This window comes from Streptomyces sp. O3 (assembly GCF_054788135.1).
Genome location: NZ_JBTVYK010000028.1, coordinates 1 through 54,846, shown reverse-complemented (window position 1 = coordinate 54,846; position 54,846 = coordinate 1). Strand labels below are relative to the sequence as shown.

The following is a 54,846-nucleotide window of genomic DNA, read 5'->3' as shown; positions in this document are numbered from 1 at the left end:
CGGCCAGCGGCCAGCGGCCAGCAACGGAGAACAGAGGTGTGCGCGTTGACTGAGGTAGTCCTGTTCCACCACGCGCAGGGACTGACGCCCGGCGTCGTCGCCTTCGCCGACGACCTGCGGCGCGCCGGGCACACCGTGCACACACCCGACCTGTTCGACGGTCGCACCTTCGGCACGCTGGAGGAAGGGGCGCGCCACGCCGAGGGGATCGGGTTCCGCGAGGTGGCCGCGCGCGGCGTACGAGCGGTCGACGAGCTGACGGACAAGCGGGCGGGCGGGCTGGCGGGCGGCTTGGTGTACGTCGGGTTCTCGCTCGGGGTGCTTCCGGCGCAGCGGCTGGCGCAGACGCGGGACGGCGCGCTCGGGGCGCTGCTCTGCCATGCCTGCGTGCCGACGGCGGAGTTCGGGTCCGGCGGCTGGCCCGACGGCGTGCCGGTGCAGGTGCACGCGATGGACGCCGACCCGTTCTTCGTGGGCGACGGCGACCTCGACGCCGCGCGGACACTGGCCGACGAGGCCGAGCACGGGGAGCTCTTCCTGTATCCCGGCGACCAACACCTGTTCGCCGACAGCTCGTTGCCGTCGTACGACGACGCCGCCACCACGCTGCTCCGAGAGCGGGCGCTCGCGTTCCTCGGCTCCTTCGGCGACGGGCGACGACGCGTCCCGTAGGGTCGGCGCATGCTCATCTGGCTCAACGGCCCCTTCGGCGGCGGCAAGACCCAGAGCGCGTACGAACTCCGGCGGCGACTGCCCGGCAGTGTCGTCTGCGACCCCGAGCACGTCGGATTCGGTCTGCACCGGATGACGCCGCCGCGGCTGCGCGGGGACTTCCAGGATCTGCGGGCCTGGCGGCAGGGCGTGTACGAGGTGCTCGACCTGGTACTCGCCCGGCACGACGGCACGGTGATCGCGCCCATGACCGTGGTGGAGCCCGTGTACTTCCAGGAGATCGTCGGTCGGCTCAGGGAGCGCGGCCACGACGTGCGGCACTTCGCCCTGCTCGCCCAGCGCGAGACGGTGCTGCGGCGGCTGCGCGAGCGGGGTTTCGGGCGCGCCGTGCGGATCGTGGCCGGGAAGGACGCGCCGCCGCGGCGGGAGAGCTTCGCGGTGGCGAAGCTGGACGGCTGTCTGGAGCGGCTGCGTGCCCCGGAGTTCGCCGAGCATGTGTGGACGGACCGGCTCACGGTCCCGCAGGTCGCCGACCGCGTCGCGGCCTCGGCCGGGCTGACCCTGGCGCCCGACACTGGGAGCACGCTGCGTGGACGGGTGCGCCGGGCCTGGACCGGGGCCAGGCACATCCGGTTCGACTGACGTCGGGCGCGGGCGACGTCGGGCTCGGGCGACGCCGGGCGCGGCTGGCGGCCACGGGGACGGGCCTTGGCCGATCGGCGCGGATGACGCCCGCTGCTTGTGGCGCTGGGCGCTTGTGGCGCGACGATCGGCAACCCCCCGTGGAGTGCCCGTACCCCCTGGCCGTACCCAAGGGCCCCGAAGGGCCCCCCGTACGCACGGCCCGACGCGCATGGCGCTGGTCAAGCGTCCCGCTCGCGGCCGTGCGGGGGATCGTGATCAATCGTCGCAGGCGGTACCGGCCCGGACGTCGGACCTGGGGAGGAGTCGTACGCTCCTACTTGAGGCCGCCGCGGCGGCACCGCCTAGGTCGTACCGTCGTGGTCGCACCGGGGGCGTACGCGTAAGTCAGTGTTGAGGGAAGTCGGGGACGCCGTGATCCGGGTGCTTGTCGTGGATGACGAGGAGTTGGTAAGGGAAGCGCTGCGGCGGCTCCTCGAAGCCGAGGACGGCTTCCAGGTGTCCGCCTGCGACGGCTCCGCGGCCCTGGACACCGTACGGCGCACCGCACCCGACGTCGTCCTGCTGGACATCGTCATGCCCCCGCCCGACGGGCTCACCCTGCTCACCGCGCTACGGGAGCTGCCACAGCCGCCCCCGGTCGGCATGCTGACCACCTTCGACGTCCCGGACCAGCTGGAGCTGGCCCTGACCGGCGGCGCGGCCGGTTTCCTGCTCAAGGACAGCGCGCCCGCGCTGCTGGGCCAGGCCGTACGGGTACTCGCCGCCGGCGGCGTCGTGTGCACCCCGAGCGACAGCCACGCCGCAGTCACCCGGCTGCTGAACGCCCTGCCCGAGCCGCCGCGCGCACTCGACGACGACACGCCGCTGGCAGGCCTCACCCCGCGCGAGCGCGAGGTGCTCACGCTGCTCGCCATCGGCCTGTCGAACGCCGACATCGGCGATCAGCTGGCCATCGGCGTGACCACCGTGAAGACCCATATCTCGGCGCTGAAGCGCAAGCTCCACGCGTCGAGCCGGGTCGCCCTGGCCACCGTGGCGCAGCGGGCGGGGCTGGCGTGAGCGCCCGCTGGCGGAGCCGGGCGACCGACGCGGTGCTGGTCGCCCTGGCCCTGGTCGAGGCGGTCGCCACCCGCGCGTGGGGGCCCGGCTGGGTGTTCGGCGGGGCGCTCCTCGTGGCCTGCGCGCTCGCCGCGCGCGACCGCTTTCCCCGTACGGTGCTGATCCTCGCGCTGCCGGGTCTGGCCAGCGGCTATCTGTGGCTGCCAGCGATCTTCGCCCTGTACAAGGTGGCCGCGACGCCCCGACACCGCGCGGAGCCCTGGGCCTGGGCGGGCGTGGCGGGGGCGGTGGCCTTCTACCCCTGGCCCCATCTGGGGCCCCTGTCCTGGGCCTGGGAGGACGTCACGCTGGCCCTGCTCAGCGCCGCGATGCTGGTCCTCGCCCCCGTCGCGCTCGGGCTGCTGGCCGCGTCGCGCCGCGAACTGGCCGCCAAGGCGGCCGAGCTGGCGCTCAGCAGGCAGCGGGCACAGGCGCTGGCCGCCGAGCGGGCCACCACGGCCGAGCGGGCCCGGATCGCCCGTGAGATGCACGACAGCGTCGCCCACCACCTCAGCCTGATCGCGCTCGGCAGCGATCCCGACGCGCCCGTACGCCGCCAGGCCGAGGACGCGCTCGCCGAACTCCGCGGCGCGGTCAGCGCCCTGCGCGCGCCCGGCCTGGCGGCGCTGCCCGCGCTGATCGAGACGGCGGGTCCCGCCGTACGCCTGGACTCCGATCCGGCGGGGCTCGGCGGCTGCCCGCTCCCGGTGCAGCAGGCGGCGTACCGCGTCGTCCAGGAGGCCCTCACCAACGCCCGCAAGCACGCGCCCGGCAGCCAGATCGAGGTCCGGGTCGCCGTGGAACGCGACGCGTCCGCCGGTGCCTCCGCCGGTGCCTCCGCCGGTGTCTCCGCCGACGCCTCGGGCGCGCGGCCGTGCGGGTCCGCGGACGCGCACGGCCGCGTGTCCGGTGACGCTCTGCGGGCCACGGTGCGTGCCACCCCTGGGGACTGCCCCGGCGCCGCCGCCCAGGACCTGCCAGCCGGCGGCGGCCATGGTCTGACCGGGCTGCGCGAACGCGTGACGGAGCTGCACGGCACCCTGCACGCGGGTCCCACCCCGGACGGCGGCTTCCACGTCCAGGCCGTACTCCCGCTCGGGACCGCCGCGGCGTAAGCCAGGGCGGGGCGAGTCAGGCCAGGGGGCCAGGTCAGGTTCGCGGTCGAGGCAGCCTGTAGCGACAGCGACGGCCTGGTCCCGCCCCTGGACCCGCTCGGCCGTGTGACCCACTCTTGACACATGCCGTTCCCGACGCCGCCTCCTGGGCCGCCCCCGGATCAACCGGGCCCGCCAGCCCCGCCGCCCCCAGGCGGTCAAGCCAGCCTGGCCAAGGTGCCCGGCTGGGCGATGCTGCTCGCCGCCGTACTGCTGATCGCCGCCGCCACGGTCGGGACCTGGTGGCTCATCGGTCAGCAGACCCTGGACGTGGCCGACCCCGACTACGCGGTGCGGCCCTGGAACATCCCGGACGACGTCGAGAAGGCACTCGGCGCGGGCGCCATGCTGACCCTCGCGGTCACCGTGCCGCTGTTCGTGGAGTGGACCCGGATCCGGCGGCTCGAACCCGCCTGGTGGTCCGTGCTGGGTCCGCTGCTCGCGGTGGGCGCCGTGGCCGCCCTGGGCCAGCGGGTGATGACGGCCGAGGTCATCGGGGCCAACATCGGCGCGGGACTCGTCGTACTGTTCGGGGCTCCGGTGGCGGCCCTGGTCACGGTGCTGAGCCTGGGGCGCGCGGCGCAACTGGCGCGACGCAGCCGACCTCCCCGGACCTGACCGCGCCCCCGCGTCGGCAGATATCCGATATCCGAGCGCGTCATTGACGGCTCGCGTACGGCACCGGAGCCCCGCGTGGGGGTCTGGTGCCGTACGCGAGCCGTACGCGTGCCGCGCGGGCGGATGGCGCCGTCCGCGTCAGCGTGCGCGGCTCACTCCGCGTCGTCCGGCTCCGCACCGGACGCGACGCGCTGCGCGGAGTTCACCGCGGGGAGCGCGGTCATCCGCGGCAGCAGCTGCGCGGCGAGCAGCGTCGACAGCGCCGAGGTGTCGCCGCCACCGCCCGCGTCGGTGCGCACGACCATCGGCTGCGGGGCCTTCGACGCCAGTTCCGCGCCCACGTCCAAGCGGCGGCGGGCCAGTTCGTACTGGAGCACGGCGCGGTTGTCGCGGTAGGCCTGAGCGAGCCTGCGCTGGGCCTTCGCCTCGTTCTCGGCGGAGATCAGCCCGCTCCGGCCGCGGGTCTCGATCTCGAAGCGGACCTTCTGCGCGTTGGTCTCCTGCTCCTCGAGGAGCTGGGCGACCTCTTCGCGCGCCTTGTTCAGCGCGGCCTTGACCTCGACGATGCGCGCGTCACGCACCTTCTTGGCCCGCTCGATGTCCATGCCCAGGCTGTCGATCCGGCGCTTGCGGGTCAGGCCCCACTCCTGCTCGTACGCGGTGCGCTCCTTGGCGACCCGCTCCCGCGTGGCCAGGTGCTGCTGGTACTGCGTGGGCAGCTGCACCTCGGGGATGTTGGAGCCGGTGATGCGGACCCCGTACCGGGAGAGCTGTCGGTTGAGCAGCTCCTGCATATCGGCGACGTCCGAGCCGCGCAGGTCGTACGCCCGCTCGGTGCGTACCTGGCGGGCGCGCTGGCGGATCGCGTCCTGCACCGCGCTGGACAGCACCAGGTCGAAGTTCCCCGCGCCGATGGTGCGGACGAACAGCACCGCGTCGTGAATGCGGAACTTCAGGAAGAACTCGATGGACCTCAACGGCACGTTCTCCTGCGTCGGGCAGGCCATCACGGGTGCCGAGTACGGGATCTCGGTGGCGATGTCCACGACGAAGTCGACCCGTGACCACGGGTGCCACAGGTAGTGGCGGCCGGGCTCCAGGGTGCGGGTGACCGCGCCGTACCGGGTGAGGACGCCGTGGGTGCCCTGCTCGATCTCGACGATCGACGAGCGCCACCACCACAGCCCGCCGACCAGCAGCAGCACCACGCCGATCGCGTACGCGAGACCGGCGAGCGCGCCGTACGCGACGTCGCCCACGGCGCCCGAATCGGCCTCCTTGACGGACAGCATCACCCCGCACAGCAGGGCGAAGACGCCGCCCCACAGCGGCAGCATCCACCACAGCCTGCGGCGGTGGCGCGGGATGATGACCGGGACCAGGGTGCCCGCCTCGCCGCCGCGCAGCAGTTGGGGGATCTCGCTCCAGGAGGCCACGGCCTCCGAGATGACCGACCTCTGGCTCATACGTGCGGTGCTCATTCGCCTGCCTCCTCGAAGAGGTCGCCGCCCTGGGGCGTCTCGGGCGTCTCGGGCGTCTCGGGGTTGTCAGGCGCTACGGGCGCGCCGCCGGACTCGGCCGCGGACCCGTCTCGCGGACCCGACGCCGTCGTGGGCGCGGTCGCGGTCGCCGCGGGCACGGTCGGCCGCTCGGCCTCCAGCAGGGTCTCGATCTCCCCCTGCCGTTCGGCGATACGGCTGGACACCTCCGCGAGCCTGTCCCGTACGGCGGCCATGTCGGCGTCCGTGAACAGCTCGCCGCCCCGCTCGCCGACCAGTTCCCTGGCGAGCGCCAGGAAGTCGACCCCGGCGCCGCCGTCGACGCCGTCCGCGCCGATCCTGACCAGCTGCGGCAGGTGGTCGGCGACCCCCTCCAGGGTGTCCAGGATCTGCTGCTGGTAGCGGTACTCGAGGATCTCCGGGGCCTGCGCCGCGGTGACCGCGCGGATGTCCAGGGCCTGCGCCTCCAGCAGCGCCGCGTTGGCCTTGGCCTCCGACTCGGCCTGGACGTACCGCTGGCGGGCCAGCGCCTGGGCGCGGTTGGTCTCGCGCTCCACGGCGGTGTCCATCTGGGCCTGGTACTGGGCGATGTCCGCCTGGATCGCGGACAGCGTCTCGTGGCTGGTGGCCAGTTCCTTGGTCAGGTCGCCCTCGTCCTGCTCCTTGCGGAGCTGGAGCGCGTACTCATGGGTGTACGCCTCCTTGGCTACGCGCACCATCTCCGGGGCCGCCAGGTCCATCCGGTAGTTGCGGTCGGACGGCTCGGCGTGCGTGATGTTCGCGTTGGTCAGCTCGACCGCGGGCCGGAACTGCTGGTTCAGCTGCTCCAGGAGCCGCCCGGTGTCCTCGCCCACCATGTCGTAGATCCCGGCCGCCTCCTGCTCGTAGATCAGGCTTCGGATCGTCTCGCTGACGGCGTTGCTCAGCTTCTCCTCGAAGCCGCGCACCGCGCCCAGGGTGTAGACGAACTCGCTGGGGTCGCTGATCCGGAACTGGATGAACAGGTCGATGGACGCCTTCACACCGCCCTTGGTCGGCGCTTCGCGCACCGGCGCGTTGAAGGGGTACTCGCGGGTGGTGTTGACGATGTACGAGACCCTCTTCCAGGGGCTCAGCAGGATCACCCGGCCGGGGCCGACCACTTTCTCCAGCTTGCCGAAGCGGGTGATCATGGCCTGGCTGCCGTCCGGCACCATCACCATGCCCTGCCGCCACCAGACGAAGGCGACGGCCAGCAGCGCGAGCACCCAGTAGTGGACGCCGAACAGCGGGTTACTCAGGACGTCGCTGCCGGTCGCCGCGACGACGATGGTGCCCACGAGGCCGATCACCAGGAGCAGCAGCACCGGCAGCATGCTGATCAGGGAACGGCCCTTGGGGATCACCATCGGGCAGATGACGTGCACCATCTCGCGGCCCTCGCGCTGCTGTTCGCTGCGGTTGAGGGTCTCGCCCGCGTCGTCCAGCGGGACGGTCTGCTGGACCATGACGGTGGCGATGGAACCGCCCTGCTCGCGGGCCGCGGGGAAGTCGGCCGGGTCCATGCCTTCTTCCTGGGGCTCGGACAGCCCCTCGTCGGAGAAGTCCGGTTCCCCGGTACCGGCCCGTGTCGCGCCGCCGTCCCGGCCGGTGCGGCGGCGCAGTTCCTCCTCGGCCGCCTTCCGTGGGTCCGTTCCGGCGGCCACTGACGAGGCTACGCGTCGAAGGCTCTCCGCCCGCGCTCGTGCCACAGTTCCCCCTTTGTCTTTCCGTCGCTGACGGCCGGTCGCTGGCGACTGGCCCGATCGTGCTGAATGGTCCTGCTCATCCCACACCACGGGGCGCGCCGCGGATAAGGCGGGTGCACCGATCGTGACAACACCGATGTACAGGAGGAAGACACGCGAGAGCCAGCGCCGACGCGTCGAAGATCCCTAGGGTGTCCGAGGTGAGCAGACACATCGCCTTCGAGCACCTGCACAACTTCCGCGACCTGGGCGGCTATCGCACCGCCGACGGGCGCGCCGTGCGCTGGGGCCGCCTGTACCGCGCGGACTCGCTGAGCAAGCTCCGGGGAGCCGATCTGGACCGCTTCCGCGCCTTGGGGATACGCACGGTGATCGATCTGCGCTATCCGTGGGAGATCGCCGCGAAGGGCCGGGTACCGGAGGACCCGGCCCTCACGTACGTCAACCTCAGCGTCGAGCACCGCCCCTACGACCAGGCGGAGATCGACCCCGCGCTCGCCCCGTGGCGGTACCTCGCCGACCGGTTCGCGGAGGTCGCCCTGGACGGGGCCGTCGAGCTCCGGGAGGCCCTGCGGGTGATCGCGTACGGCAGCGAGCCGCAGGTCTTCCACTGCGCGTCGGGCAAGGACCGCACGGGTCTGCTGGCGGCCCTGGTGCTGTCGCTCCTGGGGGTGAGCGAGGACGACGTCGCGGCGGACTTCGCGCTCACCGAACTCGCCACCGAGCGGCTGGTCGCCGACTGGCACGCGGCCCACCCCGGCCGCACTCTGCGCTGGCCGGGCTACGGGCGGGCGCCGGAGGACGTCATCCGGCTGTTCCTGTCCGACCTGCGCGAGACCTACGGTTCCGTCCACGCCTACGCCGTCCAGCACGTCGGCGTCGACGCCCCACTGCTCTCCGCACTGCGCGCCCAACTCCTCACCACTCCTTCCGTTTCCACACCTTCTGAACGTTCTTCCCGTTCTTTCCGTTCCATCCGTTCATCGCCGCCCGAGTAGGGGCCTCCGGGCGCTCCGGGCGCTCCGGGCGCTCCGGGTAAATTGCGCTCATGTCAATACCAGGCTCCCCATCGCATCCGCACGACCCGCACGACCCGCACCGACAGGAGCCGTACCAACAGGAGCCGACGCCCGGCGGGGCGTCGCTCGAACTGCCGCCGCTGGTGATCGGCGGCGCGCCGCCGGACGACGAGCCTCCCGCGCCGCGCGAACCCGTGGCGGGCTGGGTGTGGGCGCTCGGCGGCGCACTGGTCGCCTCGGCCCTCTGGGCCGGGACGCTTTTCACCACCGGCGTCATCGGGGAACAGGCGGACCTCCGGGGATACCGGTTCTCGGAGAACCTCTGCGACACCGTCGCGTACGACGCCTTGCTGGAGCGCTACACATTCGACGGCGAGCCCGACTCGGCCCCCTCTCACTCCTCCGAGCAGGAGGCGCTCGACGAGGGCTACTGCACCCAGAACCTCAAGGACCGCGAGGCGGCCGATGAGTACGCGGTCGCCTTCGTCGCCTCCACCGCCACCTGGCACAAGAAGTCCGATCCCGAGCCCGAGTTCGCCTCGCGGTACGCGACCTACGAGGACCGCGAGGAGGTCGAGAACACGGTCACGCCGGTCGACGGCCTCGGCGACGAGGCATACCTGATCACCGAGAGCTGGGACGAGGGCGATACGGCGGCCACGGCCATCCTCGCGGTGCGCGACGGCTGGTTCACCTACGAGGTGCTCTGGTCGTCGTTCACGGACGAGTCCGGCCGTGACCTGCCCTCACCCGACGCTGTCGCGAAGATGCTCAAGGCCGACACCCGCGCCACACTGGCCGCCCTCAAGTCCTCCGAATCCGCCGAGTCCGCCGAGTCCGCCGAGTCCGCCGAGTCCGCCGAATCCGCCGAATCCGCCGAGTCCGCCGAGTCCGCCTGAGCTGGCTACGCCGACCGGCGCGTCCCGCCCGGGTCCGCCAGCGCGTCCGCCGCGGCGCGTGCGAAGCCCTCCGGGTTGTCCAGCATGATGTTGTGCCCGCAGGCCGGGACCGGGACGACCGAGACCCCCGACGCGGCCAGCGCCTCCCCGCCCGGCAGCGGCCCGTCGGCCTCCGGGAACAGGAAGGCGCGGGGTATTCGCAGATCGAGCAGGAGGTCGCGCATGGTGGGGGCCGTGCCGCGCACGAGCTGTACCGCGCTGCGGTGCAGGGCCTCCCGTCCGGCCAGCCGCATGGTGGACCACCAGTGCGGGCCGACCCGGTCGCGCACCTCGGCCCAGCCGCCGTCCAGGAACTCCGCTTCGCTGTAGGCCGCGATGCCGCTGCTTCCGCTGCCGCCGGCGGCGCGTGGGAGCGGGTCGAGGTTGGCGTCCACCAGGACCAGGCGGGACACCAGGTGCGGGTGCCGGGCGGCGAGCACGACGGCCACCGAGCCTCCCATGCTGTGCGCGATCAGCTCGGCGCCGGTGACCCCCGCGGCGTCCAGGGCGGCGGCGAGTGCGGCGGCATGTGACTCAAGGCTGTAGTCGAAGTGCGTCGGCCGGTCGCTGATGCCGTGGCCGAGCAGGTCGACGAGCAGGGATCGGCGTCCGGCCAGCAGCGGGTGGACCGCCGTCTCGGTGAAGTAGGCCGACGACGAGGCGCCGAGGCCGTGCACATACACCCGAACCGGCTCCCGCCCCGGCAGCTCGACCCAGCGGATCAGGTCGCCCTCGTCTGTCACCGCGGCCTTGCGCATGGTCCACTCCCCCGTCTCGCATGTGACCGGGCCCGCCCGGAGTGCTCCGTTGAGGTCTTACACCGGCTCCGCAGGCCGACACCGCCAGTCCGGCGGCCAGCAGGTTCTTCGCCGCGTTCACGTCCCTGTCGTGGGTCGTGCCGCAGTCGCACGTCCAGGTGCGGAGGTTGAACGGCATCTTGTCCTGCAAGGCGCCGCAGTGGGAGCACAGCCTGGAGGAGGGGAAGAAGCGGTCGACGGCGATCACTTCCCGCCCGTACCACTGGGCTTTGTACTCCAGCATGCTCCGGAACTCCGACCACGCCGCATCGCTGACAGCGCGGGCGAGGCTCCGGTTTTTGACCATGTTGCGCACGGTCAGGTCCTCGATCACGATCGTTTGGTTCTCACGAACGAGACGCGAGGTCAGCTTGTGCAGGCCGTCACGCCTGCGGTCCGCGATCCGGGCGTAGACCTTGGCCGCCTTGCGCCGGGCCTTGCGCCGGTTGGCTCCGTCGCCCCTGGCCTTCTTCGCCAGGACCCGCTGGGCCTTCGCCAGCCGGGCACGGTCCTTGCGCTCGTGCCGGGGGTTGGCGATCTTCTCTCCGGCGGAGAGGGTCAGCAGGCAGTCCAGGCCGACGTCCACCCCGACCGCCGTATTCGTGGCGGGGAGCGGCTTGACGGTGGGGTCGTCGCACAGCATCGAGACGTACCAGCGCCCGGCCGCGTCCTGGGAGACGGTCACCGTGGACGGCGACGCGTTCTCGGGCAGAGGCCTCGACCAGACGATGTCCAGCGGCTCGCGCATCTTCGCCAGCGTCAGGCTGCCGTCGCGGAAGCGGAATCCGCTGGTGGTGTACTCGGCGGACTTCCATCGCGGAGGTCTGGTTGTAGTTGACCCGCTCCTGACGTGTCCACGCCTCCGTGCGGGCGGCGAGCGCCAGGTTGTAGACCTTCCGCACGCACCCGAACGTGCGCGACAGTTCGGCTGCCTGCGCATCGGTCGGATAGAAGCGGTACTTGAACGCCCGCTTCACACGGTTCGCGGGGAGGTGGGGTATCCCGAGAGGACTCAGATGAAGGGCGCCACTGACAACGCCCCGGACCGGCCCCGCCCATCGAGGGTTCACCGGGGCGTCCGGCACCGGCCGCTGTCCGGCCGCTGTCCGGCCGCGGCGAGCGAGGGGCCCGGCTCGGTCAGCTGTCGCCTCCGGCACCGTCCTCGATAGGCCTGATGACCACGGGGTACACGAGTGATCCGGCGGGCACCGGGCACTCGCAGACGCGCTTGGCGATCTCGGTCACCCGGTCGAGGGACGCGCAGTCGACCACCCAGTATCCGGCCAGCACTTCCTTGGTCTCGCCGTACGGGCCGTCCGAGACGACGGGCCTGCCGTTCTCGTCGGGGGTGACCAGCCGCGCCCGTGCGGGTTCGACGAGTCCCTGGGCGTCCACCAGCTCGCCGGTCCCGGCGAGGTCGTCGTTGATGGCACTCATGTGGGCGTACATGGCCTGGAGTTCTCGCTCGTTCCAGGCCGGGCTGGCCTCGGACGGCTTGCCGCTCATCGCCTCGTAGTCGGCCTGGGTGCCCTGCACCATCACCAAGTACTTCATGGGTCCGCTCCCTGGTTCTCGGCTGTCTGCGCCACCCGCTTGTGGGGGGCATCTGAAGACGTCGGGGCGGAACCGGTGTTCTCGGCATCGTTGGGAAGATCTTCAGAACCGTCGAAGCCCCAGGCCCGTCAGGACCGCCCCGGCTGCTCCGACGAGCCCTCCGGCCGCTGTTCGTCCGACCGCTCCGGCGAGCCCTCCGGCCGCTGTTCGTCCGACGGCTCCGGCGGGCCCTGCGACTGCCTTTCGTCCGACGGCTCCGGCGGGCTCTGCGCCGCCGGAACCTCGGCGTCGTCGCACGCCTCGCAGTCGGGGTTATGGCACGGTCCCGCGCCGAATTGCGGGACCCAGGCCCCTAGCACCTTGCGGCGTTTGACCGCCTCCTGCACCGGTTGCTTGCAGACCGGGCAGACATAGCCGGTCTCCGAGGAATCGGCAGGCTCCGCACGACCCGCTTCCTTGGTCATACGTCCAGGTTATGCCCGATGCCGCACCCCGACCAGATGTGTCATCGCTTCCTGCTGTACGTGGTGACGACCGCGCCGTTCCCGAACGATTTCACGGAGTCGAGCGTGAAGGCCCTGAGCGCGAAGCCCGCGTCCGCGAGCGGCATCCCGGAGCCCAGGAACAGTGGGTAGGTCTTGATCACCAGCTCGTCGATCTCGTCGACGAGCTGCCCGGCCAGGTTCGTGCCGCCGCAGAGGTAGATTCCGAGACCGTCCTCGCTCTTGAGCTCGCGCACCTTCGCAGCCACGTCACCGGAGACGATCTCGACCGCCGGGTCGGGTGACTCCGTGAGGGAGCGCGAGACGACATACTGCCGCAGATGGGCGTACGGGCTGGTGCAGTCCGCCTCCAGGGCCAGGTCATAGCTGGCCCGCCCCTGGATGATCGTATCGAAGTGACGGTTCTCCAGGTCGTCGACACCGAGCGGGACGCGCCCCGGCGTGGGGAGGGCCTCGGGGTATTCGGCCTTCAGATAGCCGAGGAACTCCTCGTCCACCCACTGGGTGAAGAACGCGGCGTCCCCGTCCGGTGCGCCGATGAAGCCGTCGATCGATGTCGCGATGAAGTACGAGAGCTTACGCAAGCTGATCCCCTTGCCTGGTGCTGCCAACCGAGTGAAGCACTTCATTTAGAGTGCTTCACTCGAAGTGGTTTGGGCAAGGCCTTTTGACCTCTCGACTTCAGCTCCCCTTCGGCTCCCGCCACATGGGGAACACCTGCGGCCCGTCCGGCAACTGGATCGCGCTCCCCGTGAAGGCGAAACCGAGCCGCTCGTAGAGTCTGCGGCTGCGCGGGTTGCTCGCCTCGAGGTAGGCGGGCACGCCGTCCCGGTCACATCGCTCGAGTACGGGTTCGAGCAGCGCGGTGCCGAGCCCTTCGCCCTGCCGCGCGGGAGTCGCCGCGATCAGCATCAAGTACTCGTGCTCGCGCTCGTGCGGATGGACCGCGCCCATGAGCCGGGCGATCTGCTCCACCCGTTCGTTGTCCGGGTCGACCGTCGCGCGCAGCTGCGCGGGCGCGTCGTCCTCCGCGTCGGGGGCCCCGGCGGGCACCCGCAGCCACAGCGCGGCCGCCGCGCCCTCGTCCGCGATGTCGACCCGGCCCTCGCGCAGGGCGATGTCCAGGAAGGCCCCCATGAGGCCGCCGTGCACCTCACGGCGGCGCGCCGCGTCCGGGAAGACCCAGCTGCTGACCGGGTCGTTCAGGAAGGCCTCGTCCAGCAGTCGCACCACGGACTCCCGGTCCGCGCCCCCCGCCCCGCGTATCGCTGCTCCCACGCCCTGACCCCTCTCCAACCGCCCTGGAAACATTGGCGCTTGAAGCGTAGGCGATCACCCAGACGAGTGACGGGCGGACCGAGCGGGAACGTCAAGATCCCGACAACCGTTCCACCAGTACGACCACGACAACAGCACGACGCCCCATCCGGCGCTCGGCATCCGCACCACCGACAGGAGACAGCCATGGCAGGCTTCATGGACCGCGCCAAGGAGCAGGCGCAGCGCGGACTCCACCAAGGCAAGCAGAAGCTCGACGAGGTCCAGGCCCAGCGCGCCGGCGGGGACCTCCTCAAGAGACTCGGGGCGGCCTACTACGCCGAGCAGCGCGGCAGCGGCAGCACGGAGGCGACCCGGCAGGCCCTCCAGGCCCTGGAGTCCCACATCGCGACACACGGCGACTCATTCCTGCCCAGATAGGGCACGGGGCGGCGAACGGCACGCGCGCCGCGCGTGCCGTGACCGCCGCGAAGCACCTCCACCGGCCGGGCGGGACGTGCCGACGTGACAATGGGCGGGTGAACACGTCCCACCCCGCGCTGCGGCCCAGGCTCCCGTCCCCGCTCCAGGCGGTCGAGGACGAGCGCTTCACCCGGCACGGCGTCCAGCTCCTCCTCAAGCGCGACGACCTCATCCACGAGGCCCTGCCGGGCAACAAGTGGCGCAAACTCACCCCCAACCTGGACGCCGCGGCGGGCCGCCCGCTGCTCACCTTCGGCGGCGCCTACTCCAACCACCTGCGGGCGGTGGCCGCGGCCGGCCGCCTCCTGGGGTCCGCGACGGTCGGGGTCGTACGGGGCGACGAACTGGCCTCCCGCCCCCTGAACTGGTCCCTGGCCCAGTGCGCGGGCGACGGGATGCGGCTCCGCTTCGTGGACCGTACGACCTATCGCGCGAAGGACGACCCGCGCGTCCTCGCGGAGATCCTGCGCGCCGTCACCGAGGACGGCACGGCGCCCGCGGAGGAGGACCTGTTCATCGTCCCCGAAGGGGGCAGCAACGCGCTCGCCGTGCGGGGCTGCGCCGAACTCGGGCGGGAGCTGCGCGGCCTGGCCGATGTCGCCGCCGTGGCCTGCGGCACCGGCGGCACCCTGGCCGGGCTCGCCGCGGGACTCGGCCCCGGCTCGCGTGCCCTGGGGATACCCGTACTGAAGGGCGGCTTCCTCGGCGCGGAGGTCGAGCGCCTGCAGGAGGCGGCGTTCGGGGCCCGTACCGGCGAGTGGCGCCTGGCGGACCGCTTCCACTGCGGCGGCTACGCCCGTACGACTCCCGAGCTCGACGCCTTCGCCGCCGACTTCGAACAGCGTCACGGCCTGCCCGTGGAACGTCACTATGTCGCCAAACTGCTGTACGGCCTCACCACCCTCGCCGACGAGGGCGCCTTCGCCTCCGGCACCCGCCTGGCCGCCGTGATAACCGGCCAGGCGGAAGGGACGGACGGACGGGGCGGTTCGACGGCCGAGCGCCTGGGTACGTCAACCCGGCGCGCGCCGTTTTTCATTGAGCCCGCAGACCCCTAGCCACCGTCCGTACCCGTGGACTTACTATGAGTGACACCAATGGGTCGGGGGTACCGGGACAGGGGAAGCGGAAGCGCGATAGCGTCACCGCTGAACCATGCCGCACGGCAGTCCGTGCGGCACCGTACCGGACCACCACAGCGCGGCGGGCCAGAACCCGCCCGCGCTCGCACACCTTGGAGGTGAGGGTGTCCCAGATCGCAGGCGAGTCCGGGGCTCAGGACTTCGTGGAAGTCCGGCTGCCGGCCGCGGGTGCCTACCTGTCGGTGTTGCGGACGGCCACGGCCGGCCTCGCGGCGCGTTTGGACTTCACCCTCGACGAGATCGAGGATCTGCGCATCGCGGTCGACGAGGCCTGCGCGATCCTTCTGCAACAGGCCGTCCCCGGCTCCGTGCTCAGCTGTGTCTTCCAGCTGGTCGACGACTCGCTGGAGGTCACCGTCTCGGCGCCCACGACCGACGGCCGCGCCCCCGAGCGCGACACCTTCGCCTGGACGGTGCTGTCGGCCCTCGCGGGACAGGTCGACGCCACAGTCACCGACGACAACACCGTCGCGATCAGCCTCTACAAGAAGCGCGGCGCGGGACCCGGGCCGACGTGAGGGACGGGGACGGGCCGATGCGGGACGAGAAGCACAGCGCATGGGGCCTCCCGGCCGACGGCGAAGACGACCGGGGCGGCCGACCGGGGATGCCGCAGACCACGAGCATCCCCGAACAGCAGGCCCGGCCACACCCTCAGGACGATCCGGAGCAGCGTGCGGCACAGCAGGCGGAGCGGGATGACAGAGGCGGGCGCGGAGCACGCCCCGGCAGGGCCGGCGGCGGTACGGGGGCGCCGCCCGGCGGGCGGGGGAGGGCGGCACACATGACCGAGCATGAGCACCACGATCCGCACGACCGCAGCGGCGCGCGGGCCATGTTCATCGAGCTGCGCAAGCTGCCCGCCGACAGCTCCGAATACGCGGACCTGCGCAATCGGCTCGTCCGGATGCATCTGCCGCTGGTGGAGCATCTCGCGCGCCGCTTCCGCAACCGCGGGGAGCCGCTGGACGACCTGACCCAGGTCGCCACGATCGGTCTGATCAAGTCCGTGGACCGGTTCGACCCGGAGCGCGGCGTCGAGTTCTCGACGTACGCGACACCGACCGTCGTCGGCGAGATCAAGCGTCACTTCCGCGACAAGGGCTGGGCGGTCCGGGTGCCGCGGCGGCTCCAGGAGCTGCGGCTCGCCCTGACCACGGCCACGGCCGAACTCTCGCAGCTGCACGGCCGCTCCCCCACCGTCCACGAGCTCGCCGAGAAGCTGGCCATCTCCGAGGAGGAGGTCCTGGAGGGCCTGGAGTCGGCCAACGCGTACTCCACGCTGTCGCTGGACGTGCCGGACACGGACGACGAGTCCCCCGCGGTCGCGGACACCCTGGGCGCCGAGGACGAGGCGCTGGAGGGCGTCGAGTACCGCGAGTCGCTCAAGCCGCTCCTGGAGGACCTGCCCCCGCGCGAGAAACGCATTCTGCTGCTGCGCTTCTTCGCCAACATGACCCAGTCGCAGATCGCCCAGGAAGTGGGCATCTCTCAGATGCACGTCTCCCGGCTGCTGGCCCGCACCCTGGCCCAACTGCGCGAAAAGCTGCTGGTGGAGGAATAGCGCCCCGGCCGCGCGAAAGAGCGCGCGGAGTTCGGGCTCGGACTCAGGCCGCGTCGGCGTCGCGCTTGGTGATCCCCAGCGCCTGCGTCGTATCCGGACTGAACAGCAGCACCAGCGTGGTGACGGCCACCACCGCGAGCGCGATCCCGCCGGGGATCGCCACACTGTCCGCCTGGAGCAGCTGCCAGGCCACCGGCAGCGCGAGCAGCTGGATGACCATCGCCGGCCCCCGGCTCCAGCTGCGGCGGTTCAGCAGCCCGCGCGCGGCGATCAGCGGAATGACGGCGAGGACGATCATCGTGAGCCCGCCGGTCACCGCCGACCGGGTAGCGGACGCCTCGCCGTTCAGGCCGACCACCACCATGTACAGGCCGAGGACGATCAGCGCGAGGCCCTCAAGCGCGGCGAGCGCGGCGGCGGCGGTCAGCCGCACAGGGCGCGGGTCTTCGGGGTTCGTGGTCTGCTCAGCACTGCTCACCCCTGCAGGGTAATGGGCCCACGGCGAGGCCCGCCGCCCGCCAGGACCGCGGCCGGGCGGGCGGCTGAGCCCACCTGGGGCTGGGCCGGTTAATCCCCAGTAGGTACGCTGCATGCCATGCGTGCACTCCTCGTGGTCAATCCGGCGGCAACCACCACCAGTGCCCGCACACGTGACGTACTGATCCACGCACTGGCGAGCGAGATGAAGCTCGAGACGGTGACCACCGAGCACCGTGGGCACGCCCGCGAACTCGGCCGGCAGGCCGCGCAGAGCCAGGACATCGAGCTGGTCGTCGCGCTGGGCGGGGACGGCACCGTCAACGAGGTCGTGAACGGACTGCTGCACGAGGGTCCGAACCCCGCGCTGCCGGGGCTCGCGGTCGTCCCCGGCGGCTCCACCAATGTCTTCGCCCGCGCTCTCGGCCTGCCCAACGACCCGGTCGAGGCCACCGGCGCCCTGCTCGACGCGCTGCGCACCGGAAGTGAGCGCGCGGTCGGCCTGGGCCTGGCGGCGGGCACGCCCGGCACCGAGGACGAGGCGGTACCGGCGCGCTGGTTCACCTTCTGCGCGGGCTACGGCTTCGACGCGGGCGTGGTCGGCCGGGTGGAGCAGCAGCGGGAGCGCGGAAAGCGCTCGACGCACGCCCTTTACGTGCGCCAGGTGGTACGCCAGTTCCTCGACGAGCCCCGCCGTCGGCACGGCTCGATCACCCTGGAGCGCCCCGGCGAGGACCCGGTCACCGACCTCGTGCTGTCCATAGTCGGCAACACCTCTCCCTGGACCTACCTGGGCAACCGCCCGCTGTACGCCTCGCCGCAGGCGTCCTTCGACACCGGCCTCGACGTGCTCGGCCTGAGCAAGCTGTCCACCCCCGCGGTGACCCGCTACGCGACCCAGCTGCTCGCCTCGTCCCCCGAGCGCGGCCCCCGCGGCAAACACGCCCTCTCGCTGCACGACCTGACGGACTTCACCTTGCATTCCAAGGCTCCGCTCCCCTTCCAGATGGACGGTGACCACCTGGGGCTGCGGACCAGCGTGACGTTCACAGGCGTACGCCGTGCACTGCGTGTGATTGTGTGAGCAGAAAGGCCGAAAGTCCTTTCACTCGAACGTTTAGGCCAGGATCCACCCCATGGAAGTACGGCTGTGACCTAGTCGACACCGAGGAATCAAAAAAAACTTTTCGGAAGGGGTTGTATCCGGGGCCGAGGTTTGCGAATCTCTACTTGGCACTCAGGACGGCCCGCAAGACCGGCCCCACAGAGAGTCCGAACCCCCTCCTCACGCACAGGACCTTCACCGGGCAACTGGTGGTTTGGCCCTTCCCTTGCGGAGGGATTCGTGAAAGCGTTCACATTCACAAGCAACCCGCATGTCATACCGAGGAGAGGTAGCAGCCATGGACTGGCGTCACAACGCCGTTTGCCGCGAGGAAGACCCCGAGCTCTTCTTCCCCATCGGCAACACCGGTCCTGCGCTGCTGCAGATCGAGGAAGCCAAGGCCGTCTGCCGCCGCTGCCCCGTTGTGGAGCAGTGCCTGCAGTGGGCGCTCGAGTCCGGCCAGGACTCCGGCGTCTGGGGTGGCCTCAGCGAGGACGAGCGCCGCGCGATGAAGCGCCGCGCCGCTCGCAACCGGGCGCGTAACGCCAGCGCCTGAAAGCCCCGACGAGCCTGAGCCCGGCGGCGCGTACGGCGAGTACGCATCCCCCGCCCCCGAGCCGCAGCGCGCAGTACACCCCGATGCGCTCAGCAACGTGAGCGGTGAGCCCCGGACCGAACCGGTCCGGGGCTCATCGCTGTCTACCGCGCTGTCCACCGCTGGCTGGTGTCTACTGCTGGCCGCTGTCTGACGGCCTAGGTCCTGTCCGCCGCCCGCCCGGCGTGCTCCTTCTCGGCGCGTACCGGGATGTCCAGGATCACCTGGGTGCCCCGTTCGGGCGCGGGCACCATGCCGAACGTCCCGCCGAGCTCGCCCTCGACCAGGGTGCGTACGATCTGCAGCCCCAGGTTTCCGGAGCTCTGCGGGTCGAAGCCGTCGGGCAGGCCGACCCCGTCGTCCTGGACGGTGATCAGCAGCCGGGCTTCCTTGCTGGTGCCGCCGCGCACCGCGGAGACCTCGACCGTGCCCTGGTCACCCTCGGCGAAGCCGTGTTCCAGGGCGTTCTGCAGAACCTCGGTGAGTACCATCGACAGCGGGGTGGCGACCTCGGCGTCCAGGATGCCGAAGCGTCCGGTGCGCCGGCCGACCACCCGGCCCGGTGAGATCTCTGCCACCATCGCCAGCACCCGGTCGGCGATCTCGTCGAACTCCACGCGCTCGTCCAGGTTCTGGGAGAGCGTCTCGTGCACGATCGCGATCGAGCCGACCCGGCGTACGGCTTCTTCCAGGGCGGCTCGACCCTGGGCCGAGCCGATGCGCCGAGCCTGGAGACGCAGCAGGGCGGCGACCGTCTGGAGGTTGTTCTTGACCCGGTGGTGGATCTCCCGGATCGTGGCGTCCTTGGTAATCAACTCGCGTTCGCGGCGGCGCAGTTCGGTCACGTCGCGGAGCAGTACCAGGGAGCCGATGCGGCTGCCCTTGGGCTTGAGCGGGATGGCGCGGAGCTGGATGACGCAGTCGTTGCCCTCGACCTCGGTCTCGCGGGGGGCCCAGCCGCTGGCGAGCTTCACCAGGGCCTCGTCCACCGGGCCGCGGGAGGGGGCGAGTTCGGCGGTGGCCATGCCCAGGTGGTGGCCGACGAGGTCGGCGGCGAGGCCGAGACGGTGATACGCGGAGAGGGCGTTCGGCGAGGCGTACTGCACGGTGCCATCCGCGTCGAGCCTGATCAGCCCGTCGCCGACGCGCGGCGAGGCGTCCATGTCGACCTGCTGGCCGGGGAAGGGAAACGATCCGGCGGCGATCATCTGCGCCAGGTCGGACGCACTCTGCAGATAGGTGAGCTCCAGGCGGGACGGGGTGCGGACGGTGAGCAGGTTGGTGTTCCTGGCGATCACGCCCAGGACGCGGCCCTCACGGCGTACGGGGATGGACTCGACCCGTACCGGCACCTCCTCGCGCCACTCCGGGTCGCCCTCGCGCACGATGCGACCCTCGTCCAGGGCGGAGTCGAGCATGGGGCGGCGGCCGCGCGGGACCAGGTGGCCGACCATGTCGTCCTGGTAGGAGGTGGGGCCGGTGTTCGGGCGCATCTGGGCGACGGAGACATAGCGGGTGCCGTCGCGGGTCGGGACCCACAGGACCAGGTCGGCGAAGGAGAGGTCGGAGAGCAGCTGCCACTCCGAGACCAGCAGATGCAGCCACTCGAGATCGGTGTCACCGAGAGCGGTGTGCTGGCGTACGAGGTCGTTCATGGAGGGCACGTGGCCGAGCGTACCTGGCGTGTGAGCCGCGTACCGCGCCGCGCGCGCCTGGCTCGTGAGCCGGGTACCGCACCGCGTGCGCCCGGTGAACACCCGCGGGCCACGGCGCCTGGAGGGACCCTCAACCCTCCCGGCACCGCAGCCCGGAGTTGAATCGGCCGCCGGGTGTGCGGTCCCGGCCGACCGTGTGCGAGGCGTCCGGCGCGGTCAGGGCAGAGAGCGTCGGTCGCCTCGCTCCGCCCCCCTGTGCGGGGAGAGCGGAAGCGTGTTCAAGCATTGTGGACTAGACCATTATCCGATGTCCATGTGGCGGGGATGTCCGTAGGGGTCCGTACGACTCCATAGGGGTCCGTAGGGCGGGTCGCCTCCGCCCGCTAGGGATCACCCTCCTGTACAGCCCCTGCCGATTCAAGCCCTTGCCGCGAACTCCTGCGGCCGATCGGCCTGCGGCCAGGCCAGCATCGCCAGTTCGGCGACCCGCTGGAGCTCCTCGCACGAGGCGCCGTCGCGCGACTGCTGGGACATGCCCTGCAGGACGGCTCCGCTGTAGCGCGCGAGCGCCGCGGCGTCGGTGTCCGCCGGGAGCTCGCCCGCCGCGATGTCCGCGCGGACGCGGGTCTCGATGGCCGCGATGTTGTCGTTGCGCTTCTCCCGCAGCATCTGCTCGACCTCGGCCGTCGTGCAGTTGATCGCGGCGCTGATGACGAGGCAGCCGCGCGGACGTCCGGGGTCGGTGTACTCGCTGGCGGCCTCGCGCAGCATGCGGGCGACGGCGGCGCGTGCGGTCGGCTCCTCGTCGAAGGCGCGAGAGCCGAAGGCCCCGTAGCGCGCGGCGTACTCCACCACGACCTCGTCGAACAGGGAACGCTTGTCTCCGAAGGCCGCGTACAGGCTGGGCGGGCCGATCCCCATGGCGCGGGTGAGGTCGGCGACCGACGTCGCCTCGTACCCGCGCTCCCAGAAGGTCCGGATCGCCTGTTCAAGGGCCGTGTCCCGGTCGAAGGACCGGGGGCGGCCGCGCCGCTTCGCCGATCGGTCTGTCGCCGGCTGTTCCGTCACCATGGAGTGAATTCTATAGCGCGCACTAGAAAATCTCCCCGGCTCCGGCTACGGTTTTCTTCTGTAGCGACCACTACACATTTGGTGCGAGATCCGAGGGGACATCCATCGCCATGGGCACACTGACGGGCAAGACGGCACTGGTCACGGGCGGCAGCCGGGGCATCGGGCAAGGCATCGCCGAGCGACTGGGCCGGGACGGCGCGCGAGTCGCCGTGCACTACGGCAGCAACGAGACCGCCGCGAAGGAGACGGTGGCGCGGATCGAGTCGGCGGGCGGCTCCGCCTTCGCGATCAGGGCGGAGCTGGGGACGCCGGGCGACGCGGCGGCCCTGTGGGCGGAGTTCGACCGCGTGGCGGACGGCCTCGACATCCTGGTGAACAACGCGGGGATCGGCACAGCCAGCTCCTTCGCCACGATCGACGAAGCGGAGTACGACCGACTGTTCGCGGTGAACACCAAGGCGCCGTTCTTCCTGGCCCAGCAGGGCGCGGAGCGGCTACGGGACGGCGGGCGCATCATCAACATATCCAGCGGCCTGTCCCAGGCGGCCCTGATGCCCGACCTGATCGCGTACGGCATGACCAAGAGCGCCCTGGACATCTTCACCCGCTACCTCTCCAAGGTCCTGGGCCCTCGCGGCATCACGGTCAACGCCGTCGCACCCGGCATCGTCGACACCGACATCAACGCGGAGTGGCTGCGCGCCACCCCCGAGGCCTGGGAAGGCGCGGCGGCCTACTCCGCGCTGGGGCGGGTCGGCGCCCCTTCGGACATCGCCGACGCGGTGGCGTTCCTGGCCTCGGACGACGGCCGCTGGGTGACGGGGCACTGGCTGGATGCGACGGGAGGCTCACTGGCGTAACGGACGGCGGCGGTGACGGTGGGGGCAGACAGAGCGGCCCGTCCGGGCGCGTGGGACGCCCAGCTCTGTTAGATTGGTCTATACCACACCTCTGTCCCCTCACCAGATCGGCAGGCCCAGCGTGGAAGTTGTCATCGTCCCGGACGCCAAGGCAGGCGGCGAGCTCATCGCGGAAGCCATGGCCGATCTGCTGCGGCGCAAGCCCGACGCGCTGCTCGGCGTGGCCACCGGCTCGACCCCGCTGCCCATCTACGAGGCGCTGACCGCCAAGGTCAAGGCCGGTGCCGTGGACGCCTCGCGCGCCCGCATCTGCCAGCTCGACGAATACGTCGGACTGCCCGACGGGCACCCGGAGTCCTACCGGGCGACGGTGCTGCGCGAGGTCGTCGAGCCGCTCGGGCTGACCGAGGACCACTTCATGGGCCCGGACGGCGGCGCCGAGGACGTGGCGGCCGCGTGCGCGGCGTACGACCAGGCGCTGGCCGACGCCGGGGGTGTGGATCTGCAGCTGCTCGGGATCGGCACCGACGGGCACATCGGCTTCAACGAGCCCTGCTCCTCGCTCGCGTCGCGCACCCGGATCAAGACGCTCGTCGAGCAGACCCGGATCGACAACGCCCGGTTCTTCGACGATGACATCAGCCAGGTCCCGCACCATGTCATCACCCAGGGCATCGGGACCATCCTGGAGGCCCGGCACCTGGTGCTGCTCGCCACCGGCGAGGGCAAGGCCGACGCGGTGGCGCAGACGGTCGAGGGGCCGGTCGCCTCGCTGGTACCGGCGTCGGCGCTGCAACTGCACCCGCACGCGACGGTGGTCGTGGACGAGGCCGCGGCATCCAAGCTGAAGCTGGCGGACTACTTCCGCCACACCTTCGTCAACAAGCCCACCTGGCAGGGCCTGTAGCCCCCGGCGAGCCAGGCCTGGGCCAGCGACGCTGAGCCCAGGCCGCCCGCCCCATCGGCCGAGCCGGTCCCGCCCGAGCAGTCCGGTGCCGAGCCACTCTGCCCAGCGGCCCGGAGCCGAGCGGCCCTGATCCAGTAGTCCGGCCGCCCGCCCCAGCAGCCCGCGGCCGAGCCGGTCCCGCCCGAGCAGTCCGGCCCCGAGCCGCCCTGCCCCAGCGGCCCGGAGCCGAGCGGCGCTGATCCAGCGGACCGGAGGCAAATGGTCGGGCTTCGGTGGGGTGGGGGCGGGCCGGGGCGGTGGGGGAAGGGAAGCGCCGGGCGGCCTGTGAGGGGCGCCCGGCGCTTTCGCGTTCCGGAGACGGGGGACGGGCCCGGCTCCTTCACGCGTCCGTGAGGGCCTCCGCCGCGGCCAGCCCGCAGACGCGCGCCGCGCCATGGGTCGCGATATGCAGCGCCCCCCGCGGCGGCGACTGCGGGACGCCCATCTCGACCACCACCGTGTCGGGGCGGGCGGCGAGCAAGGCGTCCAGGGTCGAACCCATCCACGCGTGCCGGTGCGCGTCGCGCACCACCGCGACGATCCGGCGGTCGCCCGCGGCGTCGAGCACCGAGGCCGGGGTGCTCTCCGGTGAGAACGCGCCGGTCTCGGTGCCGGGAAGCAGCCGGTTCAGCTCCGCGGCGATCCCCCAGGGCGTCTCCGAGCCCACGGCGATATTGGCCACCGGCGTGAAGGCCGCGACATACGGCGCGGCCGTGAGCGGCGGGCCCGCCAGCGGGGCCGCGCCGTCGGCCGACCGGGTGAGCGTGAGCGCGCGTCGCGCGGCGACCAGGCCGATGTCGCTGGCCGGGGTGTCGTCCGCGCGCGCCGCGCCGCCGCTCGCCGCCGTCCACTCCCCCAGCGCCCGTACCCGCGCCGCCGCCTCCGCGAGCCGCTGCTCGGACAGCTCTCCCGAGCGCACCGCGGCGACCAGCGCGTCGCGCAGCCGCAGGACGGTGTCCTCGTCGGCGAGACCGCCCCCGACGCACAGCGCGTCGGCCCCGGCGGCGACGGCCAGCACACTGCCCCGCTCGATGCCGTAGGTCGCGGCGATGGCCTGCATCTCCACCGCGTCGGTGACGATCAGCCCGTCATAGCCGAGCTCCTCGCGCAGCAGCCCGGTGAGGATGCGCGGGCTGAGCGTCGCCGGGTGCTCGGCGTCCAGCGCGGGCAGCAGGATGTGCGCGCTCATCAGCGCCTTCGTACCGGCCGCGATCGCCGCGCGGAACGGCACCAGCTCCCGCTCCCGCAGCACGTCCAGGCCCACGTCGATCCGCGGCAGCGCGTGGTGCGAGTCGACCGCGGTGTCGCCGTGGCCGGGGAAGTGCTTGGCGCAGGCGGCGACGCCGGAGGCCTGAAGTCCCTCGATGTAGGCGGCGGTGTGCCGGGCCACCAGGGCCGGTTCGACGCCGAAGGACCGTACGCCGATGACCGGGTTGTCCGGGTTGGAGTTGACGTCGGCCGACGGCGCCCAGTTGAGGTTGACTCCGCAGGCGGCGAGCCGGCGGCCCAGCTCGCGGGCCACGTCCCGAGTCAGCGCGGTGTCGTCCACCGCGCCGAGCGCGTGGTTGCCGGGAAACGAGGAGCCGGTGCGCACCTCGAGCCGGGTGACGTCGCCGCCCTCCTCGTCGATGGCGACCAGGACGTCGCCGCGCTCGGCGCGCAGCTGCGCGGTGAGCGCGGCCAGTTGCTCGGCGTCGGCGATGTTGCGGCCGAACAGGCCGACGGAGCACAGCCCTTCACCGATCCGGCGCAGCAGCCATTCGGGCGCGCTGGTCCCGGTGAAGCCGGGTTGCAGCACGGTGAGAGCGTCGCGGGTCAGAGTGTCGGTGCCACGGGTCAGGGTCGTCATGGGTCGGGGTTATCCCTTCACCGCGCCCGCGGTCATACCGCCGACGGCACGTCGCTGGAGGAACAGGAAGACGATCAGGACGGGAATCGTGAACAGCGAGGACGCCGCCATGGTGGCACCCCAGTCGTTGCCGAAGTTCGACTCGAACGAGGTCAGCCAGAGCGGCAGGGTGTGCGCCTCGGCGTCCTTGTTGAGGATCAGCACCATCGCGTACTCGTTCCAGGCGGTGATGAAGCCGAAGAGCGAGGTGGACATCAGGCCCGGCGCGAGCAGCGGGAAGATCACCTTGAAGAAGGCCTGGGTGCGGCTGCAGCCGTCGATCAGGGCGGCCTCTTCCAGCTCCTTGGGCACGGCCGCGATGAAGCCGCGCAGCGTCCAGACGGTGAAGGGCAGGACCATGACGAAGTAGATGACCGTCAGCGTCGGGATGCTGTTCAGCAGGGCGGCGTCCCGCATGATCATGTACATCGCGATGACCATGACCTCCCAGGGCGCCATCTGGGCCAGCATGATCGCGAGGACGATGCCCTTGCGGCCCTTGAACCTCATCCGGGCGATCGCGAAGCTCGCGCCCAGGGCGACGATCAGGGCGAGGAGTACGGCGCCGACGGTGACGGTGAGACTGTTGGCGACGTAGGTCCAGAACAGGTCGACGCCGGTGGCCGTCGGGTAGTGCTCGAAGGTCGGGACGAAGAAGAAGACCGGGTCCTTGGTGAGGATCTCGCCGCTCGGCTTCAGCGACGAGGAGAACATCCAGTACACCGGGAAGATGAAGACGACGGCCAGGCACAGGGCCAGGGCGTTCTTGCCGGCCTTGCCGAGGAGCCGGACGCGCTTGGCGCGGGTTGCCGCGAGGGAGACGTCGCTCACTGCTCGTCCTCCTCCTTCAGGATCAGGCGGAAGTAGAAGGACATGGCGACGACCAGGATGAGGATCGTCAGTACGGAGATGGCGGCCGCCATGCCGTACTGCCCCTGGCCGCTGCCGACGATGTAGGCGAACACGGGCAGGGTCTGGGACTCGCCGTCGGGCCCGCCCTGGTTCATCGCGTACACCTGGGCGAAGGCCTTGAAGATCCAGATGATCTCCAGGAACGTCGTGATCAGGAAGAACGGCCGCAGCATCGGGAAGACCACGGACCGGAAGATACGGGTGCTGCCGGCGCCGTCCATCCGGGCGGCCTCGTAGAGCTCGGCGCCGACGGTGGTCAGGCCCGCGTACATGTTGAGCGCGACGAAGGGGACCGAACCCCACACGAGCAGCACCATGATGATGGTCAGGGCCGAGGTGCCGGTCTCGAACCAGTTGTGCTGTTCGTAGCCGGAGAAGCCGAGTGTGCGCATCGCCCAGTTGGCGACGCCGAACTGCTCGTCGAACAGCCATCGGAAGACGGTGACGGAGGCGACGATCGGGGTGGCCCAGGCCATCAGCAGGGCGATCGAGAGGACCAGCCGCATCGCCTTGCCGAGCGAGTTGAGCAGGATGCCCAGCAGGGTGCCGATCACCATGATCAGTAGGACGGTGATCCCCATGAAGACGAAGCTGCGGACGACGACGGTCCAGAACGCCGAGTCGGTCAGCAGCTCGCTGAAGTTGTCGAAGCCGATCCACTTCGGCTTCCGGGTGATCAGTTCCTTCCGGTTGACCTGCTGGAAGGAGAGGATCAGGTTGCGGAGCAGCGGATATCCGAGGAGCACCAGCAGCGAGACGATCGCGGGTGCGAGCAACAGATAGGGGAGCAGCCCGGTGGGCAGGCGCCGTCTGCCGCGAGAGGGGGTAAGGACGTCGTCGGGCCCGGTCGGGGGCGGCGGGGACTGCGCCTCGCCCGCATCCCTCCCGAGTGTGTCCTCCGGTGCGGAGGCCACCACTCCCTGGGAGCGCACGGTCATGATCTTCTTCCTCGCGGTTCTGGGCGGGTCCGGGGCCCGCGTCCGGGCGGGGCCGCGTCCGGGGGATCCGGGACGCGCGCCCACCGGGCCTGCGGCCCTGCGTGCGGGCCGCTGTCGCTGCTGATGACAGGCGTGACCGGGCGGTGCGGCCGACGCCAGGGGCGTCGGCCGCGCTGCCCGTGAGTGCGACTAGTCCTGGTTCACGCGCTCGGTGATGACCTTGTCGGCCTCTTCACCGGCCTTCTTCGGGTCGTCGCCCTTGAGCACCTTGGTCATGTACTCCTTGATCGGGTTGGGCTCGGTCTCCACGTTCGCCCAGCCCGGAGTGACCGGGGTGATCTTGCCGGAGACGGCGGACTTGGCCATGGCCTCGGCGAAGGAGCCCTCCTCCGGGGTGGTCTGCGCCGCGTCGTTGTTCGGCAGCAGGCCGCCCGAGACCTCTTCGCTGTACTTGGCCATCTGCTTCTTGCCGGCGGCCAGGGCCAGCCACTCCTTGGCGAGGTCCTTGTACGCGGAGCGCTCGGCGATGGCCAGGTTGGAGCCGCCGAAGAAGACGCTGCCCGGCTTGTCGGCCGTCTTGCCCGGAATCGGGAAGTAGCCGAAGTCGGCCTTGTCCCCGGCCTTCTCGATGGTCTCGATGGCGCCGTTCGCTTCCCAGCCCAGGCCGATCCAGGACGCGACGCCGCCCTTGGGCACGATGTCCGTGGACTGCTGCGGGGTCGCCTCGTCCTTGTCCTTGGGGGCCGTGGACAGGGACTGCAGCTCCTTGTAGAAGTTCATCGCGGCGGCCGCCTCGTCGGTGGCCAGGCCGCCCTTCCACTTGTCGCCGTCCTTGACCGCGAGGTCGCCGCCCTCGTCCCAGAGGAACCCGGCGAAGACGTACCAGCTCTGGCCCGGCAGGTAGATGGGCTGGACCTTGTCATTGGACTTCTTGATCTTCTTCAGGCCGTCCAGCCACTCCTCGCGGGTGGTGGGCTCCTCGACCCCGGCGTCCTTGAAGATCTTCTTGTCGTAGATCACGACGCGGTTGGCCGCGTACCAGGGGGCGGCGTAGAGCTTGCCGTCGAGCTCGGCCGAGGCGACCATGCCCTTGTTCCAGCCGTCGTAGCCGAGCTTGCCCTTGTCGGCGGTCAGGTCGGCGAGGCCCTCGGTGGCCGCGTAGCCCGCGGTCTGGGTGTTACCGAGTTCGATGACGTCCGGCGGGGTGTCCTCGGAGAGGGCCGTGGTGACCTTCTCCTGGATGCCGTTCCACTTCTGTTCCTCGACCTTGACCTTGACGCCCTCGTGCGCGGCCTCGAACTCCTTGTTGACTTCCTCAAGCCAGGCCTCGGGCGCGGAGCCGTCCATCACCCAGACCTTGAGCAGCTTGTTGCCGTCCTTGTCCTTGGCACCCGCGCTGCCGCCGTCGTCGCCACAGGCCGCCACACCGGTCATCATGGCCGCGACACCGACTGCTGCTATGAGTTTGCGCTTCATGTCACCCTCCTCAGGGAAACGAGCAACCCCCCTGCCCACCGCGGTGACATACGCGAAGTACTGCCCGTGGGGCTGGGACGTGGTCTTTAATGGTTTAGACCAGTACCGGGAGCTTGGCCTAGACCTTTAGGGGTGTCAAGGGTGTATAAGAGGGGTCCCAGATGCCGTTATCGGACCGACACCTGAGTGCGGTCGACCGGTGCCGGGCAGACCGTGCCACCATGTGAGCCGCGACAGACGGAGGAGCCGGTGACGGCAGCAGCACAGCCAGAAGAGCAAGCCGCGGGCGAACCCGTGAGCGCCACGCGCACCGCGCGCGTCCCCAAGTACTACCGCCTCAAGCGGCACTTGATGGGCATGACCGAAACCCTGCCGCCGGGCACCCCGGTGCCGCCCGAGCGCACCCTGGCGGCGGAGTTCGACACCTCGCGCACCACCGTGCGCCAGGCCCTCCAGGAGCTGGTCGTCGAGGGCCGTCTGGAGCGCATCCAGGGCAAGGGCACCTTCGTCGCCAAGCCCAAGGTCTCCCAGGCGCTGCAACTCACCTCCTACACCGAGGACATGCGAGCCCAGGGCCTTGAGCCCACCTCACAGCTCCTGGACATCGGCTACATCACCGCCGACGACACTCTGGCCGGGCTGCTCGACATCGCCACCGGCGGACGGGTGCTGCGCATCGAGCGGCTGCGCCTGGCCAGCGGCGAGCCGATGGCGATCGAGACCACCCATCTGTCGGCCAAGCGCTTCCCCGCCCTGCGCCGTTCGCTGGTCAAGTACACCTCGCTCTACACGGCACTGGCCGAGGTGTACGACGTCCGGCTGGCCGAGGCCGAGGAGACCATCGAGACCTCGCTGGCCACGCCCCGCGAGGCCGGACTGCTCGGCACCGATGTGGGGCTGCCCATGCTGATGCTGTCCCGGCACTCGCTGGACGCCGCGGGCAGCCCGGTGGAGTGGGTGCGCTCGGTGTACCGCGGCGACCGGTACAAGTTCGTCGCGCGCCTCCAGCGCCCTCTCGACTAAGCGCCCTCTCCCCGGATTTCCCGGTCGTTACGTGGGTAACACCCGTCGTACAGGTGATCTAGGGGACGGACGCGCCGCATGGCTGAGACTGAGACAGCATCGCCCAGAGCCGGACGACGGCCGGGGATGACACCCACATCGATCGCGATCTGGACCGCCGTCGCGATCGCGGGCGGCCTCGGCTGGGCCATGCTCGCCCTCTCCCGCGGCGAGGAGGTGTCCGCCGCCTGGATGGTGGCCGCCGCGCTCGGCTCGTACGCCATCGGCTTCCGCTTCTACGCGAAGTTCATCCAGTACCGGGTACTCAAGGCCGACCGGACCCGCGCGACCCCGGCCGAACGCCTCACCGACGGCGTCGACTTCCACCCGACCGACCGCCGGGTGCTGCTCGGCCACCACTTCGCCGCCATCTCCGGCGCGGGACCGCTGGTCGGCCCGGTGCTGGCCGCGCAGATGGGCTATCTGCCCGGCACCATCTGGATCATCGTCGGCGTGATCTTCGCGGGCGCGGTGCAGGACATGGTGGTCCTGTTCTTCTCGACCCGCCGCGACGGCAAGTCGCTGGGCCGTATCGCCCGCGAGGAGATCGGCCCGATCGGCGGCATCGCGGGCCTGCTCGCGGTCTTCTCGATCATGATCATTCTGATCGCGGTGCTGTCGCTGGTGGTGCTCAACGCTCTGGCCGAGTCGCCCTGGGGCACCTTCTCGACCGCGCTGTCCATCCCGATCGCCCTGTTCATGGGCGTCTATCTGCGCTGGCTGCGGCCAGGCCGGGTCGCCGAGGTCTCCCTGCTCGGCGTCGGAATGCTGATGCTCGCCATCGTCGCGGGCCGCTGGGTGGCCGAGTCGAGCTGGGCGGGCGCCTTCACCCTCGACAAGTCGACCCTGGTGATCTGGCTGGTCGTCTACGGCTTCGTGGCCTCGGTGCTGCCGGTGTGGATGCTGCTCGCACCCCGCGACTATCTCTCCACCTTCATGAAGATCGGCACCATCGGCATGCTGGCGGTCGGCATCCTCGTCACGCTGCCCGGTATGAAGATGGACGCCGTCACCGACTTCGCGAGCCGTGGCGACGGACCGGTCTTCGCCGGTTCGCTCTTCCCGTTCGCCTTCATCACGATCGCCTGCGGCGCCCTCTCCGGCTTCCACGCCCTGATCTCCTCGGGCACCACCCCGAAGATGATCCAGAAGGAGACCCAGGTCCGCACCATCGGCTACGGCGGCATGCTGATGGAGTCGTCGGTCGCCGTCATGGCGATGATCACGGCCTGTGTCCTGGATCCCGGCCTGTACTTCGCGATGAACGCTCCGCCGAACATCATCGGCGCCGACCTCCAGGCCGTCTCGCAGACGATCTCCCAATGGGGCTTCAGCATCACACCCGACCAACTCGCCGAGGCCGCCCGGCAGGTGCACCTCAGCGAGGACGGCCTGCTGTCCCGCACCGGCGGCGCGCCCACCTTCGCGCTCGGCGTGGCCAGCATCTTCTCCGGCGTCATCGGCGGCTCCGGCATGATGGCCTTCTGGTATCACTTCGCGATCATGTTCGAGGTGCTGTTCATCCTCACCGCGATCGACTCCGGCACCCGCGTCGGCCGCTTCATGCTCCAGGAGGTCATCGGCAACACCCAGCCGCTGGTGAGCCGGGCACGGCGGGCCTCCTGGATGCCCGAAGGGCTGGGGCGCGCGCTGGGCAGGGCCGAGCCCGTACTCGGCAGGTTCCGCGACGTCGGCTGGCTGCCCGGCGTCTATCTCACCAGCGCCGCGGTGGTGCTGGCCTGGGGGTACTTCCTCTGGGTCGGCGTCCATGACCCGCTGGGCGGCATCAACCAGCTCTTCCCGATCTTCGGCATCTCCAACCAGCTGCTCGCCGCCGTCGCCCTCACCGTCTGCACGGTCCTGCTGGTCAAGTCCGGGCGGCTCAAGTGGGCCTGGGTGACCGGTGTCCCGCTCGTCTGGGACGCGGTCGTCACGCTCACCGCCAGCTGGCAGAAGGTGTTCTCGGACGACCCGCGGGTCGGCTTCTTCAGCCAGCGCTCGGCGACCCAGGAGAAGATCGACTCCGGGGAGTTCAGCGGCAAGGAGCTGGAAGACCTGGAGACGATCGTCACCAACACCACGGTCCAGGGCACCCTTTCGGCGGTGTTCGCCCTGCTGATCGTCGTCGTGATCGCCGACGCCGCGCGGGTCTGCGTGAAGGCCGTACGGAACCCGCGGTCGGCCGAGGTCAAGGAGGCCCCGTATGTGGAGTCCCGGCTGATCGCCCCGGACGGCCTGATCCCGACCAAGGAGGAGAAGGCCGAACTGGCGGCCGCCGGGCTCGGCCCCGGCGGCGGCATCCCCGAACAGCGCCGCCCTGACGCGTCGGAGCCCGCGCGGTGAGCGCGACGACCGAGGCGCGGGCCCGCGGGGCGCGGTCTCGCGGGGCGCGGGCCCGCGGCGCGCTGGCCCGGCTGTGGTGGTACGTCAGGGAGTTCACCGGCGAGAACGCCTACGACCGCTACGCCGAGCGGGCCCGCCGGGAGCATCCTCACGCGCCGGTGCTGTGCCGCGCCGAGTTCGAGCGGCGCCGCACCGACGGGCAGGGCGGCGATCCCCGCGAGGGCTTCCGCTGCTGCTGAGCGCCGTCCGGGCAGCGGGCCGTCGGTTCCCCGCACGGGAGACCGACGGCCCGTTGTCAGACCCGTACGGCACACTTCACTCCATGGACTTCGTGATCAGACCGGCGCGGGCCGAGGAGTACGAGGCGCTGGGCGAACTCACCGGCCAGGCCTATCTCCGCGGCGGCCACCTCGACTTGAACGACGACGACGGCTACCTGAACACCCTGCGCGACGTGGCCGGGCGCGCGGCGCGGGGCGAGGTACTGGTCGCCGTGGACCAGCAGGCCCCCGAAGGCGCGGCACCGCTCGGCGGGGTGACGTTCGTGCTGGCCGGAAGCCCGCTGGCGGACATCGCGCGCCCCGGCGAGGCCGAGTTCCGGATGCTCGCCGTGGACCCGGCGGCGCGCGGCCGCGGGGTGGGCGAGGCGCTGGTACGGGCCTGCCTGGCGCGGGCCGAGGCCGCGGGCTGCACCGGCATGGTGCTGTCCACCCAGCCCTCGATGCGCACGGCCCACCGGCTGTACGAGCGCCTCGGCTTCGCCCGCACCCCGGACCGCGACTGGGAGCCGATACCCGGCCTCACCCTGCACGCCTACGCCCTGACCTGGTAGCCCACGGACAAGCGCGTCAGAGCAGCCCGAGCACCAGCTTGACCGCGTGCTCGATGTCCGCCCACTCCTCGGGGTCGACGCGGCCCGCGAACTCCCCCAGGCGCTCGGGGTCGACAGCGGCCAGCTGCTCCACCAGGACCACCGTCGCCATGCCGTCCATGTCCAGTCGTGGGTGCAGGAGGCCGGGAGCGGCGCTGGTCGAGGTGGGCGCCACCACCAGCGTGGAGGTGTTGAGCGCCTCGGTCTGCAGGACGACGGCATAGCGCGCCCCGCGCCGCTCGTGGCCTACGGCGTCCTGTCGGTACTGCTCGCGTACGTAGGCCTCGTGGATGGCGAGCCGTATGCCTCTCACCTCCGCGACACAAGATGTGGGGGCGTCAGCATCCAGTGGACCCCACATGTATGCTCGTGCTCGCTGTCGCCGCAGGGGAATCCGGTGCAAGTCCGGAACTGTCCCGCAACGGTGTACTGGTGCCCTTTCGCGCGCCAGCCCAGTCCGATGACCTGCCGACAGCGCACCCGTGCCGACCGGTCCGGGTGCCGATACGTCCGGGCCTCGCGGAATGGGCTGGTGGACGCGGAGCGCGACGCACCCCGTACGGGCGGCGGGCGCACACCGCATCCCCGTCGCTCCCCCGCGGGCCCCGCACCGAGCGAGGGAGTGCCCCACCGTGACCATCGCGCCAGCCGATCCTGCCTCAAGGGCGACCGAGAGGGTCGCCGAACGGGTCGCCGAGCGGGTCGAAGACGCTCCGGGCACCGCGCTGCTGCGGACCCTGACCGACTTCACCGCCGACCTCCCCGACACCGATCCGGGCAAGGTGGCCGCCGCCGCGCTGCGCGGTCGGCACGCCGGATCGGACGAGGCCGAGCTGCGCGCGCTCGCCACCGACGCGGCCGCCGGTCTGATCGGCGACGACCCGGCGTACGCGCGCCTCGCGGCCAGGCTGCTGACGGTCACCATCGCCGAGGAGGCCGCGTCCCAGGGCGTCGCCAGCTTCTCGGACTCGGTCGCCACCGGTCATCGGGAGGGGCTGATCGCGGACCGTACGGCCGACTTCGTGCGCGCCCACGCGGCCCGCCTGGACGCGCTGATCGACACCGCCGCCGACGACCGCTTCGGCTACTTCGGGCTGCGGACCCTGCACAGCCGCTATCTGCTGCGCCACCCCGTCACCCGCCAGGTCATCGAGACCCCGCAGCACTTCCTGCTGCGGGTGGCCGCCGGGCTCGCCGAGGACGAGTCCGAGCGGGCCCTGGACGAGGTCGCCGCGCTGTACTCCCTGATGAGCAGGCTCGACTATCTGCCGTCCTCGCCGACCCTGTTCAACTCCGGCACCCGGCACCCCCAGATGTCCTCCTGCTATCTGCTGGACTCGCCGCTGGACGAGCTCGACTCGATCTACGACCGGTACCACCAGGTGGCGCGGCTCTCCAAGCACGCGGGCGGCATCGGACTGCCGTACTCCCGTGTCCGCTCGCGCGGTTCGCTGATCCGCGGCACCAACGGCCACTCCAACGGCATCGTGCCGTTCCTGCGCACCCTCGACTCCTCGGTGGCCGCGGTCAACCAGGGCGGCCGCCGCAAGGGCGCGGCCTGCGTCTACCTGGAGACCTGGCACGCGGACCTGGAGGAGTTCCTGGAGCTGCGCGACAACACCGGCGAGGAGGCTCGGCGCACCCACAACCTCAACCTGGCGCACTGGATCCCGGACGAGTTCATGCGCCGGGTCGAGGCGGGCGGCGACTGGTCGCTGTTCTCGCCCTCCGACGTGCCGGAGCTGGTCGACCTGTGGGGCGACGCGTTCGACGCCGCGTACCGCGCGGCCGAGGCCGCGGGCCTGGCGCAGAAGACCGTCCCGGCCCGCGATCTGTACGGCCGGATGATGCGCACCCTCGCGCAGACCGGCAACGGCTGGATGACCTTCAAGGACGCCGCCAACCGCACCGCCAACCAGACCGCCGAGCCCGGTCACACCGTCCACTCGTCGAACCTGTGCACCGAGATCCTGGAGGTGACGGACGACGGCGAGACGGCCGTGTGCAACCTGGGCTCGGTGAACCTGGGCGCGTTCGTCACCCGAGGGGCCGACGGGACGGGCGGCATCGACTGGGAGCGCCTGGACGCCACCGTCCGCACCGCCGTGACCTTCCTGGACCGGGTCGTCGACATCAACTTCTACCCGACCGAGCAGGCCTCACGCTCCAACGCCAAGTGGCGCCCGGTCGGCCTCGGCGCGATGGGCCTCCAGGACGTCTTCTTCCAGCTCCGTCTGCCCTTCGACTCCCCTGAGGCCAGGGCCCTGTCCACCCGGATCGCCGAGCGGATCATGCTCGCCGCGTACGAGGCGTCCGCCGACCTCGCCGAGCGCCACGGCCCCCTCCCGGCCTGGGAGAAGACCCGTACCGCGCGCGGCGTGCTGCACCCCGACCACTACGGCGTCCAGCAGCACTGGCCCGAGCGCTGGGCCGCGCTGCGGGAACGCGTCGCCGCCACCGGCATGCGGAACTCGCTGCTGCTGGCCATCGCGCCGACCGCGACCATCGCCTCCATCGCGGGCGTCTATGAGTGCATCGAGCCGCAGGTCTCCAACCTCTTCAAGCGCGAGACCCTCAGCGGCGAGTTCCTCCAGGTGAACGCGTATCTGGTGGAGGACCTCAAGCGGATCGGCGCCTGGGACGCGCGGACCCGCGAGGCGCTGCGCGAGGCGGGCGGCTCGGTGCAGGGCCTGGACTGGGTGCCCGACGAGATCCGGGCGCTGTACCGCACCGCCTGGGAGCTGCCGCAGCGCGCGCTGATCGACATGGCCGCGGCCCGTACGCCGTACCTGGACCAGTCGCAGTCGCTGAACCTGTTCCTGGAGACGCCGACCATCGGCAAGCTCAGCTCGATGTACGCGTACGCCTGGAAGCAGGGCCTGAAGACGACGTACTACCTGCGCTCCCGCCCGGCGACCCGGATCGCCCGCGCCGCGTCCGGCCAGACGGCGGCGACGGCCGCCACCCCCATCCCCGTACAGGCGGCGACGCCCGAACCCGACGCGGTCGCCTGCTCCCTGGAAAACCCCGAGTCCTGCGAGGCCTGCCAGTGACCACCCCCACAGCTGAGAAGAACCTGCTCGACCCCGGCTTCGAGCTGACCCTGCGCCCCATGCGCTACCCGGACTTCTACGAGCGCTACCGGGACGCCATCAAGAACACCTGGACCGTGGAGGAGGTCGACCTCCACTCCGACGTCGCCGACCTCGCCAAGCTCTCGCCCGGCGAGCAGCATCTGATCGGCCGCCTGGTCGCGTTCTTCGCGACCGGCGACTCGATCGTGGCGAACAACCTGGTGCTCACCCTCTACAAGCACATCAACTCCCCCGAGGCGCGCCTGTATCTGTCCCGGCAGCTGTTCGAGGAGGCCGTGCACGTCCAGTTCTATCTGACGCTGCTCGATACCTATCTGCCCGACCCGGACGACCGCGCCGCCGCGTTCGCGGCCGTCGAGAACATCCCGTCCATCCGCGAGAAGGCCGAGTTCTGCTTCAAGTGGATGGACTCGGTGGAGTCCATCGACCGCCTGGAGACCAAGGCCGACCGCCGCCGCTTCCTGCTGAACCTGATCTGCTTCGCGGCGTGCATCGAGGGGCTGTTCTTCTACGGGGCCTTCGCCTACGTCTACTGGTTCCGCTCCCGCGGGCTGCTGCACGGCCTGGCCACCGGCACCAACTGGGTGTTCCGGGACGAGACGATGCATATGAACTTCGCCTTCGAGGTCGTGGACACCGTCCGCAAGGAGGAGCCCGACCTCTTCGACGAGGAGCTCGGCCGGCAGATCACCGCCATGCTGCGGGAAGCCGTCGAGGCGGAGCTGCAGTTCGGGCGCGACCTGTGCGGCGAGGGGCTGCCGGGCATGAACACCGAGTCGATGCGGCAGTATCTGGAGTGCGTCGCGGACCAGCGACTGGCGCGGCTCGGTCTTGCTCCGGTGTTCGGCTCTCAGAACCCGTTCTCGTTCATGGAGCTTCAGGGCGTGCAGGAGCTGACGAACTTCTTCGAGCGCAGGCCGTCCGCGTACCAGGTCGCGGTGGAGGGCTCGGTGTCGTTCGACGACGACTTCTGAGACACCTGAGGCCTGAGACACGTGTGGGGCCCGCTTCCTGAGCGGACCCCACAGCGTGTGTCAGGCGTTCGGCACGGTCTCGTAGCGCGGTGTGCCCTCGGCCATCTGCTTCAGCGCGTCCTTGCGCTCGCGCTTGGAGAGCCGGTCGATGTACAGGTATCCGTACAGGTGGTCCGTCTCGTGCTGGAGGCAGCGGGCGAAGTAGCCGGTGCCGCGCACGGTGATCGGGTTGCCCTTCTCGTCCTGGCCGCGGACCACCGCGTAGTCGGGGCGGGCCAGCGAGGCGTACGCGGTGGGCACGGACAGACAGCCCTCGTTGGAGTCGTCCAGGGAGCGGCTCTCGGCCGGGAGCTCCTCCAGCACGGGGTTGCAGACGACGCCGGTGTGCCGCTTGCCCGCGTCGTCGGGGCAGTCGTAGACGAAGACCTTCAGGTCGACGCCGATCTGGTTGGCGGCCAGGCCCACGCCCTCCGCGGCGTGCTGGCTGGCGAACATGTCGTCGACCAGCTTGGCCAGCTCGTCGTCGAAGGCGGTGACGTCCTGGCACTCCTTGTGCAGTACGGGGTTGCCGACCACCGTGATCGGACGTGCCGCGCCACGCGCGCGATAGGCCTGCTCGCGCTCCTCGCAGTCCTCGGTGTCCACGACGAAGCCCTCGTCGTCGACGGGGAGTACTCCCGCGTTCTCAGCGAGCTGCTGTTCGGTGTCCTGCTGCGCCATGTCCGCCGTACGCCTTCCTCAACCAGACCTGTGGTGCGTACAGCCTAAGGCCAGCCGGGGCGGACGTCCGCCGCCGATCAGCAGACCTCCTCCAGATCACGCCAGTCCCTGGAGTCCGGGCTGTCCGCCACCCAGCCGTCCAGGAGGCCGCGCACCAGCCCCGGCGGGGCGGCCAGCCCGCACTCGCGCTCGGGCACCCACAGGGCGCCCGCCGTGCGGTGGCCGAGCGGTCCCGGATGGCCTGGCTCGCTGTGGTCGTGCGGGTCGAGGTGGTCGCCGTCGCCCTCGTCGCTGGGCATCCGGCTCTCAGAGCACATCCGGCACAGCAGCCGCACGGACGAGGACCAGTCCTCGGCCGCGAAGCCCGCGTCGGCGGCGAGCCGCTCCAGGGCGTCCCGGTCGTCCTCGGCAGCGGCCTCCAAGAGGACCACCCAGGTGGGCACCGGGGACGGCGCCCACAGCTCGATCTCGTCGAAGACGGGGTACGAGTGCCCGGCCTCGGTGGTGCGCTCGCCGTGCGGCACGCCGTCGTGCAGCACGACCTCGCCCCAGCGGCGTCCGGAGGACGGCAGCGGGATGGACAGCACCTCGATCCGGGCGGGGTCCAGCCTGCGACCCCACACCACCTCGGCCTCGCCCTCGGGCGACAGCCGTACGGCCGCGCTGCCCAGCTCCATGCCCAGGGGCTCCCCCGCGGCCGCCGCGCCGCCGGGAACCCGCAGGCCGTACGCCTGCCAGGCGCGCCTGGCCAGCGGCCAGTCCTGGAGGGCGGTGGCCGCGATGCCGACGTTCCACCAGTCGGGGGCGCCCGCCTCGCGGTCGAGCAGGGCGACCGCGCGCAGCCCGGCCGCCCGCGCCTGCTCCCAGTCGTGCCGGAACTTGTGCAGCAGGGCCAGGTTGAACCAGGACTCGGACAGCCACGGCTCAAGGTCCGCCGCGCGCGTCAGCAGCGCGCCCGCGTCCTCGTACCGGCCGTCCCCGATCAGCGTGAACGCCCGATCGGTGGCCTGCCGCCATGAGGTGGAGGGCCGGTGCCGTCCCTTACCGAAGATCCTCACGATTCCCGCCTGCCAGGTCTCTCACAACCAGTTCTGTTCGTTCGCGCGGCGCCGGGGCCGGTCCCCGGTCGCCCTGTACTCGCATCCAACCATGCCCAGTCGGACGGGCGCTCATTACCCATGGGTTACCCAGTGAGCACACGGGTCAGCCACCCCGCCAGCCGGGTCACGCCGCTCTGGCGAGTACCCGTGCCAATGATTCAACGACTTCGGGCTGGTAGTCGTGCCCGGTCGCCAGCCGCAGCCGCGCCAGGGCGGTCAGCGGGCCGCCGGGCCCGTCGCGGCGGGCCATCTCGTCGTACGCGTTCACCGCGCGGACGATCCGGGCGGTGAGCGGCTGCTCACGGTACGGGTCCGCCTGGCGTTCGACCACCACGGCGACGTCGGCGGGCACCCCGGTCTGCCGCACCACCGCACCGCCGAGCAGGGCGATCCGGCGCTGCTCGGCGGCGGGCAGGGGCGCGGTGGCGCCCGCCGGGACCGGGTCGAGCAGGGACAGCTGGCCGATGTCGTGCATCAGCGCCGCGTACTCCAGGACCGTCAGCTCGCGCTCGGTCAGGCCGAGATCCCGGCCGACGGCGCGGCTGAGCGCGGCGACCCTGCGGGCGTGGCCCGCCGGGGTGTATCCGGCGACCTCGGTGGACCGGGCGAGTGAGGCGATCGTCTGCCGGTACGTGGTGCGGACGGCCGCGTAGCGCCGGAAGGCGAACTGGGTGAGCAGCAGCGGCACACAGAACACGGGCAGTGCCCACAGCCCGACGACGGCGACCGCGAGGGCCATCACCGCGCCGGTCGCGCCGACCGCGGAGGCGATCCCGGTGAGGCCGCGCAGCGCGTCGCGGAGCAGCGGGCCGTACGGCCATCGGGTGCGGGCGTGCAGCAGGGCGGCGGCGAGTACGGCGTCGCACAGGGCGGTGAGGGCGAGCACCCCGACGATCCACAGCACGTAGTACGGTCCGTGGCCGACCGGCTCGCCTTGTGCGCCCTGTGCGCCCGCGTGGTAGAGCGGCTGGAAGCAGACCGCCGCGAAGCCGACGGTGAGCACCCGGCGGGCGATGTGGTCGAGCCCCGGCCCTCGGTCGCGGGCCAGGTGCGGCACCGATCCGGCCAGCGTCGCGGCGGTGACGACCGCGATGACCTGGGGCACGCCGTGCTGGCCGAGCAGGGCGTACGCGAGCGCTCCCGCGGCGCCGAGGGGCGCGGGTTCCCGGTCCCCGCCGTCCCCGCTCCGCCAGCGGGCGAGCTCCCCGACGGCGATCAGCAGCCCGAAGGCGAGCGCGCTGCCGCGCTGGTCGATGCCGTGCCAGAGCGTGTGGGCCAGGGCGAACGCGACCACCAGACCGGCGACGGCACACACGAGCACCACGGCGACGGGCGTACGGCGCCTCATCGCGCCGCGCCCGGATCGCGCCGGGGCGACGCGGGTAGGCCACGCGCGCGTGCGTCGCGCTCGGATGCGTCACGCGCGCGTGCGTCACGCTCGGGTGCGAGGGCTTCCCTCGCACGCGGGTTCGCACGCGGGTTCGCGGGCGGGGGCACGGGCGGGAGCGGGTCCGGAGCCGTGGCTCGCGGTGGTGGGACGTTCCTGCTCTGGTTCGGCGAGTCAGTGGGTCCGTCCGCCGTCACGGCCGGGTGCCACCCTTCCCCGGGCCCCACGCGGTCCAGGGCGCGCACCAGGGCCCGTACCATCCGCGGGTCGAACTGCCGTCCGGCGCAGCGCTTCAGCTCGGTGACCGCGTCGGCGGCCGGCCGCGCCCGGCGGTAGGAGCGGGTCGAGGTCATCGCGTCGAAGGCGTCGGCGACCGCGACCACGCGCGCGAACTCCGGGATGTCCCGCCCCGCCAGGCCGTACGGGTAGCCGCTGCCGTCGAGCCGCTCGTGGTGGTGCAGGATCGCCGCACGCGCCTCGCCCAGGAATCCGATGCCGCGCACCATCTCATGGCCGTACTCGGGGTGCAGTTCGATCACCCGGCGCTCCTCGGGGGTCAGCGGCCCGTCCTTTCTGAGCAGCCGGGTCGGCACGCCGAGTTTGCCCACGTCGTGCAGGATGCCCGCGAAGCGCAGCGCCCGCACGCGTTCGTCCGCCATGCCGAGTTCACGGGCGATCAACTCCGACGCGCGGCCCACGCGTTCGCTGTGGCCGCGGGTGTACTCGTCCTTGATGTCCACGGCCTGTACCAGGGCCCTGATGGTCGCCTGGTGTGCGGCGCGCTCGCGGTGGTACTGGGCGAAGACCCAGCAGGAGACGTACATCGGCAGCAGCACGAGCAGGGCGGCCGCGGGCCCGTAGGGGCTGGTCCACAGGACGGCTGTCATCAGTCCGGCGAGGCCGTGTACGGCGGTCGGGGCGAGCGAGCCGATGAGCTGGCCGCGCCAGGCCGCGCCCAGCGGCTGGCGGTCGGCCGTGGCCAGGATCGCGCCGTCCAGCGCGGCGAGCGCCAGGCAGAACGCCAGTGCCGACGCACCGGCGGGCAGCAGGGCGTGCGGGAAGTGCGGCACGGTCGGCGCGTCGGTGCTGAGCACGGTGCAGCCGTCCAGCGCGCGGTGCACGGCGGCGCCCGCCCAGCAGGCCAGGGCGAGCCGGGCGGCCCGCCACAGGCGGCGCGGGCCCGTGGGCGACCGCTCGACGGGGGCGAGAAGCGCACCGGGCACCGCGACCAGCGCGGCGGCCGCTGGCGGGAGCAGGAACACCCCGGCGAGCAGCAGGGGGACGAAGGCGCCGATGCCGTGGGGCGCGCGGTCCCCGAGGAAGCGGCGGCGTACCACCCGCTCGCAGCCCGCGTACAGCGCGGCGAGCAGTGCCACGGTCAGCCACGGAGTCGCGCGGGTGAACGCGGGCAGCGCGCAGCCGACGGCCCCCAGCGCGACGCACGCGATCAGGAGCCGGGCCGGCGGGGGAACGGACCGCACGCGCTCTCCTCCCCGTGACACCGGTGGGGGCACGCCTGGTGGCGTGTCCGGTCAGCATCCGGAGAATATTGCGGCGTCGTACGGCGCGTGTGGCCTACGCCGGATTCGCCCGGCTCCGCGGCCGTGGATTAGCACCTTCGGGTGACAGCCGGGCGGGGACGGCCCGGTGCCGACGGCTAGGTGGGTACGGCCCGGTGGGCACAGCCGAAGCGGCGCGCGGTCAGCCGAAGCGGCGTGCGGTCAGGCCTCGTTGCCCGCCGTCGGCAGTTCGGCCGAGGCCGTCAGGTCGTGGTCGGGCACCGCCTGACCCGAGCGGATCAGGTCGATCCGCCCCATGACCTTCGACCGCAGGTCGGCCGGGACGTCGTCATGCCCGCAGCAGCGCTTCACCAGCTTCTTGACCGCCTGTTCGAGACCGTACTTCTCCAGGCACGGAGAGCACTCCTCGAAGTGCGTCTCGAACTTGTTGCAGTCGCTGTCGGGCATCTCGTGGTCCAGGAACTCATAGAGATGGTCCAGGACCTCTGAGCAGTCCGTCTCGTGCGGCTCTCCGCAGCTCATGAGCCCGAGCCTTTCCGATCGTTCGACGACTCCACCGCGCCCGCCGGAACCAGCCCGCGCTCGCGCGCGTAGTCCTCGAGCATGCCGCGCAGCTGACGGCGGCCCCGGTGCAGCCGGGACATCACCGTACCGATGGGAGTTCCCATGATGTCCGCGATCTCCTTGTACGCAAAGCCCTCTACGTCCGCCAGATAGACCGCGATGCGGAACTCTTCGGGAATCGCCTGCAGCGCCGACTTCACGTCCGAGTCCGGCAGGTGGTCCAGCGCCTGCGACTCGGCGGAGCGCAGCCCCGTGGACATGTGCGACTCGGCGCGCGCGAGCTGCCAGTCCTCGATGTCTTCGGCGGCGCTGCGCTGGGGTTCGCGCTGCTTCTTGCGGTACGAGTTGATGAACGTGTTGGTGAGGATGCGGTACAGCCAGGCCTTGAGGTTGGTGCCCTCGCGGAACTGGTGGAAGGACGCGTACGCCTTGGCGTAGGTCTCCTGCACCAGGTCCTCGGCATCGGCCGGGTTGCGCGTCATGCGCAGGGCGGCCGAATACATCTGGTCGAGGAACTCGAGCGCGGTCCGCTCGAAGCGGGCGTTGCGCTCAGTAGCCGACTCGTGTGCCGTCTCTTCCACTCGGCCGTCGTCGGTCCCAGTGACCGGACCCACCTCCTCCAGCGATGTGGCGCGTCCGATACCGGACCCGCTCGAATCGGAGGATAGACGACGATCGTGCCCGCCCGCCGCTCGAATAGGGGTGGTCTTGGCCGCGGCCAGCATGGACATCTCCAGCTCAGCGGTGCTGGCGCGGCTGGGGCAGATGGTCGAACCCATGCGGCGGACTCCCTCTCCGAGTGTGTGTACCGACGTCCCGCACAACAGCGGTCGGCGCGCCGTCATTCCCGGAGACGCTCGATCCAGGCGGCGATCGCGCGGGTGATTCTCGCCACGGCCTCGTCCTGCCCGATGTCCGCCTTCTTGGGCACGGCGAACCCATGGTCGCCGTACGGGATCTCGACCAGGTCGTACGGGCCGTCGGGGAACTCCGCGGGCCTGCCGAAGGGGTCGTTGCCGCCCTGGACGACCAGCGTGGGCACACCGGCGTCGAGTAGCTCGTCGGCGCGGGACTTCTCGGGCTTGCCCGGAGGGTGCAGCGGGAAGCTCAGCGCGAGTACGGCACGGGCGCCCAGCTCGGTCGCGGTACGGCAGGCCACGCGCGCGCCGGCGCTGCGGCCTCCGGCGATCACCGGGAGTCCGGGGCGGGTCAGCGCGGGCCACAGGCCGCGCCAGCCCGTGTCCAGCGTCTTGGGCGCGGGCGCGACCTTCTTGCCCGCGACCCGCCAGGGCTGCTCCACCAGGGCGACGGTGACGCCTTGGGCGGGCAGTCCGGCGGCGATGGCGCGCAGGTCGCGGGCCTCGATGCCGCCGCCCGCGCCGTGGCCGAGTGCGAGGACAAGGTGGGGCTTTGCCGGGGTGTGCCAGGTGATGCGGGCGGTGCCCGCGTCGGTCTCGACGAGCTCGCGGTGTTCCTCGGACTCGCGGTGTTCTTTGTGTTCCTTGTGTTCCTTGTGTTCCTTGGGAGTCACGACGCCCATAGTGCCTCGCGCGCGTCGCGGCGGCGGAACGCCGGGACGGCGCGTCCGACGTCCGTCACCAGGGCCGCGCCCCGCGTCAGAAGAGCGTTCCCTCCTCCGGCCCGTCCAGTTCCTTCAGCAGCTCGGCCCCGTTGTTCCGTACGTTGCTGACCGCTGTCGAGACCGGGTAGGCCCGCATCAGCCCTTCCGGCGGCGGGGCGAGCAGCGGCAGCAGGTCGTCGACGGCGGTGCGCGCGGGGTCGAGCCAGGCGTCCCAGCGGTCCGGCGTCAGCATCAGCGGCATCCGGGGGTGGATGTCGGCGAGCGAGCGCGGTCCTTCGGCCGGGGCCACGCCGAGCGGACCGGTCTCCGCCTCCGTGGTGATCACGGAGCAGGTCACCCACCAGGCGCCCGGATGGTCGCCGGGCAGCGTGCCGTCCCGCCAGAACTCGTAGAGCCCGGCCATCGCGAAGACCGACCCGCCCGCCGGGGTCACGAAGTAGGGCTGCTTGCGCGGCCGCTTCTTCTTGCCCTCGACCTCCAGCTGGCGCTCCGCGTCCCCGGTGACCCACTCGTAGTAGCCGTCGGCCGGGAGGATGCAGCGGCGGGCGGTGAAGGCGCGCCGGTACGAGGGCTTCTCGTGCACGGTCTCCGCGCGGGCGTTGATCATCCGGGCGCCGCCGTCGGGCGTCTTGGCCCAGGAGGGGACGAGCCCCCACTTCAGCTTGCGCAGCTGCCGAACCGGGCGCGGGTCGTCGGCGTCTTTAAGAGGGCGGTCGAGGACGGCGTAGACCTCTTTGGTGGGCGCCACGTTCCAGTCCGGGGCGAGTTCCTCCTCCGGCTCCCACTTATCGATTTCAAAGATTCCCGCGAGATCCTCGGGCCGACGACTCGACGCATACCTACCGCACATGCGTGCCACACTGCCAGATCCCCTCACCCCTCTGGAGCCGATCCCCGCAATGGACAGCAACGCCATCGCCGCCGCGTCCCTGACCGACCTGTGGGACCGCGTCTTCGGCACCCAGCCCGCCCCGGAGCCGTGGCTGGTGTACCTCACGGGGGCCGCGGCCCTCGCCGTGGTGATCACCCGGTGGAGCTGGCGGATCGCCCGTAACGCCATCACCATCGCCCACGAGGGCGGCCACGGCCTGATAGCCCTGGTCACCGGACGCAGGCTGGAGGGCATCCGGCTGCACTCGGACACCAGCGGCCTGACCGTCAGCCGGGGCAGGCCCACCGGCGTCGGCATGATCCTCACCGCCGCGGCGGGCTACACCGCGCCCCCGCTGCTCGGCCTGGGCGGCGCGTGGCTGCTCGCGGCGCACCATGTCACGGCGCTGCTCTGGCTGGCGACGGCGCTGCTCGTCGTGCTGTTGGTGATGATCCGCAATGTCTACGGCGCGGTGACGGTGCTCCTGACCGGCGGCGTCTTCCTGCTGGTGTCCTGGCTCGCCGACGCCGATGTGCAGTCGGCGTTCGCGTACGCCGCGGTGTGGTTCCTGCTGCTGGGCGGTGTACGACCGGCCTTCGAGCTCCAGGCCAAGCGGCGACGCGGCGGGGCGGGGGACTCGGACGCGGACCAGTTGGCGCGCCTCACGCGGGTGCCCGCGGCACTCTGGCTCTTCTTCTTCCACGCGGTCTCGGTGTGCTCGCTGCTGGGCGGCGGGCGCTGGCTGCTCGGCTGGTGACAAGGGGCGCCCCGGACGCCGGCGCGCTGTTTCGACGGTGTTTCGCCGCTTTTGATCAAGATCCCCCTGTCAGTCCCACGCATTAAAGTGTGGGACATGACCGAGAACCCCGCGCACTCCGCCCTCTGGCCCGCCCCCCTCGCGAGCGGAGCCGTGCACGCGACGGTCCCCGTGCCCGGCTCGAAATCGGTCACCAACCGCGCCCTGGTCCTGGCGTCGCTCGCCGCCGAGCCGGGCTGGCTGCGCCGCCCGCTGCGCTCCCGCGACACCCTGCTGATGGCCGGGGCGCTGCGCGCGCTCGGCGTCGGCATCGAGGAGACCGTCTCCTCCAGCTCGTCCACAGCGGGGCGGCCGGACGGCGCGGGTTCCCCGGACGGCGCGGGCGAGGCCTGGCGGGTCATCCCGTCCGGGCTGCACGGCCCGGCGACCGTGGACGTCGGCAACGCCGGTACGGTCATGCGCTTCCTGCCGCCCGTGGCGACCCTCGCGGACGGCGACGTACGGTTCGACGGCGACCCCCGCTCGTACGAGCGCCCGCTGGGCGGCGTGATCGACGCGCTGCGCGGCCTGGGCGCCCGGATCGACGACGACGAGCGCGGCGCGCTGCCGATGACCGTGCGCGGCGGCGGTGCGCTGGAGGGCGGCCGGATCGAGATCGACGCCTCCTCGTCCTCGCAGTTCGTCTCCGCGCTGCTGCTGTCCGCCCCGCGCTTCAACCAGGGTGTCGAGGTGCGCCATGTAGGCGGCCGCCTGCCGTCGATGCCGCACATCCGGATGACGGTCGACATGCTGCGCGCGGTCGGCGCCCAGGTCGACTCGCCGGAGTCCGGCGGCGAGCCCGACGTCTGGCGGGTCACCCCCGGCGCGCTGCTCGGCCGTGACCTGGTCATCGAGCCGGATCTGTCCAACGCCCAGCCGTTCCTCGCCGCCGCCCTGGTCACCGGCGGCCGGGTCACCATCCCGGACTGGCCGGAGCGCACCACACAGCCCGGTGACGCGCTGCGCGAGATCTTCACCGAGATGGGCGGCTCCTGCGAGCTGACCGAGCGGGGACTGACGTTCACCGGCTCCGGCGCGATCCACGGCATCGACGTGGACCTGGGCGAGGTGGGCGAGCTGACTCCGGGCATCGCGGCGGTGGCGGCGCTCGCCGACTCCCCCTCCACGCTGCGCGGGGTCGCGCACCTCAGGCTGCACGAGACCGACCGCCTGGCCGCGCTCACCAAGGAGATCAACGAACTCGGCGGCGATGTCACCGAGACCGCCGACGGCCTGCGCATCCGCCCGCGCCGACTGCACGGCGGGGTGTTCCACACCTACGACGACCACCGTATGGCCACCGCGGGCGCGATCATCGGCCTGACGGTCAAGGACGTACAGATCGAGAACGTCGCCACGACGGCGAAGACCCTCCCGGACTTCCCCGGCCTCTGGACGGACATGCTCGGAGCCCGGAGCAACTGACGCCATGCGCCGCTACGGCAAGAACCCCGACGAGGACGACATCCGGGTCCGCCCCAACCGCAAGGGCAACCGGCCGCGTACGAACATCAGGCCCAAGCACGAGGACGCGGCGGACGGCATGGTCCTCACCGTGGACCGGGGGCGGCTGACATGTCTCGTCGAGGACCGTGTCGTCATGGCGATGAAGGCGCGTGAGCTGGGCCGCAAGGCCGCGGTCGTGGGCGACCGGGTCGCGCTCGTCGGCGATCTGTCCGGCAAGAAGGACACCCTGGCGCGGATCGTCCGCATCGGGGAGCGCTCATCGGTGCTGCGCCGCACGGCCGACGACGACGACCCGTACGAGCGGGTGGTCGTCGCCAACGCCGATCAGCTGGCGATCGTCACCGCGCTCGCCGACCCCCAGCCGCGGCCGCGGCTGATCGACCGCTGCCTGGTCGCGGCGTACGACGCCGGTCTTGAGCCGCTGCTGATCCTCACCAAGTGCGACCTGGCCCCGGCGGACGAGCTCCTGGAGGCGTATGGCGCGCTCGGCGTCCCGTACGCCGTGACCAGCCGCGAGGAACTGGCCAGCGGCGATGCGGCGCTGCGGGTGCGCGAGCTGCTCGACGGCCATGTCACGGCGTTCGTCGGCCACTCGGGCGTCGGCAAGACGACGCTGGTGAACGCGCTGGTGCCAGAGGACAGGCGGCGCAGCACGGGGCATGTGAACGCCGTGACGGGCCGAGGTCGGCACACGACCACATCGGCGCTGGCCCTTCCGCTGTCGGACGGCGAGGGCTGGGTGATCGACACGCCCGGCGTGCGGTCCTTCGGGCTGCACCATGTCGATCCGTCTCGGGTGATCCACGCCTTCCCCGACCTGGAGCCGGGCAGCGCGGGGTGCCCGCGCGCGTGCAGCCACGACGAGCCGGACTGCGCGCTGGACGCCTGGGTCGCCGACGGCCACGCCGATCCGGCGCGGCTGTACTCGCTGCGCAGACTGCTGGCCACCAGGGAGCGGCGCGAAGGCGACTGATCCGAGGGCGATTGATCGGTGTTTACGCTCGAACACCTCCGGTAAGTGCATAATCTCAACGGAAGATCCAGGGGAACTGACGGAGGCACACACCATGGCGTGGCTGCTGGTCATTGTCGCCGGACTCCTGGAGACGGGATTCGCGGTGTGCCTGAAGCTCTCGCACGGCTTCACCCGGCTGTGGCCCACGATCTCCTTCGCGGCCTTCGCGCTGAGCAGCTTCGGGCTGTTGACCCTCGCCCTGAAGCGGCTGGACGTCGGTCCGGCGTACGCGGTGTGGACGGGCATCGGCGCCGCGGGCACGGCGGTCTACGGCATGGTCTTCCTCGGTGATGTGGTGTCCACGCTGAAGCTGGTCTCGATCACGCTGGTCATCGTCGGCGTGATCGGACTCCAGCTCTCGGGCGGCGCGCACTGAGGCGCGGAGGACGCGTATCGCGTGTGTCGCGCATATCGCGTGTGTCGCGCGCGTAGGAGGCTTTGGGCCGGGCGGCTACGGCGTACGGAGCAGGTCCCCGACGAGGCGGGCGGCGTCGGATTCCGCCGGGACCAGCACGCAGGACAGCGCGACCCGCATCGCCAGTTCGCAGGTCCGCGCCAGCGCGTCCGTGGCGGCCCGGTCCGCTCCCGGTGCGGCGAGCGCGGCCACCGCGCGGTCCCGTACCAGGGCCATCAGCTCGCCCGGCGCCGGAAGCGCGCCGTCCGCGCGCCGCTGCGCGGGGACGGCGGAGCCGGAGGGCGCGGCGGCGAGCGTCGGCGCGGGCAGTCGCGGGCCCCAGCAGCCGGTGAGCACCGCGTGGACCAGGGCGTTGTCGCGGCCCTGGGTCGCCGTCCACTGTGCCGCGGCGGGCAGGCCGCCGGCGGCGAGCGCCCGGTCGAGCCCGGCCAGATAGCCGTCGGTCTCGCGCCGCACCAGCGCCCTGGCCAGCCCGTCCTTGCTGCCGAACTCGTTGTACAGGGTCTGCCGGGAGACCCCGGCCACGGCGGCGACGTCGACCATCCGCACCGCGTCCCAGGGGCGGTGCCGCAGGGCGGTGTACGCCGCGTTCAGTAAGGCTTCGCGCGCTGCGGGCATCATCGCCTCCCAGCCGATCGGCTCCGCGGCCAGCGGCTCGGTGCCAGAGTTGACGCACGCGGCGGCGCTGTCAAGAGCCACGGCAGACCGAACACCTGCCGAACGAGCGCCGAACACGTGCGGGGCCGTGTGGCGAGTACAGGGCCGTGTGGCTGGTGCGGTCGGCGCTCGATACTGTTCGGCCATGTCCGACTACCACGATGACCTCCGCCTCGCCCATGTGCTGGCCGACGCCGCCGACCACGCGACCATGGAACGCTTCCGGGCGCTGGACCTGAAGGTCGAGACCAAGCCGGACATGACACCGGTGAGCGAGGCCGACAAGGGCGCCGAGGAACTGATCCGCGGACAGCTCCAGCGTGCCAGGCCGCGGGACGCGATCCTGGGCGAGGAGTTCGGGATCGAGGGCACCGGGCCGCGCCGCTGGGTGATCGACCCGATCGACGGCACCAAGAACTACGTACGCGGCGTCCCGGTCTGGGCGACGCTGATCTCGCTGATGGAGGCGGGCGAGGGCGGCTACCAGCCGGTGGTGGGCGTGGTCTCCGCTCCGGCGCTCGGCCGCCGCTGGTGGGCGGCGAAGGGCGCGGGCGCGTACACCGGCCGCAGTCTGACGGCCGCGACCCGGCTTCAGGTCTCGCGGGTGTCCCAGCTCGCTGACGCCTCGTTCGCGTACTCCTCGCTGAGCGGCTGGGAGGAGCAGGGGCGGCTGGACGGCTTCCTGGACCTGACGCGCGCGTGCTGGCGCACCCGTGGCTACGGCGACTTCTGGCCGTACATGATGGTCGCCGAGGGCTCGGTGGACATCTGCGCCGAACCGGAGCTCTCGCTCTGGGACATGGCGGCGAACGCGATCATCGTGACCGAGGCGGGCGGCGCCTTCACCGGCCTGGACGGCGCGCCGGGACCGCACAGCGGAAACGCCGCCGCCTCCAACGGGCGGCTCCACGAGGAACTGCTCGGCTATCTCAACCAGCGCTACTGAGCGTCAGAGGGGCAGGGGGTACCGGGGCGTATCGCGTCGGTGGGGCCCACTTGTTGGCGTTCCGTTTCCCTGCCACTCTGAGAGCGACCCCACTTGTGAACTTGTGAATCCATTCTCTAGGGGTCTGAGAGGTGGATTCACCAAGGAGGTGGCTTCAGCCCATGCTCGTCCGTGACGCCATGAGCACCCTGGTCCTGACCGTCGGCCCCGACCACACCCTCCGACAGGCCGCCCGGCTGATGTCCGCGCGCCGGGTCGGCGCCGCGGTCGTCCTCGACACCGACGCCAGTGCGCTCGGCATTCTCACCGAGCGCGATGTCCTCAACTCCATCGGCGCGGGCCAGGACCCCGACCTGGAGACAGCAGGCACGCACACCACGACCGACGTCGTCTTCGCCACCCCGGCGTGGACCCTGGAGGAGGCCGCGGAGGCCATGACACACGGAGGGTTCCGGCATCTGATCGTGCTGGACGACCGGGAGCCAGTGGGGATCGTGTCGGTACGCGACATCATCCGCTGCTGGACGCCCAGCCGTCGGCACCACTCGGCGACACTCGCGACGAGCTGAACGCGACGGCACCCAGGGGGATCAGCTCCACCCCCCCCCTGGGCGCCGTCTAGTACGGTCACGGAACCGCGCGGGTCAGCCGCGCAGAGCGGTCACCGCGGCCTCGAGACGCTTGCCGAAGTCGCCGTCCGCCCGGCGGAAGTTGTCGATCGCGCGCTCGGCGATGTCGTCGCGGGAGACGCCCGCGATGTTCTGCGCGAGGTTCTCGATCAGGCGCGCCTTCTCGTCATCGGACATCAGCCGGTAGAGGTCGCCCGCCTGGACGAAGTCGTCGTCCTCCGCGTGACGGGGCGCCTCATGGGCGCCCGTGCCGCCGGTGACGTCGACCGGCTGCCACAGCGGACGGCCGGTCTGGGCCGGGCCGCCGAAGCTGTTCGGCTCGTAGTTCTTCGCGCCCTTGTGGCGGCCGTCGTACAGGTAGCCGTCACGGGAGTTGGTGCGCGCCTCGGTAGCGTGCGGGCGGTTCACCGGCAGATGGTCGGCGTTGATGCCGACGCGGTAGCGGTGGGCGTCGCCGTACGCGAACAGGCGGCCCTGGAGCATCTTGTCCGGGGACGGGCCGATGCCCGGCACGAAGTGCGCGGGGCTGAAGATCGACTGCTCGACCTCGGCGAAGATGTTCTCCGGGTTGCGGTTGAGCTCCAGCTTGCCGATCTCGATCGGCGGGTAGTCCGCGTGCGGCCACACCTTGGTGAGGTCGAACGGGTTGAAGCGGTAGGCGGCCGCGTCGGCGGCGGGCATGATCTGGACCTGCACGGTCCAGCTCGGGAAGTCGCCGCGCTCGATCGCCTCGCGCAGGTCACGCTGGTGGCTGTCCGGGTCCTCACCGGCCAGCTTGGCGGCCTCGGCCGCGGTGAGGTTCTTGATGCCCTGGTCGGTCTTGAAGTGGTACTTGACCCAGAAGACCTCACCCGCCTCGTTGTTCCACTGATAGGTGTGCGAGCCGTAGCCGTTCATGTGGCGCAGCGTGGCCGGGATGCCGCGGTCGCCGAACAGCCAGGTCACCTGGTGGGTGGACTCGGGGCTCAGACCCCAGAAGTCCCATACGTTGTCCGCCTCCTGGGAGCCGGTGTACGGGTCGCGCTTCTGGGTGTGGATGAAGTCCGGGAACTTGATGGCGTCCTTGATGAAGAACACCGGGGTGTTGTTCCCGACGAGGTCGTAGTTGCCTTCCTCGGTGTAGAACTTCAGCGCGAAGCCGCGCGGGTCGCGCACCGCGTCCGCCGAGCCGAGGCTGCCCGCGACGGTGGAGAAGCGCAGGAACGTCTCGGTCCGCTTGCCGACCTCGGAGAGGAACTTGGCGCGGGTCCACTGCGAGACGTCGCGGGTCAGCGTGAAGGTGCCGTACGCACCGGCGCCGCGCGCGTGCACGATGCGCTCCGGGATGCGCTCGCGGTTGAAGTGCGCGAGCTTCTCCAGCAGCGACTGGTCCTGGACCAGGACGGGGCCGCCGACGCCCGCGCTCTCGCTGTTCTGGTTGTCGGCGACCGGCGCTCCGGCCTCCGTGGTGAGCGGTCCCTGCGTCACGTGCGCCTCCTGCGTGCTCTGGTGCTCTGCTGCTCCGTACAGAACCTGTCCCTTGGCTAATGCCAGCCTCGATCCTACAATGGACATTATCTAAGTCAAGTAAGCATCCAGACTCACACCTGTTCGGGACTTAGGTCCCTTGACTGCTAGGCTGGCCCCTATGAGTGACCTGTTGGAACGACTGCGCGGACGCGGCTGGCGGATGACCGCCCAGCGGCGTGTGGTGGCCGAGGTCCTCGACGGCGACCACGTCCATCTGACGGCCGACGAGGTGCACGCGCGCGCTGTGGCACGACTGCCCGAGATCTCCCGAGCGACCGTCTACAACACGCTGGGCGAGCTGGTCACGCTGGGTGAAGTACTCGAGGTGTCGACCGACCGCCGGGCCAAGCGCTACGACCCGAACGCGCACCGGCCACACCACCATCTGGTCTGCGCCCAGTGCGGCGCGATCCGGGACGTGCACCCGGCGGGCGACCCGCTGTCCGACCTGCCGACGTCGGAGCGCTTCGGCTTCACGGTCTCGGGTGTCGAGGTCACCTACCGCGGCGTCTGCCCGAACTGCGCCGCCGCCTGAGCCATGACGAAGCCCCCGCGCCGATGGGCGCGGGGGCTTCTCGCGTACGCATGCGCGCGTACGCGGTACGACCAAGGCCCGGACTCTCTGGCGAGAATCCGGGCCTTGGCCTTCAGTAGCGGGGACAGGATTTGAACCTGCGACCTCTGGGTTATGAGCCCAGCGAGCTACCGAGCTGCTCCACCCCGCGTCGGTGAACACCACCTTACGCGAGGGCCCCGACCAGCGCAAATCGCTTCGGGACCGGTCCGGACGGCCTGGGCTGCGGCCCGGACGGCGGCCTGGCCCGTGCCTCTTTGACGGCGGCCTGGCCTGGCCTCGCCGTGGGCGCTACGCCGTCAGCTCCTGCTGGAGCGCCTCGCTCAGCCGGGCCGCGCGCTCGGTGACCTCCGCCGGGCCGAGGTCGACGGCGCGGTCGCACCAGCGCTGCCCCTCGGCCAGCTCGCCGCGGCGCGCGCAGAGCAGCGCGAGGCGGAGCGCCGCCCGCCCGTGCCCGGCGTCGGCCGCGCGGGTCCACCACAGCAGCGCCTCCGGCTCGCTGCCCTCACGGGCCAGCAGCAGGCCGAGGTTGAAGGCGCCGTTGCGGCTGCCCGCCTCGGCGGCCACGCGGTACCAGCGGGCCGCGTCGACCACGTCGCCGCGCGCGGCCGCGAGCATGCCGACCCGGACCTGGGCGCGCCGGTGGCCCTGCTCGGCGGCGCGCTCGTACCACGCCTCGCACTCCGACTTCTCGGTGACCGCCTCGCCGAGCACGTCCGGCTGCGGATGGCGGTCGAGCAGCGTGCCGAGGCGGTACGCGGCCTCGGGGCTGCCGCCGCCCGCGGCGCACCGCAGATGGCGTTCGGCGCCCCGCCGGTCGCCCTCGCGGAGCCTGGCGATGCCGACCTGGAGGGCGGCCTCGGTGTGCCCCGCCGTGGCGGCCCGCTCGTACCAGCGCAGCGCGGAGCCCTCCTCGCCGCGGCCCGCGTGCAGGATGCCGAGGTTGAACGCGGCGTCCACGCTGCCCGCTTCGGCGGCCTTGGAGAACCAGGGCTCCGCGCCCGCCGTGTCGCCGACCTGGAGCAGCAGGACGGCCAGCGCGTTGGCCGCCTCGCGGTGGCCCGCGTAGGCGGCGCGGCGATACCACTGCTCGGCCTGGGCGGCCCGGCCTTGTCCGGCGCAGAGCAGCGCGAGGTTGTACGCGCCGTTCACGTCGCCCGCGTCCATGGCCACGCGGTACCAGCGCTCGGCGGACTGCGGCTCGCCGCGCTCGGCGTGCAGCGCGCCGAGCGCGTTGGCCGCGTTGCCGTCGCCGTCCTTGGCGGCCTTGAGCCACCACACGGACGCGCTCTCCTCGTCGCCCGCGTCGCGCAGCAGGAAGCCCAGCGCGCAGGCGGCGCGCGACTCGCCGTCCCTGGCCGCCGACAGGTACCAGCGCCCGGCCTCCTTGAGTTCGCCGCGCCGCTCCAGGATCGCGCCGAGGTACAGGGCGGCCCGCCGGTGCCCGCGCGCGGCGGCCTGGCGATACCACTGCTCGATCTCCTCGGCGAGCGTGAGCCCAGCAGCGGAGGGCGCACCACCGCCCCCCACGACGTGAGCCCCCGTGCCCGTCCCCCGCGGGGCCGCCGCCCCGCGCGGCCCAGCGCCCGTCCGGTACGGGTCCGTGCCCGTCCGGTACGGGTCCGTGCCCGCCCCGCACGAACCAGCGGCCGTCCCATACACCCCGGCGTCCGTCCCATACACCCCGGCGTCCGTACCGTGCGGGCCCGTGGCCGCCCCATGCGGCCCGACAGCCGCCCCGTGCGGGTCGGTGTCCGTCCCGCGCGAGCCGGGGGGCGTCCCATACGACCCGGCACCCGTCCCGTGCGGGTCCGTGACCACTCCGTACGGCCCGGCGGCCGCCCCGTGCGAACCCGCCGCCGCCCCGCGCGGCCCGGCGCCCGTCCCGCGCGAGCCCGACACCGCCCCACGCGACCCGGCGGCCGTCCCATGCGAGCCCGCGGCCGCCCCATGCGGCACCGCAGCCGTCCCGCGTGCGCCGGGGGACGTCCTCTCGGGTGTGGCTGTACCGGTCTCCGCGGGGTCGGGTGCGGTCGGGGGCTCCCCGGCCGCCGCGTCCGGCGTGCCGTCGGCGCCGATCACCACCTGCGCGGTACGCAGCAGTTCCGCGCCGAAGACGACCGCGCGCCCCGTGGCGCGGTCCGGCACGCCGC

The 54,846-nt window shown here is 71.6% G+C and carries 54 protein-coding genes, 1 tRNA gene, 1 pseudogene and 1 riboswitch; of the genes and pseudogenes, 28 read left to right on the top strand and 28 right to left on the bottom strand.

Annotated elements, in window-relative coordinates; all coding sequences use genetic code 11:
• Positions 1-45 precede the first annotated feature (45 nt).
• From ACX6XY_RS16255 to ACX6XY_RS16235, 5 genes are all read left to right on the top strand, one after another.
• Positions 46-672 carry a dienelactone hydrolase family protein gene (locus ACX6XY_RS16255; RefSeq protein WP_460330921.1) on the top strand — a complete coding sequence of 209 codons (627 nt, stop codon included), beginning with the start codon at positions 46-48 and terminating at the stop codon, positions 670-672.
• 9 nt (positions 673-681) lie between these two features.
• The gene (locus tag ACX6XY_RS16250) at positions 682-1,314 is read left to right on the top strand and encodes an AAA family ATPase (RefSeq protein WP_460330918.1); all 633 of its coding nucleotides are present in this window, start codon (positions 682-684) and stop codon (positions 1,312-1,314) included.
• 390 nt (positions 1,315-1,704) lie between these two features.
• Positions 1,705-2,376 carry a response regulator gene (locus ACX6XY_RS16245; RefSeq protein WP_460330915.1) on the top strand — a complete coding sequence of 224 codons (672 nt, stop codon included), beginning with the start codon at positions 1,705-1,707 and terminating at the stop codon, positions 2,374-2,376.
• Positions 2,373-3,530: a sensor histidine kinase gene (locus tag ACX6XY_RS16240; protein WP_460330913.1), complete on the top strand. Its 1,158-nt coding sequence runs from the start codon at positions 2,373-2,375 to the stop codon at positions 3,528-3,530. The genes ACX6XY_RS16245 and ACX6XY_RS16240 overlap by 4 nt, the downstream gene beginning before the upstream one ends.
• 216 nt (positions 3,531-3,746) lie before the next feature.
• Positions 3,747-4,187, top strand: coding sequence for a hypothetical protein (locus tag ACX6XY_RS16235; protein WP_460330911.1), 441 nt, complete (start codon positions 3,747-3,749; stop codon positions 4,185-4,187).
• A 152-nt stretch (positions 4,188-4,339) separates the two neighbouring features.
• On the opposite strand, the gene ACX6XY_RS16230 is transcribed toward ACX6XY_RS16235, so the two are convergent.
• Together ACX6XY_RS16230 and ACX6XY_RS16225 are read right to left on the bottom strand one after the other, a co-directional pair.
• Positions 4,340-5,668: an SPFH domain-containing protein gene (locus tag ACX6XY_RS16230; RefSeq protein WP_460330909.1), complete on the bottom strand. Its 1,329-nt coding sequence runs from the start codon at positions 5,666-5,668 to the stop codon at positions 4,340-4,342.
• Entirely contained in the window at positions 5,665-7,416 is a 1,752-nt protein-coding gene (locus tag ACX6XY_RS16225; RefSeq protein WP_460330907.1) for an SPFH domain-containing protein, read from the bottom strand. Before ACX6XY_RS16225 ends, ACX6XY_RS16230 begins: the two co-directional genes overlap by 4 nt.
• A 197-nt stretch (positions 7,417-7,613) precedes the next feature.
• Between ACX6XY_RS16225 and ACX6XY_RS16220 the strand changes: the two genes are divergently transcribed.
• Together ACX6XY_RS16220 and ACX6XY_RS16215 are read left to right on the top strand one after the other, a co-directional pair.
• A complete protein-coding gene (locus tag ACX6XY_RS16220; RefSeq protein ID WP_460330904.1) occupies positions 7,614-8,411 on the top strand; it encodes a tyrosine-protein phosphatase in 798 nt (265 codons plus the stop codon).
• Between the two features lie 50 nt (positions 8,412-8,461).
• Positions 8,462-9,331, top strand: a complete 870-nt coding sequence (locus ACX6XY_RS16215) for a hypothetical protein (protein WP_460330901.1) — start codon at positions 8,462-8,464, stop codon at positions 9,329-9,331.
• Positions 9,332-9,336: 5 nt separating this feature from the next.
• Here ACX6XY_RS16215 and ACX6XY_RS16210 read toward each other — a convergent pair whose 3' ends face one another.
• From ACX6XY_RS16210 to ACX6XY_RS16185, 6 genes and pseudogenes are all read right to left on the bottom strand, one after another.
• A complete protein-coding gene (locus ACX6XY_RS16210) occupies positions 9,337-10,128 on the bottom strand; it encodes an alpha/beta fold hydrolase (RefSeq protein WP_460330899.1) in 792 nt (263 codons plus the stop codon).
• Positions 10,129-10,159: 31 nt separating this feature from the next.
• Positions 10,160-11,144 (bottom strand): annotated as a pseudogene (locus ACX6XY_RS16205) (RNA-guided endonuclease InsQ/TnpB family protein); the annotation flags it as partial.
• 160 nt (positions 11,145-11,304) lie between these two features.
• Entirely contained in the window at positions 11,305-11,721 is a 417-nt protein-coding gene (locus ACX6XY_RS16200; protein ID WP_460330896.1) for a YciI family protein, read from the bottom strand.
• A gap of 128 nt (positions 11,722-11,849) precedes the next feature.
• Entirely contained in the window at positions 11,850-12,185 is a 336-nt protein-coding gene (locus tag ACX6XY_RS16195) for a hypothetical protein (protein WP_460330893.1), read from the bottom strand.
• 41 nt (positions 12,186-12,226) lie between these two features.
• Entirely contained in the window at positions 12,227-12,808 is a 582-nt protein-coding gene (locus ACX6XY_RS16190; protein ID WP_460330890.1) for a dihydrofolate reductase family protein, read from the bottom strand.
• 97 nt (positions 12,809-12,905) lie between these two features.
• Positions 12,906-13,535, bottom strand: a complete 630-nt coding sequence (locus tag ACX6XY_RS16185; RefSeq protein WP_460330888.1) for a GNAT family N-acetyltransferase — start codon at positions 13,533-13,535, stop codon at positions 12,906-12,908.
• Between the two features lie 153 nt (positions 13,536-13,688).
• Here ACX6XY_RS16185 and ACX6XY_RS16180 point away from each other — a divergent pair, with 153 nt between their 5' ends.
• From ACX6XY_RS16180 to ACX6XY_RS16165, 4 genes are all read left to right on the top strand, one after another.
• Positions 13,689-13,922: a hypothetical protein gene (locus tag ACX6XY_RS16180; RefSeq protein ID WP_460330885.1), complete on the top strand. Its 234-nt coding sequence runs from the start codon at positions 13,689-13,691 to the stop codon at positions 13,920-13,922.
• 98 nt (positions 13,923-14,020) lie between these two features.
• On the top strand, positions 14,021-15,022 hold the full coding sequence (locus tag ACX6XY_RS16175; protein WP_460330882.1) for a 1-aminocyclopropane-1-carboxylate deaminase/D-cysteine desulfhydrase: 1,002 nt from the start codon (positions 14,021-14,023) through the stop codon (positions 15,020-15,022).
• Between the two features lie 188 nt (positions 15,023-15,210).
• Positions 15,211-15,624, top strand: coding sequence for an ATP-binding protein (locus ACX6XY_RS16170; protein WP_460330879.1), 414 nt, complete (start codon positions 15,211-15,213; stop codon positions 15,622-15,624).
• Between the two features lie 17 nt (positions 15,625-15,641).
• Positions 15,642-16,670: an RNA polymerase sigma factor SigF gene (locus ACX6XY_RS16165; RefSeq protein WP_460330877.1), complete on the top strand. Its 1,029-nt coding sequence runs from the start codon at positions 15,642-15,644 to the stop codon at positions 16,668-16,670.
• Between the two features lie 43 nt (positions 16,671-16,713).
• On the opposite strand, the gene ACX6XY_RS16160 is transcribed toward ACX6XY_RS16165, so the two are convergent.
• Entirely contained in the window at positions 16,714-17,148 is a 435-nt protein-coding gene (locus tag ACX6XY_RS16160) for a hypothetical protein (protein WP_460330875.1), read from the bottom strand.
• A gap of 117 nt (positions 17,149-17,265) precedes the next feature.
• Between ACX6XY_RS16160 and ACX6XY_RS16155 the strand changes: the two genes are divergently transcribed.
• Positions 17,266-18,231 (top strand): diacylglycerol/lipid kinase family protein, encoded by a 966-nt coding sequence (locus ACX6XY_RS16155; protein WP_460330872.1) that lies wholly within the window; start codon positions 17,266-17,268, stop codon positions 18,229-18,231.
• Positions 18,232-18,550: 319 nt separating this feature from the next.
• Positions 18,551-18,808, top strand: coding sequence for a WhiB family transcriptional regulator (locus tag ACX6XY_RS16150; protein ID WP_156725999.1), 258 nt, complete (start codon positions 18,551-18,553; stop codon positions 18,806-18,808).
• A gap of 197 nt (positions 18,809-19,005) precedes the next feature.
• On the opposite strand, the gene ACX6XY_RS16145 is transcribed toward ACX6XY_RS16150, so the two are convergent.
• Together ACX6XY_RS16145 and ACX6XY_RS16140 are read right to left on the bottom strand one after the other, a co-directional pair.
• The gene (locus ACX6XY_RS16145) at positions 19,006-20,502 is read right to left on the bottom strand and encodes a sensor histidine kinase (RefSeq protein WP_460330995.1); all 1,497 of its coding nucleotides are present in this window, start codon (positions 20,500-20,502) and stop codon (positions 19,006-19,008) included.
• A 417-nt stretch (positions 20,503-20,919) separates the two neighbouring features.
• Entirely contained in the window at positions 20,920-21,573 is a 654-nt protein-coding gene (locus ACX6XY_RS16140; protein WP_460330868.1) for a TetR/AcrR family transcriptional regulator, read from the bottom strand.
• A gap of 110 nt (positions 21,574-21,683) precedes the next feature.
• Here ACX6XY_RS16140 and ACX6XY_RS16135 point away from each other — a divergent pair, with 110 nt between their 5' ends.
• The gene (locus tag ACX6XY_RS16135) at positions 21,684-22,436 is read left to right on the top strand and encodes an SDR family oxidoreductase (protein ID WP_460330865.1); all 753 of its coding nucleotides are present in this window, start codon (positions 21,684-21,686) and stop codon (positions 22,434-22,436) included.
• Between the two features lie 121 nt (positions 22,437-22,557).
• Positions 22,558-23,343: a glucosamine-6-phosphate deaminase gene (gene nagB / locus ACX6XY_RS16130; protein ID WP_460330862.1), complete on the top strand. Its 786-nt coding sequence runs from the start codon at positions 22,558-22,560 to the stop codon at positions 23,341-23,343.
• A gap of 379 nt (positions 23,344-23,722) precedes the next feature.
• Here the strand turns inward: nagB and ACX6XY_RS16125 are convergent, their stop codons facing one another.
• The 4 genes from ACX6XY_RS16125 to ACX6XY_RS16110 all read right to left on the bottom strand — a co-directional run bounded on the left by ACX6XY_RS16125 (position 23,723) and on the right by ACX6XY_RS16110 (position 28,596).
• A complete protein-coding gene (locus ACX6XY_RS16125) occupies positions 23,723-25,231 on the bottom strand; it encodes a glycoside hydrolase family 3 protein (RefSeq protein WP_460330860.1) in 1,509 nt (502 codons plus the stop codon).
• Positions 25,232-25,240: 9 nt separating this feature from the next.
• Complete coding sequence (locus tag ACX6XY_RS16120) at positions 25,241-26,101, bottom strand: carbohydrate ABC transporter permease (protein ID WP_460330857.1); 861 nt, start codon at positions 26,099-26,101, stop codon at positions 25,241-25,243.
• Positions 26,098-27,120 carry a carbohydrate ABC transporter permease gene (locus tag ACX6XY_RS16115; protein WP_460330854.1) on the bottom strand — a complete coding sequence of 341 codons (1,023 nt, stop codon included), beginning with the start codon at positions 27,118-27,120 and terminating at the stop codon, positions 26,098-26,100. Before ACX6XY_RS16115 ends, ACX6XY_RS16120 begins: the two co-directional genes overlap by 4 nt.
• A gap of 189 nt (positions 27,121-27,309) precedes the next feature.
• On the bottom strand, positions 27,310-28,596 hold the full coding sequence (locus tag ACX6XY_RS16110; protein WP_460330852.1) for an extracellular solute-binding protein: 1,287 nt from the start codon (positions 28,594-28,596) through the stop codon (positions 27,310-27,312).
• Between the two features lie 249 nt (positions 28,597-28,845).
• On the opposite strand from ACX6XY_RS16110, the gene ACX6XY_RS16105 reads away from it, so the two are divergent.
• The 4 genes from ACX6XY_RS16105 to ACX6XY_RS16090 all read left to right on the top strand — a co-directional run bounded on the left by ACX6XY_RS16105 (position 28,846) and on the right by ACX6XY_RS16090 (position 32,833).
• Positions 28,846-29,619 carry a GntR family transcriptional regulator gene (locus ACX6XY_RS16105; RefSeq protein ID WP_460330849.1) on the top strand — a complete coding sequence of 258 codons (774 nt, stop codon included), beginning with the start codon at positions 28,846-28,848 and terminating at the stop codon, positions 29,617-29,619.
• Positions 29,620-29,697: 78 nt separating this feature from the next.
• Positions 29,698-32,001, top strand: coding sequence for a carbon starvation CstA family protein (locus ACX6XY_RS16100; protein ID WP_460330846.1), 2,304 nt, complete (start codon positions 29,698-29,700; stop codon positions 31,999-32,001).
• 62 nt (positions 32,002-32,063) lie between these two features.
• The gene (locus ACX6XY_RS16095; RefSeq protein WP_460330993.1) at positions 32,064-32,240 is read left to right on the top strand and encodes a CstA-like transporter-associated (seleno)protein; all 177 of its coding nucleotides are present in this window, start codon (positions 32,064-32,066) and stop codon (positions 32,238-32,240) included.
• An 83-nt stretch (positions 32,241-32,323) separates the two neighbouring features.
• Complete coding sequence (locus tag ACX6XY_RS16090; protein ID WP_460330843.1) at positions 32,324-32,833, top strand: GNAT family N-acetyltransferase; 510 nt, start codon at positions 32,324-32,326, stop codon at positions 32,831-32,833.
• A gap of 16 nt (positions 32,834-32,849) precedes the next feature.
• On the opposite strand, the gene ACX6XY_RS16085 is transcribed toward ACX6XY_RS16090, so the two are convergent.
• Positions 32,850-33,185, bottom strand: a complete 336-nt coding sequence (locus ACX6XY_RS16085) for a type II toxin-antitoxin system PemK/MazF family toxin (RefSeq protein WP_460330840.1) — start codon at positions 33,183-33,185, stop codon at positions 32,850-32,852.
• Positions 33,186-33,235: 50 nt separating this feature from the next.
• A riboswitch (cobalamin riboswitch) is annotated at positions 33,236-33,359 on the top strand.
• A 145-nt stretch (positions 33,360-33,504) separates the two neighbouring features.
• Between ACX6XY_RS16085 and ACX6XY_RS16080 the strand changes: the two genes are divergently transcribed.
• Complete coding sequence (locus ACX6XY_RS16080; RefSeq protein WP_460330837.1) at positions 33,505-35,925, top strand: ribonucleoside-diphosphate reductase subunit alpha; 2,421 nt, start codon at positions 33,505-33,507, stop codon at positions 35,923-35,925.
• Between the two features lie 59 nt (positions 35,926-35,984).
• On the top strand, positions 35,985-36,941 hold the full coding sequence (locus tag ACX6XY_RS16075) for a ribonucleotide-diphosphate reductase subunit beta (RefSeq protein ID WP_460330991.1): 957 nt from the start codon (positions 35,985-35,987) through the stop codon (positions 36,939-36,941).
• A gap of 60 nt (positions 36,942-37,001) precedes the next feature.
• Here ACX6XY_RS16075 and def read toward each other — a convergent pair whose 3' ends face one another.
• The 8 genes from def to ACX6XY_RS16035 all read right to left on the bottom strand — a co-directional run bounded on the left by def (position 37,002) and on the right by ACX6XY_RS16035 (position 44,664).
• Positions 37,002-37,661 carry a peptide deformylase gene (def, locus tag ACX6XY_RS16070; protein ID WP_460330834.1) on the bottom strand — a complete coding sequence of 220 codons (660 nt, stop codon included), beginning with the start codon at positions 37,659-37,661 and terminating at the stop codon, positions 37,002-37,004.
• Between the two features lie 77 nt (positions 37,662-37,738).
• Complete coding sequence (locus ACX6XY_RS16065) at positions 37,739-38,719, bottom strand: tetratricopeptide repeat protein (RefSeq protein WP_460330831.1); 981 nt, start codon at positions 38,717-38,719, stop codon at positions 37,739-37,741.
• Between the two features lie 166 nt (positions 38,720-38,885).
• On the bottom strand, positions 38,886-40,109 hold the full coding sequence (locus tag ACX6XY_RS16060) for an HD-GYP domain-containing protein (RefSeq protein WP_460330828.1): 1,224 nt from the start codon (positions 40,107-40,109) through the stop codon (positions 38,886-38,888).
• Complete coding sequence (locus tag ACX6XY_RS16055; RefSeq protein ID WP_460330825.1) at positions 40,106-41,629, bottom strand: HD-GYP domain-containing protein; 1,524 nt, start codon at positions 41,627-41,629, stop codon at positions 40,106-40,108. The genes ACX6XY_RS16060 and ACX6XY_RS16055 overlap by 4 nt, the downstream gene beginning before the upstream one ends.
• Positions 41,630-41,869: 240 nt before the next feature.
• Positions 41,870-42,190, bottom strand: coding sequence for a mycothiol system anti-sigma-R factor (gene rsrA / locus ACX6XY_RS16050; protein ID WP_460330822.1), 321 nt, complete (start codon positions 42,188-42,190; stop codon positions 41,870-41,872).
• Positions 42,187-42,846, bottom strand: coding sequence for a sigma-70 family RNA polymerase sigma factor (locus ACX6XY_RS16045; protein ID WP_460330988.1), 660 nt, complete (start codon positions 42,844-42,846; stop codon positions 42,187-42,189). The genes rsrA and ACX6XY_RS16045 overlap by 4 nt, the downstream gene beginning before the upstream one ends.
• 227 nt (positions 42,847-43,073) lie before the next feature.
• The gene (locus tag ACX6XY_RS16040) at positions 43,074-43,664 is read right to left on the bottom strand and encodes an alpha/beta hydrolase family protein (protein ID WP_460330985.1); all 591 of its coding nucleotides are present in this window, start codon (positions 43,662-43,664) and stop codon (positions 43,074-43,076) included.
• Between the two features lie 184 nt (positions 43,665-43,848).
• Positions 43,849-44,664, bottom strand: a complete 816-nt coding sequence (locus tag ACX6XY_RS16035) for an SOS response-associated peptidase (protein ID WP_460330820.1) — start codon at positions 44,662-44,664, stop codon at positions 43,849-43,851.
• A gap of 49 nt (positions 44,665-44,713) precedes the next feature.
• Between ACX6XY_RS16035 and ACX6XY_RS16030 the strand changes: the two genes are divergently transcribed.
• The 4 genes from ACX6XY_RS16030 (at position 44,714) to ACX6XY_RS16015 (ending at position 48,339) form a co-directional block, all read left to right on the top strand.
• Positions 44,714-45,442: a M50 family metallopeptidase gene (locus ACX6XY_RS16030; protein ID WP_460330818.1), complete on the top strand. Its 729-nt coding sequence runs from the start codon at positions 44,714-44,716 to the stop codon at positions 45,440-45,442.
• 96 nt (positions 45,443-45,538) lie between these two features.
• The gene (gene aroA / locus ACX6XY_RS16025; protein ID WP_460330815.1) at positions 45,539-46,906 is read left to right on the top strand and encodes a 3-phosphoshikimate 1-carboxyvinyltransferase; all 1,368 of its coding nucleotides are present in this window, start codon (positions 45,539-45,541) and stop codon (positions 46,904-46,906) included.
• A 4-nt stretch (positions 46,907-46,910) separates the two neighbouring features.
• Positions 46,911-47,921, top strand: a complete 1,011-nt coding sequence (rsgA, locus tag ACX6XY_RS16020; protein ID WP_460330812.1) for a ribosome small subunit-dependent GTPase A — start codon at positions 46,911-46,913, stop codon at positions 47,919-47,921.
• Between the two features lie 94 nt (positions 47,922-48,015).
• On the top strand, positions 48,016-48,339 hold the full coding sequence (locus ACX6XY_RS16015; protein WP_460330809.1) for a DMT family transporter: 324 nt from the start codon (positions 48,016-48,018) through the stop codon (positions 48,337-48,339).
• Positions 48,340-48,414: 75 nt separating this feature from the next.
• On the opposite strand, the gene ACX6XY_RS16010 is transcribed toward ACX6XY_RS16015, so the two are convergent.
• The gene (locus ACX6XY_RS16010; RefSeq protein WP_460330982.1) at positions 48,415-48,999 is read right to left on the bottom strand and encodes a TetR/AcrR family transcriptional regulator; all 585 of its coding nucleotides are present in this window, start codon (positions 48,997-48,999) and stop codon (positions 48,415-48,417) included.
• A 181-nt stretch (positions 49,000-49,180) separates the two neighbouring features.
• On the opposite strand from ACX6XY_RS16010, the gene hisN reads away from it, so the two are divergent.
• Together hisN and ACX6XY_RS16000 are read left to right on the top strand one after the other, a co-directional pair.
• On the top strand, positions 49,181-49,981 hold the full coding sequence (hisN, locus tag ACX6XY_RS16005; protein ID WP_460330806.1) for a histidinol-phosphatase: 801 nt from the start codon (positions 49,181-49,183) through the stop codon (positions 49,979-49,981).
• Between the two features lie 161 nt (positions 49,982-50,142).
• Positions 50,143-50,550, top strand: a complete 408-nt coding sequence (locus ACX6XY_RS16000) for a CBS domain-containing protein (protein ID WP_460330805.1) — start codon at positions 50,143-50,145, stop codon at positions 50,548-50,550.
• 75 nt (positions 50,551-50,625) lie between these two features.
• Here the strand turns inward: ACX6XY_RS16000 and ACX6XY_RS15995 are convergent, their stop codons facing one another.
• Complete coding sequence (locus ACX6XY_RS15995; RefSeq protein ID WP_460330802.1) at positions 50,626-52,077, bottom strand: catalase; 1,452 nt, start codon at positions 52,075-52,077, stop codon at positions 50,626-50,628.
• A 160-nt stretch (positions 52,078-52,237) separates the two neighbouring features.
• Between ACX6XY_RS15995 and ACX6XY_RS15990 the strand changes: the two genes are divergently transcribed.
• Positions 52,238-52,654: a Fur family transcriptional regulator gene (locus tag ACX6XY_RS15990; RefSeq protein ID WP_460330799.1), complete on the top strand. Its 417-nt coding sequence runs from the start codon at positions 52,238-52,240 to the stop codon at positions 52,652-52,654.
• A gap of 116 nt (positions 52,655-52,770) precedes the next feature.
• Here ACX6XY_RS15990 and ACX6XY_RS15985 read toward each other — a convergent pair.
• Both ACX6XY_RS15985 and ACX6XY_RS15980 read right to left on the bottom strand, forming a co-directional pair.
• Positions 52,771-52,844 (bottom strand) — tRNA-Met (locus ACX6XY_RS15985).
• A 140-nt stretch (positions 52,845-52,984) separates the two neighbouring features.
• On the bottom strand, positions 52,985-54,841 hold the full coding sequence (locus ACX6XY_RS15980; RefSeq protein ID WP_460330981.1) for a tetratricopeptide repeat protein: 1,857 nt from the start codon (positions 54,839-54,841) through the stop codon (positions 52,985-52,987).
• Positions 54,842-54,846 lie beyond the last annotated feature (5 nt).

What these genes read in the sequence shown, in the direction of transcription:
- ACX6XY_RS16010 (WP_460330982.1), bottom strand. Translation starts at nt 48,999, where the DNA reads ATGATGCCCGCAGCGCGCGAAGCCTTACTGAACGCGGCGTACACCGCC.
- ACX6XY_RS16210 (WP_460330899.1), bottom strand. Translation starts at nt 10,128, where the DNA reads ATGCGCAAGGCCGCGGTGACAGACGAGGGCGACCTGATCCGCTGGGTC.
- ACX6XY_RS16090 (WP_460330843.1), top strand. Translation starts at nt 32,324, where the DNA reads ATGGACTTCGTGATCAGACCGGCGCGGGCCGAGGAGTACGAGGCGCTG.
- ACX6XY_RS16155 (WP_460330872.1), top strand. Translation starts at nt 17,266, where the DNA reads ATGCGTGCACTCCTCGTGGTCAATCCGGCGGCAACCACCACCAGTGCC.
- ACX6XY_RS16195 (WP_460330893.1), bottom strand. Translation starts at nt 12,185, where the DNA reads ATGACCAAGGAAGCGGGTCGTGCGGAGCCTGCCGATTCCTCGGAGACC.
- ACX6XY_RS16075 (WP_460330991.1), top strand. Translation starts at nt 35,985, where the DNA reads ATGCGCTACCCGGACTTCTACGAGCGCTACCGGGACGCCATCAAGAAC.
- rsrA (WP_460330822.1), bottom strand. Translation starts at nt 42,190, where the DNA reads ATGAGCTGCGGAGAGCCGCACGAGACGGACTGCTCAGAGGTCCTGGAC.
- rsgA (WP_460330812.1), top strand. Translation starts at nt 46,911, where the DNA reads ATGCGCCGCTACGGCAAGAACCCCGACGAGGACGACATCCGGGTCCGC.
- ACX6XY_RS16030 (WP_460330818.1), top strand. Translation starts at nt 44,714, where the DNA reads ATGGACAGCAACGCCATCGCCGCCGCGTCCCTGACCGACCTGTGGGAC.
- ACX6XY_RS16000 (WP_460330805.1), top strand. Translation starts at nt 50,143, where the DNA reads ATGCTCGTCCGTGACGCCATGAGCACCCTGGTCCTGACCGTCGGCCCC.
- ACX6XY_RS16125 (WP_460330860.1), bottom strand. Translation starts at nt 25,231, where the DNA reads ATGACGACCCTGACCCGTGGCACCGACACTCTGACCCGCGACGCTCTC.
- ACX6XY_RS16115 (WP_460330854.1), bottom strand. Translation starts at nt 27,120, where the DNA reads ATGACCGTGCGCTCCCAGGGAGTGGTGGCCTCCGCACCGGAGGACACA.
- ACX6XY_RS16150 (WP_156725999.1), top strand. Translation starts at nt 18,551, where the DNA reads ATGGACTGGCGTCACAACGCCGTTTGCCGCGAGGAAGACCCCGAGCTC.
- ACX6XY_RS16180 (WP_460330885.1), top strand. Translation starts at nt 13,689, where the DNA reads ATGGCAGGCTTCATGGACCGCGCCAAGGAGCAGGCGCAGCGCGGACTC.
- ACX6XY_RS16165 (WP_460330877.1), top strand. Translation starts at nt 15,642, where the DNA reads ATGCGGGACGAGAAGCACAGCGCATGGGGCCTCCCGGCCGACGGCGAA.
- ACX6XY_RS16110 (WP_460330852.1), bottom strand. Translation starts at nt 28,596, where the DNA reads ATGAAGCGCAAACTCATAGCAGCAGTCGGTGTCGCGGCCATGATGACC.
- ACX6XY_RS16200 (WP_460330896.1), bottom strand. Translation starts at nt 11,721, where the DNA reads ATGAAGTACTTGGTGATGGTGCAGGGCACCCAGGCCGACTACGAGGCG.
- ACX6XY_RS16250 (WP_460330918.1), top strand. Translation starts at nt 682, where the DNA reads ATGCTCATCTGGCTCAACGGCCCCTTCGGCGGCGGCAAGACCCAGAGC.
- ACX6XY_RS16185 (WP_460330888.1), bottom strand. Translation starts at nt 13,535, where the DNA reads ATGTTTCCAGGGCGGTTGGAGAGGGGTCAGGGCGTGGGAGCAGCGATA.
- ACX6XY_RS15990 (WP_460330799.1), top strand. Translation starts at nt 52,238, where the DNA reads ATGAGTGACCTGTTGGAACGACTGCGCGGACGCGGCTGGCGGATGACC.
- ACX6XY_RS16100 (WP_460330846.1), top strand. Translation starts at nt 29,698, where the DNA reads ATGGCTGAGACTGAGACAGCATCGCCCAGAGCCGGACGACGGCCGGGG.
- ACX6XY_RS16015 (WP_460330809.1), top strand. Translation starts at nt 48,016, where the DNA reads ATGGCGTGGCTGCTGGTCATTGTCGCCGGACTCCTGGAGACGGGATTC.
- ACX6XY_RS16230 (WP_460330909.1), bottom strand. Translation starts at nt 5,668, where the DNA reads ATGAGCACCGCACGTATGAGCCAGAGGTCGGTCATCTCGGAGGCCGTG.
- ACX6XY_RS16060 (WP_460330828.1), bottom strand. Translation starts at nt 40,109, where the DNA reads ATGAGGCGCCGTACGCCCGTCGCCGTGGTGCTCGTGTGTGCCGTCGCC.
- hisN (WP_460330806.1), top strand. Translation starts at nt 49,181, where the DNA reads ATGTCCGACTACCACGATGACCTCCGCCTCGCCCATGTGCTGGCCGAC.
- ACX6XY_RS16140 (WP_460330868.1), bottom strand. Translation starts at nt 21,573, where the DNA reads ATGGTGACGGAACAGCCGGCGACAGACCGATCGGCGAAGCGGCGCGGC.
- ACX6XY_RS16035 (WP_460330820.1), bottom strand. Translation starts at nt 44,664, where the DNA reads ATGTGCGGTAGGTATGCGTCGAGTCGTCGGCCCGAGGATCTCGCGGGA.
- ACX6XY_RS16135 (WP_460330865.1), top strand. Translation starts at nt 21,684, where the DNA reads ATGGGCACACTGACGGGCAAGACGGCACTGGTCACGGGCGGCAGCCGG.
- def (WP_460330834.1), bottom strand. Translation starts at nt 37,661, where the DNA reads ATGGCGCAGCAGGACACCGAACAGCAGCTCGCTGAGAACGCGGGAGTA.
- ACX6XY_RS16145 (WP_460330995.1), bottom strand. Translation starts at nt 20,502, where the DNA reads ATGAACGACCTCGTACGCCAGCACACCGCTCTCGGTGACACCGATCTC.
- aroA (WP_460330815.1), top strand. Translation starts at nt 45,539, where the DNA reads ATGACCGAGAACCCCGCGCACTCCGCCCTCTGGCCCGCCCCCCTCGCG.
- ACX6XY_RS16215 (WP_460330901.1), top strand. Translation starts at nt 8,462, where the DNA reads ATGTCAATACCAGGCTCCCCATCGCATCCGCACGACCCGCACGACCCG.